At 45.5% G+C, this 57671-nt stretch carries 53 protein-coding genes and 1 riboswitch (1 of these 54 running past the window's edge); of the genes, 10 read left to right on the top strand and 43 right to left on the bottom strand.

Annotation, left to right across the window (positions count from 1 at the left end):
• The 6 genes from CSV72_RS11285 to CSV72_RS11260 form a co-directional block, all read right to left on the bottom strand.
• On the bottom strand, nucleotides 1–119 hold the 5' portion of the coding sequence (locus CSV72_RS11285) for a DUF5652 family protein (RefSeq protein ID WP_099678422.1). 94 nt of this gene lie to the left of the window's left edge; the window shows 119 of its 213 coding nt (coding positions 1–119); its start codon is at nucleotides 117–119; its stop codon lies off the left edge, out of view.
• A gap of 79 nt (nucleotides 120–198) precedes the next feature.
• Nucleotides 199–408: a hypothetical protein gene (locus CSV72_RS11280; RefSeq protein ID WP_099635106.1), complete on the bottom strand. Its 210-nt coding sequence runs from the start codon at nucleotides 406–408 to the stop codon at nucleotides 199–201.
• Between the two features lie 91 nt (nucleotides 409–499).
• A complete protein-coding gene (locus CSV72_RS11275; protein WP_233191245.1) occupies nucleotides 500–877 on the bottom strand; it encodes a hypothetical protein in 378 nt (125 codons plus the stop codon).
• A 347-nt stretch (nucleotides 878–1224) separates the two neighbouring features.
• A complete protein-coding gene (locus tag CSV72_RS11270) occupies nucleotides 1225–3078 on the bottom strand; it encodes an ABC transporter ATP-binding protein (RefSeq protein ID WP_369802909.1) in 1854 nt (617 codons plus the stop codon).
• Nucleotides 3075–4793: an ABC transporter ATP-binding protein gene (locus tag CSV72_RS11265; RefSeq protein ID WP_099678420.1), complete on the bottom strand. Its 1719-nt coding sequence runs from the start codon at nucleotides 4791–4793 to the stop codon at nucleotides 3075–3077. The genes CSV72_RS11270 and CSV72_RS11265 overlap by 4 nt, the downstream gene beginning before the upstream one ends.
• 72 nt (nucleotides 4794–4865) lie before the next feature.
• Nucleotides 4866–5813, bottom strand: coding sequence for a DMT family transporter (locus tag CSV72_RS11260; protein WP_099678419.1), 948 nt, complete (start codon nucleotides 5811–5813; stop codon nucleotides 4866–4868).
• Between the two features lie 126 nt (nucleotides 5814–5939).
• Here CSV72_RS11260 and CSV72_RS11255 point away from each other — a divergent pair, with 126 nt between their 5' ends.
• Entirely contained in the window at nucleotides 5940–7592 is a 1653-nt protein-coding gene (locus tag CSV72_RS11255) for a sensor domain-containing protein (protein WP_099678418.1), read from the top strand.
• A gap of 164 nt (nucleotides 7593–7756) precedes the next feature.
• Entirely contained in the window at nucleotides 7757–8188 is a 432-nt protein-coding gene (locus CSV72_RS11250; RefSeq protein ID WP_099678417.1) for a methyl-accepting chemotaxis protein, read from the top strand.
• Between the two features lie 35 nt (nucleotides 8189–8223).
• Here the strand turns inward: CSV72_RS11250 and CSV72_RS11245 are convergent, their stop codons facing one another.
• The 3 genes from CSV72_RS11245 to CSV72_RS11235 all read right to left on the bottom strand — a co-directional run bounded on the left by CSV72_RS11245 (nucleotide 8224) and on the right by CSV72_RS11235 (nucleotide 12357).
• Nucleotides 8224–10353 (bottom strand): beta-propeller domain-containing protein, encoded by a 2130-nt coding sequence (locus CSV72_RS11245; RefSeq protein ID WP_158232200.1) that lies wholly within the window; start codon nucleotides 10351–10353, stop codon nucleotides 8224–8226.
• 104 nt (nucleotides 10354–10457) lie between these two features.
• Nucleotides 10458–11036, bottom strand: a complete 579-nt coding sequence (locus tag CSV72_RS11240) for a hypothetical protein (protein ID WP_099678415.1) — start codon at nucleotides 11034–11036, stop codon at nucleotides 10458–10460.
• A gap of 148 nt (nucleotides 11037–11184) precedes the next feature.
• Nucleotides 11185–12357, bottom strand: a complete 1173-nt coding sequence (locus CSV72_RS11235; RefSeq protein ID WP_099678414.1) for an aminotransferase class I/II-fold pyridoxal phosphate-dependent enzyme — start codon at nucleotides 12355–12357, stop codon at nucleotides 11185–11187.
• Between the two features lie 154 nt (nucleotides 12358–12511).
• Here CSV72_RS11235 and CSV72_RS11230 point away from each other — a divergent pair, with 154 nt between their 5' ends.
• On the top strand, nucleotides 12512–13393 hold the full coding sequence (locus CSV72_RS11230; RefSeq protein ID WP_099678413.1) for an SDR family oxidoreductase: 882 nt from the start codon (nucleotides 12512–12514) through the stop codon (nucleotides 13391–13393).
• A 107-nt stretch (nucleotides 13394–13500) separates the two neighbouring features.
• On the opposite strand, the gene CSV72_RS11225 is transcribed toward CSV72_RS11230, so the two are convergent.
• The 6 genes from CSV72_RS11225 to CSV72_RS11200 all read right to left on the bottom strand — a co-directional run bounded on the left by CSV72_RS11225 (nucleotide 13501) and on the right by CSV72_RS11200 (nucleotide 21940).
• Entirely contained in the window at nucleotides 13501–14694 is a 1194-nt protein-coding gene (locus tag CSV72_RS11225; protein WP_099678412.1) for an acyl-CoA dehydrogenase family protein, read from the bottom strand.
• A gap of 25 nt (nucleotides 14695–14719) precedes the next feature.
• Entirely contained in the window at nucleotides 14720–15328 is a 609-nt protein-coding gene (locus CSV72_RS11220) for a GNAT family N-acetyltransferase (RefSeq protein ID WP_099678411.1), read from the bottom strand.
• Nucleotides 15329–15406: 78 nt separating this feature from the next.
• The gene (locus CSV72_RS11215) at nucleotides 15407–16555 is read right to left on the bottom strand and encodes a saccharopine dehydrogenase family protein (protein ID WP_099678410.1); all 1149 of its coding nucleotides are present in this window, start codon (nucleotides 16553–16555) and stop codon (nucleotides 15407–15409) included.
• A 25-nt stretch (nucleotides 16556–16580) separates the two neighbouring features.
• Entirely contained in the window at nucleotides 16581–18056 is a 1476-nt protein-coding gene (locus CSV72_RS11210) for an aldehyde dehydrogenase family protein (RefSeq protein WP_099678409.1), read from the bottom strand.
• 447 nt (nucleotides 18057–18503) lie between these two features.
• Nucleotides 18504–20357, bottom strand: coding sequence for a tetratricopeptide repeat protein (locus tag CSV72_RS11205; RefSeq protein ID WP_099678408.1), 1854 nt, complete (start codon nucleotides 20355–20357; stop codon nucleotides 18504–18506).
• An 80-nt stretch (nucleotides 20358–20437) separates the two neighbouring features.
• Nucleotides 20438–21940 (bottom strand): DHA2 family efflux MFS transporter permease subunit, encoded by a 1503-nt coding sequence (locus tag CSV72_RS11200; RefSeq protein ID WP_099678407.1) that lies wholly within the window; start codon nucleotides 21938–21940, stop codon nucleotides 20438–20440.
• A 176-nt stretch (nucleotides 21941–22116) separates the two neighbouring features.
• Between CSV72_RS11200 and CSV72_RS11195 the strand changes: the two genes are divergently transcribed.
• Nucleotides 22117–22998 (top strand): TetR/AcrR family transcriptional regulator, encoded by an 882-nt coding sequence (locus CSV72_RS11195; RefSeq protein ID WP_099678406.1) that lies wholly within the window; start codon nucleotides 22117–22119, stop codon nucleotides 22996–22998.
• Nucleotides 22999–23120: 122 nt separating this feature from the next.
• Here CSV72_RS11195 and CSV72_RS11190 read toward each other — a convergent pair whose 3' ends face one another.
• From CSV72_RS11190 to CSV72_RS11160, 7 genes are read right to left on the bottom strand one after another with little or no spacing between them, the layout of a single operon-like run.
• Nucleotides 23121–24086, bottom strand: coding sequence for a 2-hydroxyacid dehydrogenase (locus tag CSV72_RS11190; RefSeq protein ID WP_099678405.1), 966 nt, complete (start codon nucleotides 24084–24086; stop codon nucleotides 23121–23123).
• Nucleotides 24087–24099: 13 nt separating this feature from the next.
• Nucleotides 24100–25119 (bottom strand): GTP 3',8-cyclase MoaA, encoded by a 1020-nt coding sequence (gene moaA / locus CSV72_RS11185; protein ID WP_099678404.1) that lies wholly within the window; start codon nucleotides 25117–25119, stop codon nucleotides 24100–24102.
• Nucleotides 25116–25685 (bottom strand): molybdenum cofactor guanylyltransferase, encoded by a 570-nt coding sequence (gene mobA / locus CSV72_RS11180; protein WP_099678403.1) that lies wholly within the window; start codon nucleotides 25683–25685, stop codon nucleotides 25116–25118. The genes moaA and mobA overlap by 4 nt, the downstream gene beginning before the upstream one ends.
• Nucleotides 25682–25915: a molybdopterin converting factor subunit 1 gene (moaD, locus tag CSV72_RS11175; protein ID WP_029053550.1), complete on the bottom strand. Its 234-nt coding sequence runs from the start codon at nucleotides 25913–25915 to the stop codon at nucleotides 25682–25684. The genes mobA and moaD overlap by 4 nt, the downstream gene beginning before the upstream one ends.
• Entirely contained in the window at nucleotides 25912–26358 is a 447-nt protein-coding gene (locus CSV72_RS11170; RefSeq protein ID WP_083034850.1) for a molybdenum cofactor biosynthesis protein MoaE, read from the bottom strand. The genes moaD and CSV72_RS11170 overlap by 4 nt, the downstream gene beginning before the upstream one ends.
• Nucleotides 26355–26825 carry a molybdopterin-guanine dinucleotide biosynthesis protein B gene (mobB, locus tag CSV72_RS11165; RefSeq protein ID WP_158232199.1) on the bottom strand — a complete coding sequence of 157 codons (471 nt, stop codon included), beginning with the start codon at nucleotides 26823–26825 and terminating at the stop codon, nucleotides 26355–26357. Before mobB ends, CSV72_RS11170 begins: the two co-directional genes overlap by 4 nt.
• Nucleotides 26822–28078, bottom strand: a complete 1257-nt coding sequence (locus tag CSV72_RS11160; protein ID WP_099678402.1) for a molybdopterin molybdotransferase MoeA — start codon at nucleotides 28076–28078, stop codon at nucleotides 26822–26824. Before CSV72_RS11160 ends, mobB begins: the two co-directional genes overlap by 4 nt.
• 66 nt (nucleotides 28079–28144) lie before the next feature.
• Between CSV72_RS11160 and moaC the strand changes: the two genes are divergently transcribed.
• Nucleotides 28145–28636: a cyclic pyranopterin monophosphate synthase MoaC gene (moaC, locus tag CSV72_RS11155; protein ID WP_099678401.1), complete on the top strand. Its 492-nt coding sequence runs from the start codon at nucleotides 28145–28147 to the stop codon at nucleotides 28634–28636.
• Nucleotides 28637–28798: 162 nt separating this feature from the next.
• Here the strand turns inward: moaC and CSV72_RS16580 are convergent, their stop codons facing one another.
• The 12 genes from CSV72_RS16580 to CSV72_RS11100 are packed head-to-tail and all read right to left on the bottom strand — an operon-like array spanning nucleotide 28799 to nucleotide 41538.
• Nucleotides 28799–29032 (bottom strand): hypothetical protein, encoded by a 234-nt coding sequence (locus tag CSV72_RS16580; protein WP_143561172.1) that lies wholly within the window; start codon nucleotides 29030–29032, stop codon nucleotides 28799–28801.
• 60 nt (nucleotides 29033–29092) lie between these two features.
• Nucleotides 29093–29611, bottom strand: coding sequence for a MogA/MoaB family molybdenum cofactor biosynthesis protein (locus tag CSV72_RS11150; protein WP_099678400.1), 519 nt, complete (start codon nucleotides 29609–29611; stop codon nucleotides 29093–29095).
• 12 nt (nucleotides 29612–29623) lie between these two features.
• A complete protein-coding gene (locus CSV72_RS11145; protein WP_099678399.1) occupies nucleotides 29624–30643 on the bottom strand; it encodes a ThiF family adenylyltransferase in 1020 nt (339 codons plus the stop codon).
• A 43-nt stretch (nucleotides 30644–30686) separates the two neighbouring features.
• Nucleotides 30687–32198, bottom strand: a complete 1512-nt coding sequence (locus tag CSV72_RS11140; RefSeq protein ID WP_099678398.1) for an MFS transporter — start codon at nucleotides 32196–32198, stop codon at nucleotides 30687–30689.
• A 57-nt stretch (nucleotides 32199–32255) separates the two neighbouring features.
• On the bottom strand, nucleotides 32256–32789 hold the full coding sequence (locus CSV72_RS11135; protein WP_233191241.1) for a hemerythrin domain-containing protein: 534 nt from the start codon (nucleotides 32787–32789) through the stop codon (nucleotides 32256–32258).
• Between the two features lie 14 nt (nucleotides 32790–32803).
• Complete coding sequence (locus CSV72_RS11130) at nucleotides 32804–33454, bottom strand: response regulator (protein WP_099678396.1); 651 nt, start codon at nucleotides 33452–33454, stop codon at nucleotides 32804–32806.
• Nucleotides 33435–34517: a sensor histidine kinase gene (locus CSV72_RS11125; RefSeq protein WP_099678395.1), complete on the bottom strand. Its 1083-nt coding sequence runs from the start codon at nucleotides 34515–34517 to the stop codon at nucleotides 33435–33437. Before CSV72_RS11125 ends, CSV72_RS11130 begins: the two co-directional genes overlap by 20 nt.
• Complete coding sequence (locus CSV72_RS11120) at nucleotides 34501–34977, bottom strand: GAF domain-containing protein (protein ID WP_099678394.1); 477 nt, start codon at nucleotides 34975–34977, stop codon at nucleotides 34501–34503. The genes CSV72_RS11125 and CSV72_RS11120 overlap by 17 nt, the downstream gene beginning before the upstream one ends.
• A gap of 30 nt (nucleotides 34978–35007) precedes the next feature.
• Nucleotides 35008–35703: a respiratory nitrate reductase subunit gamma gene (gene narI, locus CSV72_RS11115; protein ID WP_099678393.1), complete on the bottom strand. Its 696-nt coding sequence runs from the start codon at nucleotides 35701–35703 to the stop codon at nucleotides 35008–35010.
• The gene (narJ, locus tag CSV72_RS11110; RefSeq protein WP_099678392.1) at nucleotides 35696–36265 is read right to left on the bottom strand and encodes a nitrate reductase molybdenum cofactor assembly chaperone; all 570 of its coding nucleotides are present in this window, start codon (nucleotides 36263–36265) and stop codon (nucleotides 35696–35698) included. The genes narI and narJ overlap by 8 nt, the downstream gene beginning before the upstream one ends.
• Nucleotides 36258–37874, bottom strand: a complete 1617-nt coding sequence (gene narH / locus CSV72_RS11105; protein ID WP_099635074.1) for a nitrate reductase subunit beta — start codon at nucleotides 37872–37874, stop codon at nucleotides 36258–36260. The genes narJ and narH overlap by 8 nt, the downstream gene beginning before the upstream one ends.
• Nucleotides 37864–41538, bottom strand: coding sequence for a nitrate reductase subunit alpha (locus CSV72_RS11100; RefSeq protein ID WP_099678391.1), 3675 nt, complete (start codon nucleotides 41536–41538; stop codon nucleotides 37864–37866). Before CSV72_RS11100 ends, narH begins: the two co-directional genes overlap by 11 nt.
• 422 nt (nucleotides 41539–41960) lie before the next feature.
• Between CSV72_RS11100 and CSV72_RS11095 the strand changes: the two genes are divergently transcribed.
• Nucleotides 41961–43481, top strand: coding sequence for a succinyl-CoA:acetate CoA-transferase ScpC (locus CSV72_RS11095; protein WP_099678390.1), 1521 nt, complete (start codon nucleotides 41961–41963; stop codon nucleotides 43479–43481).
• 528 nt (nucleotides 43482–44009) lie between these two features.
• Here the strand turns inward: CSV72_RS11095 and CSV72_RS11090 are convergent.
• The 5 genes from CSV72_RS11090 to CSV72_RS11070 form a co-directional block, all read right to left on the bottom strand.
• Entirely contained in the window at nucleotides 44010–45047 is a 1038-nt protein-coding gene (locus CSV72_RS11090) for a ribonucleotide-diphosphate reductase subunit beta (RefSeq protein ID WP_099678389.1), read from the bottom strand.
• Nucleotides 45026–45463 (bottom strand): flavodoxin, encoded by a 438-nt coding sequence (locus tag CSV72_RS11085; protein ID WP_099678388.1) that lies wholly within the window; start codon nucleotides 45461–45463, stop codon nucleotides 45026–45028. Before CSV72_RS11085 ends, CSV72_RS11090 begins: the two co-directional genes overlap by 22 nt.
• Nucleotides 45451–47673, bottom strand: a complete 2223-nt coding sequence (locus CSV72_RS11080) for a ribonucleoside-diphosphate reductase subunit alpha (protein ID WP_099678387.1) — start codon at nucleotides 47671–47673, stop codon at nucleotides 45451–45453. The genes CSV72_RS11085 and CSV72_RS11080 overlap by 13 nt, the downstream gene beginning before the upstream one ends.
• Nucleotides 47674–47832: 159 nt before the next feature.
• A riboswitch (cobalamin riboswitch) is annotated at nucleotides 47833–48008 on the bottom strand.
• Between the two features lie 502 nt (nucleotides 48009–48510).
• Nucleotides 48511–49932 carry an alanine/glycine:cation symporter family protein gene (locus tag CSV72_RS11075; RefSeq protein WP_099678386.1) on the bottom strand — a complete coding sequence of 474 codons (1422 nt, stop codon included), beginning with the start codon at nucleotides 49930–49932 and terminating at the stop codon, nucleotides 48511–48513.
• A gap of 65 nt (nucleotides 49933–49997) precedes the next feature.
• Nucleotides 49998–51119, bottom strand: coding sequence for a glycerate kinase (locus tag CSV72_RS11070; protein WP_099678385.1), 1122 nt, complete (start codon nucleotides 51117–51119; stop codon nucleotides 49998–50000).
• Nucleotides 51120–51834: 715 nt separating this feature from the next.
• On the opposite strand from CSV72_RS11070, the gene CSV72_RS11065 reads away from it, so the two are divergent.
• Together CSV72_RS11065 and CSV72_RS11060 are read left to right on the top strand one after the other, a co-directional pair.
• Nucleotides 51835–52335 carry a DUF2243 domain-containing protein gene (locus CSV72_RS11065; RefSeq protein ID WP_369802910.1) on the top strand — a complete coding sequence of 167 codons (501 nt, stop codon included), beginning with the start codon at nucleotides 51835–51837 and terminating at the stop codon, nucleotides 52333–52335.
• Nucleotides 52295–53158 carry a cytochrome c oxidase assembly protein gene (locus CSV72_RS11060; RefSeq protein ID WP_369802908.1) on the top strand — a complete coding sequence of 288 codons (864 nt, stop codon included), beginning with the start codon at nucleotides 52295–52297 and terminating at the stop codon, nucleotides 53156–53158. Before CSV72_RS11065 ends, CSV72_RS11060 begins: the two co-directional genes overlap by 41 nt.
• Before the next feature lie 39 nt (nucleotides 53159–53197).
• Here CSV72_RS11060 and CSV72_RS11055 read toward each other — a convergent pair whose 3' ends face one another.
• The 3 genes from CSV72_RS11055 to CSV72_RS11045 all read right to left on the bottom strand — a co-directional run bounded on the left by CSV72_RS11055 (nucleotide 53198) and on the right by CSV72_RS11045 (nucleotide 54760).
• Nucleotides 53198–53611, bottom strand: coding sequence for a PaaI family thioesterase (locus CSV72_RS11055; protein ID WP_099678382.1), 414 nt, complete (start codon nucleotides 53609–53611; stop codon nucleotides 53198–53200).
• Nucleotides 53612–53673: 62 nt separating this feature from the next.
• The gene (locus CSV72_RS11050; RefSeq protein ID WP_099678381.1) at nucleotides 53674–54000 is read right to left on the bottom strand and encodes a YnfA family protein; all 327 of its coding nucleotides are present in this window, start codon (nucleotides 53998–54000) and stop codon (nucleotides 53674–53676) included.
• 250 nt (nucleotides 54001–54250) lie between these two features.
• Complete coding sequence (locus CSV72_RS11045; RefSeq protein WP_099678380.1) at nucleotides 54251–54760, bottom strand: YfiT family bacillithiol transferase; 510 nt, start codon at nucleotides 54758–54760, stop codon at nucleotides 54251–54253.
• Nucleotides 54761–54927: 167 nt separating this feature from the next.
• Between CSV72_RS11045 and CSV72_RS11040 the strand changes: the two genes are divergently transcribed.
• The gene (locus tag CSV72_RS11040; protein WP_099678379.1) at nucleotides 54928–55662 is read left to right on the top strand and encodes a MerR family transcriptional regulator; all 735 of its coding nucleotides are present in this window, start codon (nucleotides 54928–54930) and stop codon (nucleotides 55660–55662) included.
• Nucleotides 55663–55743: 81 nt separating this feature from the next.
• Here the strand turns inward: CSV72_RS11040 and CSV72_RS11035 are convergent, their stop codons facing one another.
• The gene (locus tag CSV72_RS11035; protein WP_099678378.1) at nucleotides 55744–55998 is read right to left on the bottom strand and encodes a GlsB/YeaQ/YmgE family stress response membrane protein; all 255 of its coding nucleotides are present in this window, start codon (nucleotides 55996–55998) and stop codon (nucleotides 55744–55746) included.
• A gap of 243 nt (nucleotides 55999–56241) precedes the next feature.
• On the opposite strand from CSV72_RS11035, the gene CSV72_RS11030 reads away from it, so the two are divergent.
• Entirely contained in the window at nucleotides 56242–57288 is a 1047-nt protein-coding gene (locus CSV72_RS11030; RefSeq protein ID WP_099678377.1) for an FUSC family protein, read from the top strand.
• Nucleotides 57289–57671 lie beyond the last annotated feature (383 nt).

Raw genomic sequence — 57671 nt, 5'->3', positions numbered from 1 at the left:
GCTAGTTGTCTATTACTACCTGCATGCCAAAGTGCTATCCCTTTCCAAATTAATGACCAAATAATTATTAAATAAAAAATTGGATTGTTGTAATTTAAAACTTGAGAAATAGTTTCCATTTTTTCGCCCTCCTTTAAACAATATCGCCATGTCCTGGAACAAAGCTATGCTGCCAATGCCACCCATTCTGATAAAAAGTTATTTGTCTTTTTGCTCGACTAAAAACAAACCTAATTTAAATAGCAATGATAATACGAAAATAATCATTAAAGTTCTTGATATTACATACCCATCAAGAGCTAATTCATAGCCTCCCGAGAGTAATATATTCGGGTTAATAATAATAAAAACTGCGATAAGTATGGGTATTGCAAGTAAAATGACGGCTAAAGTAGATTTATCGCTCATTGTCGTCCCCCCCTAAATCACTTAACAAAACGGCCCGTTTCAGCCATGACACTTCTCCAACAATGACACCCATTAATTTACATGCAATTCATTATTTCTTTACACTATCTAACAAGATAAACCCAAACACCACACCAGCTATTGTTTGGATTGTGAAGTTTCCAGAATACATGACTTCTGGTACTAGCGGAATAAAGTATTCTCCTGCGGGTGTAAAGATTAATACACACATAGATAATACACCAAGAGATGGCAACCCTACGCCCATGAATTTTGCCCAATCAAAGGTCCATTGTCTATTCTCTTTTATTTCAATTATAAGTTTTGGCAACCTGAGCAGTATTCCAATACCAATAGGAAATATTGATGAAAACAAAATAAATGTTAGCGCTTCATAGTTTTTCATGTATTCCTGTTTCAACAGGAATTGATATTTAGCACCTACATAAATAATAATTCCTATCGCCATTGTCCAACCGAAGTAATAAAAGAACCTTCTCATAAAAACCCTCCTTTTTGTCCCAATTCTTGAACAATCATAGTTCTACTATTTATACGTCCATAAAGTGTAAAAGTGTCCACTTCTTCAAATACTGCGAATCCAAGTAATTATGTTTAGATGTTTAGATCTTCTGATTCCACTCTTTCAGTTACTATATTATAAGTATACATAAATTTCCAAAAATATTCTAATTAAGTTTATTCAAAAAAATAAAAGCACCGCTAAATGCGATGCTCATTCATGTTGTATTTATTCAATTTCACAGACAAATAGGTAAGGTTTCTAACTCCACTCTACAACATTAGAAAACGTCACTAGTCAATCGTAAGTGGAAGGCTGCGATCAACGCCTCCCCCTTCCACTTTCTCTTCATTATTCAGCATCCCATAAAACACGCCTTTGCGTTCCAGCAGTTCTTCGTGGCTACCAGACTCGAGTAGCTCGCCGTCTGCTAGTACGAAGATTTTGTCTGCTTGTCTAATCGTGTTCAAACGGTGGGCGATGACGAAGCTTGTTCGACCTTCCATGAGACGTTCCAATGCTTCCTGTATCGCGAGCTCCGTCACTGTATCGATGCTGCTCGTCGCTTCGTCCAGTAACAGCAAGGTCGGATCCGCCACTAGCGCACGGGCGATGGACAACAGTTGTTTTTGTCCTTGTGATATCTCTTCGCCACCTGCTGTTAGCAACGTGTCATAGCCCGACGATAGTTTGCAGATGAAGCTGTGAGCGTTGGCTTTTTTTGCGGCTTCTTCCACTTCCTCGTCCGTTGCGTCGAGTCGTCCGTAGCGAATGTTTTCGCGCACTGTCGCCTCAAACAAGAACGGATCTTGCAAGACGAAGGCCATTTGGCTGCGTACCGTATGGCGTGGCAGTTCGTCGATTGGGATGCCGTCTAGCAGAATTTGACCGCTGTCTACTTCATAAAAGCGTGACAGCAGTTGCATGATTGTCGTCTTCCCTGCCCCTGTTGCACCAACAAAGGCGGCTGTTTCACCTGGTTGAACACAGAAGCTTAGGTTTTTAATAATCGTTTCCTCTTCATAGCCAAACGACACATTGCGGAACTCGACATCGCCATGTAATGTTTCGGTTTGCTTCGTTGCTTCGTCTTTCTCCACAGGCTCGTCCATAATGGCAAACACTCTTTCCGCTCCTGCAATGGCGGAAAGGACGGTATTGAATTGATTGGCCAAATCGTTCAGCGGTCGCGTAAATTGTCGTGCGTACTCACTGAAGATGACAATCGTTCCGACCGTTACGCCACCATATCCTGTCACCGCCAACAGTCCGCCTACCCCTGCGACGATCGCAAACGACATATTATTGAGTGTGTTCATGACTTTCGGAATGAAACCTGAATATGTCTGCGCCCAGAAACCTGCTGTACGAAGGCGTTCGCTTTTTTGCGCGAACTCTTCCATGACATTCTGTTCCTGTGAGAACGCTTTGACGACTCGTTGACCGGAAACCGTTTCTTCAATCATGCCGTTTAATTCACCGATTGCACGCTGTTGTTCTTTAAATAAAATACCCGTACGTCGAGTGATCCAGCGCATCGCAATGAACATTAAAGGCACGATGATCATGGTTAGCAATGTCAATAACGGACTGAGATACAGCATAATCGATACGGTACCGACTAGTGTCAGTACACTTGAGAACACTTGAATCAACGAGGAATTCAGCGTCTGGCTGACATTCTCGATATCATTTGTCACGCGACTCATCAATTCGCCGTGCTGCCGTTTATCGAAGAATCGGATGGGCAGCTTCTGTAGATGGCCAAATAATTGCGTGCGCAGACGATAAACCGTTTGTTGTGCGATTCCGACCATCCAGTAGTTTTGAAAATACGTAGACAATGAAAAGCCTGCATATACGAGTAGTAATAAGCCAATCTGCATACTGAGTCCGTCCACTTTTTTCGGAATGATGAAATGGTCGATCATGTTTCCAATCATCAATGGGCCGATTAGCGCTAGGGCTGAACTGATTAAAACGAGTGTCATGACTGTGATCAGTAATCCACGTTGTTGATCGATCAAACGCCAAATGCGTAAGAGCACGGACTGCCAGTTGCTTGCTTTTTGAACCTTTTTCCGCTGTACCTTTGATAAATCTTCTTTCTGGATAATAGGTTCATAGCCGAATGGTTTTCGCATCATGCCACTCCCCCATTCTGTTGCGACTCCGCAATTTCCCGATAGAAGCTAGACGTTTGAAGTAGCTCTTCATGCGTACCATAGCCCACGATTTTGCCATCTGATAATAATAAAATCGCATCCGCAATTTGAGCGGTTTGAATCTTTTGCGTGACGATCAGCATCGTCGTGTCTTCTTCCTGCAATGCATCCCATAACGACGATTCGGTTTTGACGTCGAGCGCACTTGTACTATCATCCAAAATCAGTAAGGATGGTTTACGGATTAATGCGCGAGCAATCGACAGACGCTGTTTCTGACCGCCAGATAAATTCACTCCGCGCTGCCCGACACGTGTTTCATAGCCATCTGTAAAGTCCATGACAGACGAATGAATTTGTGCTTTTTTAGCGGCCTCTTTGATTTCATTGGCAGTGGCATCAGGTTTACCCCATGACAGATTATCGGTGATTGAACCTGTAAAGAGCATCGATTGCTGCGGCACATAGCCGATCAAGTTTCGTAATGTGTCTAGCGGCCATTCTGCTATGTTCTTTCCATCTATCCACACTGTACCTTCCGTCGCTGTGAACATGCGCGGGAGTAGTTGAAGCATCGTCGATTTACCGGAACCAGTAGCCCCCATAATAACGAGTTTCTCACCCGCTGGAACTTCAAACGTCACGTCTTTGAGCACTTCTTCAGTCGTTCCTGGATAATGGAATGAGACCTGCTCAAAACGAACAGAAACTGCGCCTTGGTGGCGATCGCCAGCTATTGTAAGCTTTTCGAGATCGCCATCGGCAACTAGCAGTTCTTCCATTCGATCGGAAGACGCTTTTGCACGCGAGAAGATGACGATCAAAAAGGAGAACATCGAGAAGGCACTTGTCATGCGCATCGTATAGTTAACGATCGCTACGATATCTCCGACAGGCATATTGGAGTTGCGGACTTCATCTGCACCGAACCAAAGAACCACCATGAAGCTGACGTTCATGATGAACAGTAACACTGGCAAAATTAGTTCCATTAAGCGCATCGCATGCACACTATCCTTTTTCAGGGCACGTGCCGCTTTGGAAAAACGGTCCGTTTCAAAAACACCTCGTAAATAGGCTTTAATGAGACGAACCGCTTGTAGATTTTCTTGTACGAGTTGATTCACCCCATCCAAACGGTGCTGCACTAGACCGAATAAACGGACTCCTTTGCGTGCCATGACGACAAGAAATACAGCTAGGAACGGAGCACCAATCAGTAGGAACACTGCGAGTTTCGGACTGACGACGAATGCCATAATTAGACTGCCGAGCACCATTAATGGCGCTCGTGCCATAATTCGCAATCCCATAAAGAGCGCGTTTTGCGCAAGCGTTACATCACTAGTCAAACGTGTAATAAGACTAGACGTCGGAAAGCGGAGGAATGCCGCAAGCGAAAACGTCTGGACGCGCTGAAACAATGCTTGCCTAAGATCATAGCCGAAACTTTGCGCGGCATGTGCAGCGAAATAGGAATTGACGACACCCGAAAAGAGCGCCACGAAGGCGAGTGCCATCATGACACTCCCCCAAATCAGTACGGTGTTCAAGTCTTCTTTCATAATTCCTTCATCTATAATTCTACCGATTAGCAATGGTTGAATTAATTCGACCGATAGTTCAAGTAACATAAGTAGAGTGGCGATAAACATTGGCCATTTATAAGGTAGTGCATAGCGGAAAACCGTCTTCATCTGATTCACCCTTTACGTGCGGTCTTTCCCTTCATTATGTCATATAGGAATACAGCGTGTACAGGTGAAAAGCTATACTTCGCTATGATCGTACTCTTGAATGGTTTCTGGGAACGGTGCGGTTTTCTTCTTGCGATTACCACCGATAGATAACCAGACAACTCCAACAAGCATGATCGCCGCGCCACTAATTTGCCAGACACCCATCGTCTGACCGAGCCATAACACGGAGACAATCATTGCCGTGAGCGGTTCAAAACTGGAAAGCACGCTCGTTTCAACGGGTGAAATATACGTCATACTTTGCAAGAACATGATGAATGCAAGCGTTCCCATAATGATGACGAGTAACAACATACCCATCGCCGGGCCGTTGAGCAGAGCACCAAGATTCATAAAGAACATCGGTAAGTTGATGATGAATAAAGTCATGCCGCCAATGAACATTCCCCAGCCGACGACGAGTAAAACACCCCACTCTGCCATAAGTACTACAGGGTATAACGTATAGAAAGTGAAGGCGAATCCCACAATGACTCCCCACACAATTGCGGTTGTATCCAATGACATGCTTGAGAATGAACCATTTGTCAAAAGTAAGATCAAGCCGGATAACGCAACGACCATACCGATTACTTGGCTACCTGGCGGGAAGGATCTCTGTAAGATCGAAAGTAAAATGATGATATAGACTGGTGCAACGAACTGGAATAATGTCGCGACTACTGCGTCACTATGTGCGATGGTTTGGACGAATCCAAACTGTACACCAAGCATTCCGATCACGCCGAACATCACCATTTTGCGCAACCACAACTTCTGTCTCATAGGACGACCGACCTGTATACCTTTCGCTTTCAACAGTAATAGAACAACGGCACCAGCGATCGTCAAACGTAGGATTAACATCATCGAAACGGACATGTCACTATGGTTCAAAATCCACTCCATCATAGGCCCCGTAGCGCCCCATAACATCGAACCTATAATAATCATGATAATTCCTTTTAATCGCAACATGATCTCTCACCCCTTACTAATTTCTTGCGTTTTTACTTATATAGTATAAAATTCACATATGAGACATAGACAACACTGAAACTTCATTTATAATAGTTATATAGTAGATTGGAAAGGAGTACCTCTATGCATGCAATTCCATTACCAGAGACTAGCGAACATCAGGCACTAGTCGATAGTCTAAACAAATACCAATTAGTTACACATACGGACAGCGAAGGTCTAATAACCTATGCCAACCAAAACTACCTAACTGTTAGTGGTTGGACTCCCAAGCGCATCTTAGGTAAATCATTCTGGCAAATGTTTTCGGACAGAGCCGAAAGTCAGGAAATAGCGAACTCCATTTGGGATTGTTTGCTATCCGGAAAAACATGGGTGGGTAAAATAGAAAAAATGACTCGCTTAGGCGAACCGTTCTTTGTCAATACACTCGCCGTCCCTACCCTTTCCAATTTCGGAGAACTGCAATCTGTGTTCTTTTTGGAACTGGATATTACAGAAGATATTCGCTTACAGGAACGCTTAGGTGAAATTGCTTTCATTGATGTAGAAACGGGCCTCATGAGCCGCCACAAGCTGGAACAAGTAGTGAATAAGTCCATCGCTAGTGCTACCAATTTTTCATTCGTCTATTTGACGATTGATCATTACTACACTATGAAAGAGCTGCAATCTCAAGAATCTGAGACGCAGCTGATTCAAGAATTCACCAACCGATTAAAGCGCTACTTCCAGGACAGTCCGATCGCACGTATCGATACGAATAGCTTTGTCGTGCTGACAGCTTTCGGTGATTGGTATATTCAAGGTTTCTATGATTTCTTAAAACAACAGCCGATCTACCTCAGCCACAATGCTCAAACTCTTTCCATTAGTGGCGGAATTGTCCGCTTCCCTGAAGATCAGAAAACATACACGCAATTGTACAAAGTCGCGATGACTGCCGCAGACGATGTCATTAGTCAAGGTGGCGGACGGATTGCTTCACTATCTGCCCAGTCCCATAAAATTCTGAACCGACGTTTGGAAATTGACCGCAAGATGCTGACTGCATTAGATCGCAATTCACTGCATGTAGCGTATCAGCCCCAATTCGATGTGGCGAGCGAGAAAATCACTTGCTACGAAGCACTCGTTCGTTGGGAGGATGAAGATCTAGGGATCATCAGTCCTGACGAATTGATTCCGATTGCAGAAGAAAACGGCTTGATTGAAGAAATCGGTGCATATGTGGCAGAAGAAGCGATGACGTTCGTAACGAAATGGCATCGTGCCGGTAATGATATGAGTATTTCCATCAACTCTTCCATTCGTGAATCTTTGAATCCACAATGGAAAGACCGATTAATCTCCATCTTAAATGAAACGGGTTGCCCCGCGAATAAAGTGCATCTAGAGTTCACGGAGAAATTCGCGCTTAAAGCAGAAGAAGAACAATCCGTGCTGGCGCAAATGTCCGAACTACAAAAACTTGGTTTACAGTTCACTCTAGATGATTTCGGGTCTGGATACGCATCGTTGCGCTACTTACAACATTTGCCAATCTCCAGTGTCAAAATTGACCGCGTCTTTATCGATGCGTTGTTGAGCAATCCGAAGACACAGAAATTGGTTGAAGGATTGATCCAACTTTCCAAAAAGATTAACTTATATACGATCGCTGAAGGCGTTAGCAGTGAACAGCAATTTGAGTTACTGAAAGAAATGGGCATTGATGCTATGCAAGGTCATTTCATCGGAATGCCGATGCCTGCTGAGCAAATTGAAATTAAATAAACTATCGCCACCAAATTAGATGGAGCTCCTTTCATAAAGAAAGGGCTCCATTTTTGTCTATCTTGTTCAGTTGTGGTGGGTCTTAGTGCGTTTGACTACAGCTTACTGTACAGGAGGTGAAAAGACAACCTTTTTTGATTGGGTTGTGGGGGTTGATAGAGTGCTTGGCTGGCTTCATTGAGCGGATTGCGTGTGCGATTGAGCGATTGGCTGGCTTCATTGAGCGGATTGCGTGTGCGATTGAGCGCTTGGCTGACTTCATTGAGCGGATTGCGTGTGCGATTGAGCGATTGGCTGGCTTGATTGAGCGGGTTGCGTGTGCGATTGAGCGCTTGGCTGGCTTGATTGAGCGGGTTGCGTGTGCGATTGAGCGCTTGGCTGGCTTGATTGAGCGGATTGCGTGTGTGATTGAGCGCTTGGCTGACTTCATTGAGCGGATTGCGTGTGCGATTGAGCGCTTGGCTGACTTCATTGAGCGGATTGCGTGTGCGATTGAGCGCTTGGCTGGCTTCATTGAGCGGATAGCCACCAGCATAGAGCGATCAACCAGCTTCATTGAGCGAAACTCGACCACGATAGAGCACTTAACAAAATAAATGAACGCCCACTAATCGTAGTGAGCGTCCAAACCTTACTTTTCTATCGATTCACGTGCTGGCACACTGTCCGGTGTGTAGCTAGCTCTTTCTAACGTATCTAGCGGTGTGTAATGGTCTAATGTGTAGCTGTTTACCTCATTTGCGGAAATCGTGTAGAGCGAATTGCCGCTATACAACAGACGTTGGATTTCTTTTTCCCAGTCCATGTATTCATTTGTCATGCGCTTGGTTAAATCAGCTGTTTTGACAATACCGCGTTCCGCTGTGATTTCGTAAATCATTGCGCCGGAGCTTTGTAGATCCAGGATGTTTTCACGCTGAGATTGCTCATACACTGAAATCGGGAAGCCGAATAAGTTGCGAGTTGGATGGATGAACAATGCGTGATGATCGTGCTGGACTGACGAATAGGTACCTTGGCCGCCGATGATTTCAGATGCGGTTTCTTTTGGATTCGCAAAATCGGTCACGTCGAATACAGAGATTTTCATGCCGCCTGTTTGGATGATGGGCGCGCCGCCTTGTGGATTTTTCTTCGCGATTGTTTCATAGCCGAAGCCGATTAAATGCCCTTCGTCAAGCGGATGCAAGTAGTTGCTGAATCCCGGAATCTTCAGTTCGCCGAGCACTTTCGGGTGATTCGGATTCGCAACGTCCATGACGAATAGTGGATCCGTTTCGCGGAACGTTACCATATATGCTTTGTCTCCAAGGAATCGTGCGGAATAAATGCGTTCATTGACCGCTAGATTTTCGACTGAACCGACTTGTTTCATATTTTCGTCGAGGATGAATAAATGGTTCTTCGCTTTATTGCGTTCATCCCAGAGATTTCCTTCTGTTGTTACTGTACGGAAATAGCCGTTGTGCTCATCCATCGAAAACTGGTTTAAGATAGTCCCTTTTAGTTGAGCCGTTTGTAGGAAATGCACGTTGGTTTTGTCGAGACTGAATTTGAATACTTCGCTAGTGCTTTGCTGATTGTCTTGGTAGTTTGTAGACGTCAGATACAGATGATTTGCAGACATGTACAGTTGTTCACCGCTGCCAAGATAAGCTTTCGTATCCACTCCGCCCTTTTCACCGGACTCAATATCGAGTGTCGTGATGACAGAGTAGGAAGGTTCCATCGCGCCTGGCAAAATTGAGATTTTATCGAGTGCGAGCGCCTGCACTTTTTGATTGGCTGTAGAATCATAGATTTTTGGTACTAGCTGATCTTCTGTCGGAGTCGGATGATCATACCAAAAGAATGGCTGATTATTCGTGATCATGTAAATAAATTGTCCGATTTTACGTGTTCCGATGACGTAGCCTTCTGCACCTGTTTCACGAATAAGTTTCGGATTTGTGCGGTCTGTAACGTCGTACACACGGATGATCGACATTTGCTGCGTGGGCATTATGCGGTCTTCAGTAATTTCCACATCCATATTAGACGTCGGGGCATCTAGATTTTGGCCACCGATTACTATGATTTTGTCTTGATTTACATATAGTTGGTTTGCATAGAACCCATCGGTGAAGTCGGTCTTGCTGGCAAGGACCATGTCGTTTGGATTGCGGATATCTGTGATCATAAGTCCTTCGCCATTTAGGACATCGTAGAGGAAGTCGCCGTCTGTTTTGACAGTATCCGCTTCATCTACGCCCGCCACTTGTTGATTGGTTTGTGAATGATCGACACCGCCACTAGAAGCTTTATCCTCCGAAGAAGACTCCTCCATGACTTCACTGCGTCCCTGAGGTTCTACTCGCTCAAAGAAACTCTCTATTTCTTTAATGGAAGTGACGGGCTGTACAGATTCCAGAACGGTGAATGAAAGCACTTTGTCTGCTGCGCGTTTCCATATGCCAAAACTATTCGCTGGGATATGCAATGTATAGTCCCCTGGTTGTAGCTCCCCTACTTGCAATGTCGTCTTTCCATTTCCGTACGAAAGCTTGGCCGGAGTTTTCTTATTACTTTTCGTCACATGAAACAGCGAAGCATCCAAGTCCCCCTTCACTGGATCTGTAAAGTAGACATTCAGCGACTGACCCGCGAGCACGGATTTTGTAGATGTAATGCCTACTTTCGGCCAAAACAGGAAGCTGATCAGTACAAGAAATCCAATCGTTCCAGCTACCCCTAATACAATGAGCCATCTGCCTGTATTCATAATTTTCATCTCCTCTTATTTAGTATGTATTAGAGTAGACTGAAAACTTTGGATTTCGTTACATGCTATTAAAAAAAGCTATAATCACTCTTTTTATCGAGTGATTATAGCTTCTTCCATTGTCTGTCGCCTTCCGTGTAACTGATGGATTGTCCCGTATGAAATAAATTCTCAAGCTTCAGTTCATCCAGATAGCCTTTCATTTCAAGCATAATGTGATCGGTATCGATCTTCTCCTGGTTAAGTAGACTGACATCAACTGCGAGCGGCACTTTCACTTTTTGTCCCGGTTCGATTTGCAATCCAAGATCTATTGAATACTTGAAGGGGTTCTCTGCCCAACCGTTCTTCAGTTTTACATCGAAGCTGAAGGTTAATGCAGGCTGGTGAATTACCCTATTGGTGTCGTTACTTATTTCAATTAAGTATTCGATTTTTCCATCTTCTAACGCTTTTTCTTGTAACACCTTGAGTTGCAAACCTTCTAAATTTTCATAAAGACCTACAGCTGGTACAATCTCTTCAGTTCCAGTGTTTGATTCTTGCAACAACGGCAGCACGAGTAGCAGAAACATTACTGTGGCGATTACGACAACGCTCCAGATCACAATACTCTGCTTTTTCCTATGGGGTTGAATCCTGTTGTCTTTCTTGTAGTCTCCGTCTTTTCCTTGGTTGGTCATCATACCCCCTCCTCTCTCCATTTAATTTCTAAGAATATTTTACGGTAATAAATCAATGTATGCAGAAGACGTCTATTATCGAATTGGTTTTGACCCACTTCTTTATAAAAAAGGAAGAGCAGAAAACCCTGCTCTTCCTTGCCCTTATTTACACACGAACCAACGATAATTCTCTAAGCTGTTCAATTGCTTGCTCGATCAATTCAACTTTTTGGACGAGGGCAAGGCGGACGTAACCTTTCCCTGCAGTTCCGAAGATGCTGCCGGGTACCATGACGACGCCTGCTTGTTTGATGACTTCGAAGACGAATTCTATGTCGTCGATGTCGTATGGATATTTTGCCCAGACGAACATGCCGCCTTCAGATGGGGTCGTTTCCCAGCCTAGTGATGCGAGTCCGTCCATTAACGCGTGGTGGCGTTTAGAGAACTCCGCGCGTAGGCGATCCGTGATTTCTTCACCGTTATCAAGCGCAACGATGGCTGCTTCTTGAATCGGTCCGAATGTTCCATAGTCGAGGTTGGATTTCAGTTCGCGTATTACTTTGATCATTTCTGCATTTCCGACGAAGTATGCGATCCGTGCACCTGCTAAGCTGAAGCTTTTTGATAGTGAGTTGATTTCCAAACCGACTTCCATTGCACCGGGTGTTGTGAGGAAACTTGCTGGACGGTCGCCAGTGAAATAGTATTCCGAATACGCTGCGTCATGCAGTACGATGATTTCATGTTTTTTTGCGAACGCTACGACTTCTTCGAAAAAGGCTTCACTTGGCATTGCCGGTACTGGATTTCCTGGTAAGTTCAGAATAAGAAGTTTGGTCTTTTTCAGCACGTCTTCCGGGACTTCATTCAGATTAGGCAAGAAGCCGTTTTCTGCAAGCAATGGCATATAGTACGGTACTGCGCCTGCTAGTTTGATTCCTGCGTCATAGGCGACGTAGGCAGGATTCGTTGTCAGGACGTAATCTCCTTCGTCACAGAACGCGAAAGGTAAATGAACGAGACCTTCCTGCGAACCCATTGTCTGCAAGACTTCTGTATCGGGATTGATGATGACACCTGTGCGTCGCTTGTAATAATTTGCGACGGCTTCATGGAATCGCTTCGTCCCTCCCAGTGTGTAGCCGTAAGATGATGCTAACGCGCTTTGCTGAGACAACGCTTGGCGTACACGCTCGTCAGGTGGAAGATCCGGGCTACCAAGACTCAAATCGACGACTTGCGCACCTGTTGCTTTTTTTTCCTCGGCGGCTGCTTTTAAGTCACCGAAGATTGCTGGTGAGAAAATGGACATTTTTTTGGAAGGTTGAAAGTTCACGAAGACACGCTCCTTAGCTGTTATATAGTACTTCACGACTTTATTATAACACGCGAAAAGACAGCTTGAGTTAATTTTATACCGAACGTTTGGATGTTTGTTCATGAGCAATCGGGGAATACTTTTGGTAACTATGCACTAAGGAGGATGTCACATGAGTAAAAATCCATACGAAAAGATCGATGAAAATATATCAGGACAGACACAATCTACACAGCCCGGTGTCGAGGAAGAGATGCATCCCGCGCCAATCTATGATGACCCGAATTTCAAAGGTGCCGATAAACTTAAAGGAAAAACCGCATTGATCACAGGTGGTGACAGCGGAATTGGTCGCGCTGTCGCGGTTGCCTATGCCAAAGAAGGGGCGAACGTCGCTATCGCGTATTTAGCTGATCAAGAAGATGAAGATGCGGATAAAACGATTGCATTAATTGAGAAATACGGTGGCAAAGCGAAGAGATATCAAACCGATATTAGCAGCGACAAAAACTGTAAACAGCTGATTGGTCAAGTTATAGAGGACTTTGGTGAACTCAATATACTGGTCAACAATGCTGGAAAACAATTCCCACAACAGTCCATTGAGGATATTACCGAAGAACAGTTGAAAGAAACGTTTGAAACAAACTTCTTCGGTCTGTTCTTTATGTCCAAAGCAGCCATTGCACATATGAAAAAAGGCGACTGCATAATCAACACTTCTTCCATTACAGCTTATAACGGATCGCCTGGTTTGCTTGATTACTCCGCGACCAAAGGGGCCATTACAAGCTTTACACGTTCATTAGCGTTAAATTTATCGGAGAAAGGGATTCGCGTGAACGCGGTAGCACCAGGACCTATCTGGACACCGCTGATCCCTTCTACGTTCGACGCGAAAACAGTCGCTGAACACGGAGCAGACACACCGATGAAACGCCGTGGACAGCCTGCTGAGAACTCACCTGCGTATGTATTCCTCGCTTCACAGGACTCGAGCTACATGACTGGGCAGACGATCCACGTTGATGGTGGAGATTTTGTCGGCTCTTAATTTGGAATCAATGAAGAGTGACCGCATCATTCCCGTACAATTATGAACTCCACAAAAAAAAAAAAAACGATGCGGTAAGCCATTCACTCTGGCTTACAGCATCGCTTTCATTCCTCAAACGGCCACGTAGGCAACATACGATTCAACTTTTTATCGCTACGCTCTCCAAGCACATACTCCGCCTGCATGATCGTATGGATTTCTCGCGTACCTTCATAAATAACAGGCGCCTTCGAATTGCGTAAATACCTAGCAACCGGATACTCATCCGAATAGCCATACGCCCCATGGATCTGCACGGCGTCATCTGCTGCTTGATTGGCAAAATCGCAAGCTTGCCACTTCGCGAGCGATGTCTCACGTGTATTCCGAACACCACTATTCTTCAACTCACCGGCACGATAGACGAGAAGACGGCTCATCTGATAACCCGCTTCCATTTTTGCAATCATCTGTTGGACTAGTTGGTGTTCACCTATTTTCTTACCGAATGTTTCACGCGTTGTGGCGTACTCTACACTCGATTCAAGACAGGCATACAACAAGCCCACTGCACCTGCCGCCACGGTAAAACGACCGTTATCAAGCGCTGCCATCGCAATCTTGAACCCTTCGCCTTCTTCACCTAGTAAGTTGGCAGCCGGTACGCGAACGTCTTCGAAGAACAGCTCACCGGTGTTACCTGCACGAATGCCGTACTTCCCTTTGATTGCCTTCGATGAAAATCCAGGCATCGTGCGCTCTACAATAAATGCACTAATGCCATGGTGTTTCTTTGATTTATTCGTATAAGCAAAAACGAGAAAATTGTCTGCTGAATCACAAAGTGAAATCCACGTTTTCTGACCATTCAATAGATAGTCAGCGCCGTCGCGAACCGCTGTCGTCTGAAGTGCGGAAACATCCGAGCCTGCGCCTGGTTCCGTCAATCCGAACGCGCCGATTTTCTCACCTTTTGCTTGCGGCATTAAATACTTTTGCTTCTGCTCTTCTGTCCCCCACTGCATGAGCGTCATACAATTCAAACCGATGTGGACGGAAACTGCGGTGCGAAAAGCTGTATCTCCACGTTCGAGTTCTTCGCATAAAATCGCCAAAGAATTATAGTCCATCCCACTGCCACCGTATTTTTCCGGGACACAGACACCCATGAATCCAAGATCCGCGAGCCGTCTCCAAATTCCTTTGTCAAAACTTCCCTCTGCATCCCACTTTGCAATATGCGGCATAATTTCCGCATCTACAAATTGCCTTGCCGTCTTTCGCAACATGTTTTGTTCATCTGTAAATGTAAAGTCCATCTTTATGTCCTCCTTTACAATGAAACTAGGCTTTTTCGATGCGAGCGTTTACCGCAATCTGTCCTACTGGTATGCGGTATACGCGGTTATACAATTGTCGATAAAACTTCCTGAACTGACGCTCGTTTAACGCAGGCAGTGCCGAAGTTGTCATCAATAATAACGGGTGCTTGAAATTGGTTAGCTTCACTGTTTTATCCAGTGTCAGTCCATTCCGTTCATAAAATGCGATACGTCGCGTTCGAATAGATAACTCTTCTTCATTTCGGGAAAAGTCAGGGTCTTCCACTTCGAGTAAAATTCCCGCTGGTGATAGCGCATCTAGACGGCGAAGCATGACGCTGCCTAAGCCATACGAACGGAATTCCGGCGCTATTGCCAAGTAGAGTACGTGAATACCCCCATACTTCGGGATTTCTTGATAGATGGCGTAGCCGTAAACGTTGATGCCGTCCGTCAAATAGACTGCACGCAAGATGTTTTTCTTCAGCGCTTTACGCATAATCGGGAACGGAATATGGTCGAGAAATCCGAAGTCTACTAGCACGAATTTGAATAACCTATTCAACGTCCGTCGATTCGTTGCGAGATGCTGTAATCCCATCTGTGATGTATTTAATGTTTGTTTTTGCATTTCACTTCACTCCTTAGAAATACGAGGAGATGGTCTGTTGAGATCTAAATCCACGCTTTCCTACCAGTATATACTGTATCAGGCCTGTTGTACGTCTATGACAACTCCGCGTTTCATCATTTCTGCGATATACAGTTTGCCAGGCACGATGTTTTCCGGTGGATAAGCGCCTCTTTTTGTGATGACTCCATTGCCAATCATTTGTGCTACGACAGAAATGGTGTTGGCTGTTGCGAGTGCCATAGCCGTTTCATTCGTGTTCTGATCCTTTTCGGTAATCATATTAAACGTCACCGTGTGCGCTTGCCCGCCTTTATTACCGCTCACAATGACGCGAAGTAAGACGGCATCCGATTTATCCCCAAGGAGTAATTGTGGCGTCAAATGCGCGAGCATGACGTCGCGCACACGTAGTGGTCTACCATCTACTCGGATCGTGGGTTCTCTAGACAATAAGCCGAGATCCACTAATACTTGAACCTTGTCTGCATGGCCAGGGTAGCGAATCGTCTTGTATTCTAGTGTTTCGATGTTAGGAAATGACTCGAGCATCGTCGACGTACCGCCTGATGTATGGAAGGCTTCCATTTCGCCATAGCCATCGAATTCCAGCGTTTCGATTTCCGATAATGAAGGCAATTCCTTCACTTCGCCATATCGCATAACGCGAGACGAATCCGTGTAATGATCGAATAATCCTTCCAATGAAAAGACGACATTATAGTTTAGTGGTGGCTCGGGTTTGACCGGAACTCCGCCTACATAAAGTTTGATTGACTTAGTTTCATCGAGTAACGACGCACCATAACCTGCCAGAATATTAATCATGCCAGGGGCCACGCCGAGGTCAGGAATGAGCGTCACGCCTTTCGCGGCAGCCTGTTCAGTTAGCGCGAGCACTTTTTCCGTTGCTCCACCGATATGTCCACCTAAGTCGACAACGTGTACGCCACGTTCTACCGCACAGCGGGCGACTGATTCATTGAATGTATAAAACAGTGCGTTGACGACGATATCCCCAAGCCCGACCACATCGCTGAGTTGCTCTTCATTCGTCGCATCGAGCAATAAAATGTCGAGTTTTTCATTCATGAGTTCTTCGGCGAAATCTTCCGCTTGCCGAATGGCGCGGTCCGCGAGATACACTTTCTTCACTTCATCCTGCTTGACTAAATCACGAACGACTTCTTTTCCCATTAATCCAGCACCTAATACAACAACTTTCATCTGCTCATCCCTTCTTCCTGTGAGTTCATTCCGTATCGATTTGCGCGCGTTGCAACTTGCCGCTGTAATCGATGTAAATGCTCTTCCATTCCGTAAAGACGTCGAGTGCCGCAACACCAGAGTCCCGATGACCGTTCCCCGTACCTTTCGTTCCACCAAACGGCAAATGAATTTCAGCGCCCGTTGTGCCTGCGTTAATATAGACGATGCCCGTATCCAGGTCGCGTTGTGCGCGGAATACTTTATTAACATCTTGCGAGAAAATGGAACTGGACAAGCCGTATGCGACGCTGTTATTCACTTCGATTGCCTCATCCAGACTGCTAACTGTAATCAATGAAATGACCGGGCCAAATATTTCTTCCTGCGCGAGTCGGCTATCCCATGCGACATCTGCAAATAATGTGGGCTCGAAATAATGTCCAGTAGCGAATTTACCTTCATTCAGCACATGTCCACCTGCTACTAGATTCGCGCCTTCCTCTTTGCCAATTTCAATATAGCTTTGGATTTTCTCCAGCGCTTTTGCATTAATCACAGGACCGACTTTTACCGTTTCATCTAGTCCATCCCCCATTGTTAGGCCTTTCATACTTTCTAGTAGACGTTTCTGCAATTCTTCTTTCACGTCTTTATGAACGATGACCCGACTACAAGCTGTGCAGCGCTGCCCTGCCGTTCCAAATGCGCTCCATAAAATACCTTCTACCGCCAGCTCGATATCTGCATCTTCAAGCACGATCACTGCATTCTTGCCACCCATTTCAAGAGAGATTTTCTTCAAGTGACGACCACCTAATTCCGCAACATGTCGACCTGTTTCGGTCGAGCCGGTAAACGAGATAACGCGTACATCGGGATGTTCGATCAATGCAGTACCAACGTCTGAGCCGGAACCGAAGACGATGTTCGCGACACCATGCGGCAAGCCAGCTTCTTCAAAAATCAACGCCATTTCATACGCCATCAACGGCGTTTCCGTCGCTGGTTTCCAAATGAATGTATTCCCCGCCACAATCGCCGGAAACGACTTCCACGTAGCAATCGCAATCGGGAAATTCCACGGTGTAATGAGACCGACCACGCCAATCGGTGCACGAACGCTCATCGCAAACTTATCCTGCAACTCCGATGGCACTGTTTCACCGAACAATCGTCGTCCTTCTCCCGCCATGTAAAACGCCATATCGATTCCTTCTTGCACCTCACCACGGGCCTCTTCTATTACTTTACCCATTTCCTTCGTCAACACTTGCGCTAGATGTTCTTTTTTATCTTTCATTATACGGCCAATTTCATAGAGATAATCCGCACGCTTAGGCGCTGGCACCAAAGCCCACTTCCTCTGCGCCTTCTTCGCCGCAGCCACCGCCTGCCCCACCTCTTCCTCCGTCGACAAAGGCACCTGCGCCAACTCTTCCCCATTCGCCGGATTCAATACAGCAGCATAACTAGCCGCTTCCTCCTGCCAAACACCATCGATGTAATTAGTTAGCTTCATCAAAACTACCCCTCTCTACTCCATATAATTTTCGTGAGTTGTCCCTATTAGAATTGTTCGACAATATATCATCCTATTCCTTTAAAGCTAGACATATTCAAGAAAAGTTAACTTAATGGGCAAGAATTGGTAATAGGCATAGAGCGCTTGTCTCACTTCATAGAGCGGTTAAATAGGCTGATAGAGCGCATTAGAGGGATCATAGAGCGCCTATACAGATTTATGAGCGGATGTCGTGGAAGTATGAGCGTTTACTCCTAAAGAAAACGACACTAGTTGATTTTTAGCGGAAGGAAACGAGTCTTGATGGTAGCATGCGCTTTGAGAGCCTGGACTGAATGAAATTCCTAACGCAGATCAACGGTGCCCACCCACTCATCAATGCCAATGCAAAAAAACCGCCACAGCAAGTCGGAAACTCCAACTCGCCATGACGGCCTACATTCATTACAACAAATACCAAATATAATGCGCTTCCTCATGACTACCCGGCGTAAGCGCCGCACTCTTCGGATAACTCATCTTATCCACAGCCATTTCCATCAACTTACTCACATGTGGATTCAACTGCTCCGCCTTAGCAAACAACTCCAAAGCTTTCTCCGAAGATTTACCTTGCGCACGCGCCATCTCCATCAACCAAGACAAATACCAATACGCTGCATCGCCTTCGGAAACTTCTACAGTCGCCTCCAAAACCCGCGCCGCCTGATCAATTTCTCCTTGATGAATCAACGACGAAATCGCCAAGTACCGTGCACTTTGGTGATCAAAGAGGTCGAGCGACAGAAGACGTATAAACATCTCGCTTGCGTCAGCAAAACGGTCTTGCTCATAGAGCCACACGCCGTACTGCATCAAACTACGTAAATATGGACGATTCGGTGCGAACTTCCACGCATCTTCCGCACGGTTGTCAAACTGTTTTTCACCAGAGAATATAGCTTGTTTGAAGAATTTTTCTTGCTCGTCCTTCGAATCTGTCAGCTCCGTCTGAAGCAACAACGCATCGACATTCGTCGGATCCGCGCCATACGCACCTACCGCGAAGTCATGTCGCTGTTCGATTGTTTCGGCATTGTACGCCATATAACAAAGCATCTGTGCTTCTTGTTGTTGGTTTTCCGGCTCAAACGGTTGCTGGATTGCTTCTTGAATATACGCCTGCGCTTCTTCAAACGTATCGAAGTTATGCTTTTGCGTCAACATATGCACTTGCCAATTCATTTGCTCAGACGGAAGTGGATTTGTACCGATATGATACCCGGCATCTTTCTTCCCTTCCTCCATCATCTTCTCAAGGTCTTCAATCTTCTCTAGCAGAATATCCGTATGCTTTCGGAATGAAGAGACAGAAACCCCGAATCGTTTACCTACTTCCGCTTGCGTATACGTACTCTTCATCATGTTCGTATCGACTGCTAATTGGAACGCGGCCGCAGCGAGTACTTCCGGTTTACGGAACTTCGGATCTTGATCGGTAAAGTAGTACGCCATTAAGGACAGTAACATTTCATAGGCGCCCGGATATAGCTCTTCCTTTTCGAGTTGAGCATCTAGTATTTCAACTACTTCACGCTGCAATGGTGTGAAGTTTTGCTCGACTACGTCAGATAACGTCTGAACATCGAGTTTACAAACCACTTCATAAATGTCGACTAGATGCTTCTTAAAGAAATCGAAGCTATTCTTCTCTTCACTCGTTTCAGCTAGTTCTTGCACACGCGTCAGTAGTTCATCACTCATATGTTTATTCACCGCAATAGCAGAAATTGGCATGACCCAGCGCTCTTCATTGCGCATCTCTTCTAAGACGATGGCAATGACAGCGCGAACATCTTCAGGCTCGCCTGCTTCTCTTGCCAATAAATACTCGCCTTCTCCGAGAATTTCTTTCATATGGTAGACTTCTTTATCAGCCTTTGTCACTTCCGCGAATGTAATGAAAGCATTTTGCCAGCTCTTCAAAATAGCTCGTACCGCTCTATTTTGCGTACGGTTTAGCGCTTTGACTAGGTGGCGTCTCCATAGATCTTTACGAACGATGAAGAAGTAGTAATCGCTGACATTCGTCACGAGCTCCTCTTCTTCCATCCACTCACCGAGTCGTCCAGACCACTCCTTCAATAACCCTTCTAATGATTGGATCTCGGCAGGAGACAATGACGTTTCGTAATAACTGTTTAATACTTTCTTCAGTTCTTCCTGGACCATATTTGTGCCCGGCATATCTGTTTTGCCGCAGCAGTTCTCTACGATTTCCCCGCTTCCGCATGGGCATTTTTCTTTATTCCCTATCACATCGAACACAACCTTTTCTTTTTACTATACCATACTAAAAAGAAGCTCCGCATGCATAGCAGCATACGAAACCTCTTATTTTACTTTTCAGACTGTTCCTTCACTTCATTAATAGTTGGTGAAGTCGGTGGCATGACCCGTTTAATGAATAACGATAGGATCAATGCGACGAATGTAATCACCGTGGAAATGAAGAATGCATGATTGACACCATCTAGCATCGCCAGACGTCCAATCTCTTCCGTCATAGTGGATACATCGACTCCAGAAGCGGCCAAATCCTTCGCTTGAGTAGCTGCTGATACATCCAACCGTTTGGTCATGAGCGTCAATAACAATGCCGAACCAATCGCACCTGATACTTGCTGCAATGTGTTATTCATTGCCGTACCATGCGGATTCGAGATCATCGGCAACGAGTTCATTCCATTTGTCATAACCGGCATCATGACCATTGACAAGCCGAACATTCGGAATGTATACACTGCCATTAAATAATAATAACCTGTATCCATCTGCAGTTGGCTTAATAAATATGTCCCGATCACGGAGATAATCAGTCCCGTGTAGACTAGGATCCGCGGACCGTATCTATCAAATAAACGACCTGTGATCGGCGACATGATTCCCATTAAAACCGCACCTGGCAACATGAGCAATCCTGCATCTAATGGTGAAATACCTCGCACATTTTGCACATACAACGGCGTCAAAATCATCCCGGAGAACATTGCTACAGATAGCACCATGGATACGACGGATGCGAGTGCAAACATCGGGTATTTGTAAATCCGGAAATCGAGCATCGGTTCTTTCATACGTAATTGTCTTAGTATAAACAATACGAGCGCTACCGTACCGAGTGCGATCGTGCCATAGACAATTGGAGAACTCCAACCCTTTTCCCCAGCAGAACTAAAGCCGTACAGCAAACCACCGAAACCGAGAGTCGATAAGACTAACGAGAAGAAATTGATGCGTACATCACGGTTCGGTGTAATATTTTTGAGTTTGAAAATAGCAAGAGCTAGTGTCAACAATGAAATCGGCAGAACAATTTCAAACAGCGTCCGCCATGAATAATTCTCGACTACCCAGCCGGACAAAGTCGGTCCGATAGCTGGTGCAGTGAACATCACAAGACCGAACATACCTAGTGCCGCCCCCCGCTTTTCGATCGGGAAAGCCGTTAACATAACATTCATTAACAGCGGCATCATCAACGCGGAACCGGATGCTTGGATCATACGTGCAACGACTAATAAAGAGAAAGTCGGCGCGATGATGGCGATAAATGTCCCTAACGAGAAGAGCACCATCGCGGTAATGAAGATTCTTCTATTAGTAAACTTCTGTATGAAAAACGCACTGGCCGGAATCATAATCCCGTTGACCAACATATAACCGGTCGTCAGCCACTGAACGGCCGATGGAGTAATCGAAAACTCTTCCATAATGACTGGTAATGCGATATTCAGTAAAGTATTATTTAAGATCGCAACAAACGCACCAATGAACAAAATTGCAATGATGCCATAAGGTGGCTTCTCATGCATTTTTTTAATTTCTAATGATTCTACCATTTTACCCTCCTATAACATGTGAATAATATGTCAGATTTATATTTTATACCGCCAGTACATTTATTACAACTAATAAATTCGGGCAGCTTAAAAAGCTTGATATAACAGTGTTTTAAGAATAGTATATGAGGTATACACACAGTATAAAACAAATCCAAACATACAGGTGATCATTTATGAACGATCGGAAAAAGCACGTATTGCTTATCGCAAAACAACTATTCATTGACAAAGGCTTTCACGCAACATCCATCCAAGATATTTTGGATGCAGCACAAATTTCAAAGGGAACGTTCTATAATTACTTCACTTCTAAAAACGAATGTCTCATGGCGATATTGCGCGACGCTCATTATATGAGTTACTTACGAAGAAATGAGCTAGCGATCGGCAAGGATCTTGCAGACCCTGCCCTTCTTTCTGCACAAATCGAAATTCGTTTGACGATGAACCGACAACAAAACTTGCTTCCATTATTTGAAACTATCGTTCATTCGCCTGATGACGAGCTACGTCAATTCGTCAAGCAGATGCATTTTCGAGAACTCGCATGGATTGCGAAACGACTCGTCAATGTTTACGGTGAAGAAGTAAAACCCTATTCCTATGATTGTGCGTCGTTACTTTTCGGTTTTATCCAACATGCACTTAACGTCTGGAAAAGTGCCACTACAGAGCAAATCGATACGATGAAACTAGTGGAGTTCGTCATGCAACGAATGGAAGTCATCGTGCCGGACATCGTCAAACGAGATGCACGCTTCCTGTCGCAGAACTTATTAGAAGACATGTTAACGGCCGCAGAGTTTTATCCGATGACACGCGAAGTATTGATTGAGAGTTTGCGGAAGTTCGTCGAAGAGTTACCAGAGGAAGAAAACCAAAAGACGTTATACAGCCAATTTTTATTGGACGAGTTATCAGCAGATCAACCTCGACTCTATTTACTAGAATCCGTCGTCCGCTCATTCCGCCAAGCGTTCGAAGGCTCCGAACTGCAGCTACAAGCAATCGAACTATCCGCAGCAATTTGGTTGTTCATCAACAAATCCCAATAACAACACAAAAGAGACTAGCAAAGTCAGCCCGTACGACTTTGCTAGTCTCTTTTTCGATTGTTGAGGATTAGGGGGAGTAGTTTGGGAATGTGCGTGAATTACGTATTGAACCCACGTCACTACTAAATACGAACCTGATGATTAGGCTCTTCCCCTAGCGCAAACGCAAGCAACGCATCCACGTTCAGCTTCATCATCGCCTTGCGCGTCTTCACGGTAGCACTGCCAATATGCGGCAACACCGTCAAATTTGGCAACGTCAACAACGGATGATCGAGCGGAACCGGCTCCGTCTCAAACACATCTAGCCCTGCGGCATGAATCTTCTTCGTGCGCAGCGCATCAAACAATGCTTCTTCATCCACAATTCCGCCACGCGCAACATTGATCAGAACGCCCGTCTCTTTCATCTGAGACAACTGTTCTGCCCCAATCATCCCTCTCGTCTCTTCACTATACGGTACCAAAATCAGGACGAAATCTGAAGACGCCAGCAAATCTGGAAGCGCAACATATCGACTGCCGTACATATCTTCTATTTCAGACTTGCGGTTACGGTTGTGATAGAGCACGTCCATATTGAACCCTTTCGCACGTCTCATCACCGCTTCACCGATCCGCCCCATGCCGACGATACCAAGAGTAGCTCCGTATACATCAGTTCCTGTAAAACCAAGTGGCTCCCATGACGTCCAACGTCCTTCGCGCAACGTGTTCTCTGCACCAATCAAATCACGGGCCGTAGCCATTAATAAAGCAAACGCCAAATCTGCCGTCGTTTCTGTCAGCACATCAGGTGTATTCGATACCATAATATTTCGTGCCGAGGCTGCTTTCACATCGATGTTATTATAGCCCACTGCCATATTGACGATTAATTGTAATTTAGGGGCAGCGTTGAGCACTTCTTCATCGATTTGGTCGGAGATAACGGTCCAAAGTGCATCCGCGTCAGCCACTTCTTTCAACAACACATCACGAGGAACTGCTTCACTCGTTGATTGCCACATACGTACTTCGTAGTGTACACGAAGTGGAGCGATCATTTCTTCCGGCATCTCACGACAAATATATACTGTTGGTTTCATGGACAACACTCCTTTAGCCACCGATATAGTTCATATTAATTTTCTTGCGATTCTTCACAGTCTGCTCCGTACGTTCATCGGAATAGCGATCTCTTCTACCTCTCCACACGTCGGCAATCACTTCGTATAATTCTTCGTCAGTTTTATCCGAACGAATTAATTCCCGTAGGTCAAAGCCTTCTGATGCAAAGAGACAAGTGTATAATTTCCCTTCGGATGATAAACGAGAACGCGTACAAGTTGAACAAAACGACTCTGAAACAGATGTGATAAAGCCAACTTGCGCATCCGTTCCTGTATACCGATAGCGTTTGGCTACTTCACCGTAATAGTCTTCTTCCGCAGGCTCCATGTCGAATTCAGCAGCCAGCATGTCATAGATTTCTTTTTTCGTGACGACTTTTTTGAAGCTCCAGCCATTGTCATTGCCGACATCCATGAACTCGATGTAGCGCAATGTGATGCCGCGTTCTTTAAAATACGTAGCCATCGGGAGGATTTCGCTTTCATTGACGCCTTTTTGTACGACCATATTCACTTTAATTGTAAAACCGATGTCTTGTGCCTTTTGAATGTTTTTGAGAACGAGATTAGGTGAAATGCCACGGCCGTTGATCTGGCCGAACAGTTCTGGGTCCAGTGCATCTAAACTGATGTTTAGACGGCGCAATCCAGCGTCGTAAAGCGGTTGCGCGTATTGACCGAGCAGCACTGCATTCGTTGTAAGTCCGATGTCTTCGATCCCTTCGATGTCGTGAAGCTTCTGTATCAACTCGGGTAAATTGCGGCGCATCAGCGGTTCACCGCCCGTCAAACGCAGTTTCTTGACACCTAACTGAGCAAAAATCCGAGCCAAGTGTTCCAATTCCTCAAACGACAGCAATTCATTTTTAGCTAGAAATACAAAGTCATCACCAAATACTTCTTTTGGCATGCAGTACGTACAGCGGAAATTACAGCGATCCGTAACAGAAATACGCAAATCCCGAATCGGGCGTCCGAGTTGATCTACAATGGCATTCATCTTCTTCATCCCCTTTCCAGTTCACATGGCGTGTTGACATTTTTAAAAGCAATTTCAGGTGTATCCGTTACTAAAGCGCCTTCAATCCACCGACATTCATGTTGCGCTTGCACATCCATCACTCGGCGATTACCATCGTGTAACGCTTGCTTGATTGTCGATTTGACGTTTGCATTCCAAACTGAAACGAGTGGATGTCGCTTGCTTTCAACCGTGATAGATGAAATATCTCCATCATGTAATTCAAGCAATCTTTCCATAATCCCTACTTCAATAAACGGCATGTCACAAGGTAACACAACGTATCGGTCTGCTTGCATAGACTCCATTGCGGATAAGATTCCTGCAAGAGGACCCATTCCCGCATAGGACGCAAGATCAGTCGTCACATGAACGCTGTCCGGAAACAGTTCTTTAAATTCAGTACGCGCCACGACGACGATCTCATCGCAAATCGGTCGTAATGCCTCTACTGAATAATGATAAAACGAGTGACCTCCATGCGTCGCAAACGCTTTTGGTGAGCCGAAACGTCGCGATTGTCCGCCCGCGAGCAGCACACCGACCGTCTTCATCCGCCACTCACTGGTGGAATGAACGCGCAAACATCCCCCGCTTGAATGACGTCATCCTTTAGGGCATATTCTTCATTCACTGCCACATGGATCGTCTCTTTACCGAAACCCGGATACGTTTCTTCCGCCCAGTTCAGCAATTCTTCCACCGTTAAAGGCGCGCGATCCAAAGACTCTTCACCTTTACCTGTTAACTCCCGTAGCCTTGCAAAGTAATGAACTGTAATCATTGTGATTCGCTCCCTTTCTCTGGATATTTCTTCTGTGCACCGATCCATTCTTCGCCGTCTTCCCAGATTTCCTTCTTCCAAATCGGTACGACTTCTTTAATACGCTCAATTGCGTATTCATTCGCTTCATATGCTTCTTTTCTGTGAGGCGACGATACCGCGATGACTACAGCAATGTCCGATATTTTCAGCTCACCAATGCGATGCGCCATAGCCACTTGAACACCTGGCCACTTTGCTTCCATCTCAGCACCGATTTCAGCAAGCTTCTTTTCCGCCATCGGTACATAGGCTTCATACGCGAGATACAATGTACGAACACCATGCGTCCATTCGCGAACATGTCCCGTGAACACGGTTACCGCGCCCGCTGCCGGATGCAAAACCAACTCACTATATTTCTGCACATCAATCGGCGTGTCTATGATTTCATAACGTTTCATCTTCTCGCCTCCACCCATTCTTGTAGCCAGTCGTCGAGTCGTGTGATGTCTTCAAACAACTCGGCTGTTTTCACCGTCCGAACGATGCCAAGTAACGACTCCAACTCATGTCGTTCTTCTTCATTTCGGATGAGTACCACTTTCTCACCAGCTTCTTTTTTATAGCCTTCTATTAATAAAACATCCGGCTCACTAGATGCGGCCAATGCCTTTAGCTGTTCAAATGAACGTTCTTTATTTTGTATCAATTGTATCATATCGCCGCCTGCCACAAGAGTGGAGACAGCTCCAAATTCTAAGAATTGTACCGTATCCGTATGCGCTGGCGGCAGTTCAGGTGCGCCGCCATGTCCATGATGTTTTAGCACAGCGACTTCGTAACCAAGACGGTTCAGCACGGTAATCCAGTGCGAAACGAGCGTCGTTTTCCCACTGTCCTTGAAGCCGACAATATGTAGCGTCTTCACAGCTCCCAACGCTCCACACCTTGTTCCGTTCCTAGCAATAAAACATCCACTAGCATTCCTTTTTCGAAACCACGCGTTCCGCTCGGCAAGACGATGATGCAATTACCACGCGCAATAGAAGACACGGCGCTAGATTTATTGAAACCTGAAGGCGTAGCCACGATACCTTCATTCGTCATCGACCAGCTGGCACGAACAAAACGAGTGAACGGATTCGCTTTCTTAAAATCTTCTCCAAGGACCGCTTGAATACGTGGCATATAAGGCGCTGAACAGCCCATCATCGAATAAATGGCAGGACGTGCAAACAATTCAAATCCTGTGAAGCAAGCAGAAGGATTACCTGATAGACCGAATAATAATTTATCCCCTAAAACCGCCACCGTCGTCACACTACCCGGGCGCATCGCCACTTTATTGAACAATACTTCCGCACCGAGACGTTCATAGATCGTAGGCAGATAATCATAATCCCCGACCGACACACCGCCTGTCGTAATGAGCAAGTCTGTTTCTTGAAGTGCTTTCTCGACGATTTCGGTACATGCATCCAAGTCGTCTTCCATCATGCCATACGACGTAGATTCAATTCCCATTCGCTTCAACTGCGCACGAATCATCGGGCCATTGGAATTGCGAATCTTCCCCGGTTCGAGTTCATCGGTGACATCGAGCAATTCAGTTCCCGTCGACAACACCCCAGCTATCGGAAGTTTCGCAACACGTACTTGTGCATAACCAAATGTTGCAAGTAGCGCAATGGTCCCCGGATGAATTACCGTTCCTGCTTCGATCAATGTCTCCCCTTGTTTCGCATCTTCTCCTTGACGCGAAATATTTTCGCCCGCTTCAAATGGCTTACGCAACGTAAACCCACTGTCGTTTTCCACCGTTTGCTCCAGCATGACGACTGCGTCCGCCTGTTCTGGAATCAATGCACCCGTCATGATGCGGAACGATTCACCTGGCTCAATCGGACGATCTGCCACATGCCCTGCACCAATTTCTCCAATCACACGGAAGGCTTTTCTAACATCACCTGAAGCACCCATCGAATCTTCCGCACGAATCGCAAACCCATCATACGGTGAACGATCAAAAGGCGGCACATCATGCTTCGCCACGATCGGCTCAGCTAACACTCGACCATATGTATCTTCTAACGAAAGCACTTCCGTCTGAAGCTTATGTACATGTTTCATCACACGCTCTACAGCTTCCGCCACTTGAATCGGTTTTCGAATTTCTACCACGTACATCTCCTACTTTCTTTTGGTATACTAACTAGTACAATGAAATGAAACGAAAGGATGATCATCATGTCCGAACTTACGCACTTCAATGAACAAGGCCGCGCCAAAATGGTCGACGTGTCCGACAAAGAAACTACTTTACGAACGGCGATCGCTACATCATCAATTATGGTTAACGCATCAATTCACGAGCAAATCACGCATGGCACAAATAAAAAAGGAGACGTCTTCGCAGTTGCGCAAGTCGCCGCCATCATGGCCGCGAAAAACACGTCCAACATCATTCCCATGTGCCACCCACTCCCTTTAACGGGTGTAGATGTCCGATTTGATTGGGATATTAACGAAGTATCTTCCCATTACAACGTGTTAATCCAAGCCGAAGTCAAAACGAAAGGCGTGACCGGCGTCGAAATGGAAGCCTTGACAGCCGCTTCTGCCGCTGCATTGACGATTTATGATATGTGTAAAGCTGCCGGCAAGGATATGGTCATCGGACCAACGATGCTACAGCATAAATCTGGTGGGAAAAATGGAGATTATCAACGCGCGGACTAACTGTCGCGCGTTTTTTTGATTGGGATTGGTGGGTTTGGCTGGGTCCGTGTGGCTTGGCGTGGTGTGGCGCTCAATGTTATTGCGTGAGCGCTCTATTGGGCTGCGTATCCGCTCATACTTTCATGCTATCCGCTCTATCAGTCCGCGTATCCGCTCATACTCTCAAGCTAACCGCTCTATCAGCACGCGTAAACGCTCATTCTCACACGCTAACCGCTCTATCAACACACGTATCCGCTCATTCTCCCAAGCTAACCGCTCTATCAAACCACGTAAACGCTCATACTCACACGCTAACCGCTCTATCAACACACGCATCCGCTCATTCTCCCAAGCTAACCGCTCTATTAAACCGCGTAAACGCTCATACTCACACGCTAACCGCTCTATCAGCACGCGTAAACGCTCATACTCTCAAGCCAACTGCTCTATCACCCCCCGCAAAAGCTCATACCCTCACTCCAAATGCTTCCCAAGCTCATGCACAATATGCGGCAACTCCGGCACGATCAACTTATCCATCGCCAGCGTCACAGCCTTCGATGAACCCGGTAGTAAAAACACAGCTTGCAAGCCGATCCCGCCAGCCGCCGCGCGACTGAGCAATGCTTTCGATCCCACGTCTTCGGTATAACTCAAAAAGCGAAACAGTTCACCGAATCCATCTAATGGTTTCGTGAAATAAGGTGATACGGTTTCCACTGTAATATCCCGTGCGCCAATCCCCGTTCCGCCCGTGAAAATCATGGCCTGAATGGATGAATCGGACGACCAAGCGGATAACCGCTCCACAATATGCGTCGCTTCATCCGAGCAAATTTCGTACGCTTTCACTGTATGGCCAGCTTCCGCCAACTTCTCGCAAATCACCTTGCCGCTCTTGTCGTCCGCTTTCGTCCGTGTATCACTAATCGTCAGCACCGCAACTGCGATCGACTTGTCACGCGCTTTCTGTGGTAAATGAGCCTCTTCCATTTGCAATTCCTCCTAGCCGAATAATGAATGATAGATTTTTCGTCCTTCTCGCATATCTTTCAATCCATGAATCAATAGTCGGCCATTGCCGAATAAAATACAGCGATAGCCTTCCGCTTGAAACTCTACGAAAAACGGTGTTTCTCGGTACTTCGATCCTAGTTGCTGCGCGACTTTCACACCGTCTGCCACCGTCAATTTACGTCCTGCATCCGGTATGATCTGCACCGTATCACGCCCGCATAGCACAGCGTATTGTGTGCCTGCTGCTTGATGAAGCGCAGGGTACGTCGGATGTTCACCGCATGTTTCGCATTGCGGATTCTTCATCCGGCTAATTCCCGCTTCAACTGATGTATTATTCCACACATCAAAATGCAGAAGTTTCGTGCGCATGGCTTGTTCATTCCCCGTCAGCCATTTCATCGCTTCCGCACTTTGATGTGCAGCCGAAATCTGTACAGCAGGCGCAATTACCCCTACTGTATCACATGTTTCATTGACTGCCGGCATGACCGGTAGTAGACAACGGAAACACGGTGTCTTGCTTGGAATGAAAGGAAAGACGCTGCCTGAACTGCTGACGACTGCGCCGTAGACCCAAGGAATATTCAGTTTCCATGCGACATCATTAATCAGCAAACGCGTCTCGAAATTATCCGTTGCGTCGAGTAGAATATCCGCACCGATCGCGATTTCTTCGAGCAACGGACCGTCGATATGGTCGAGCACTGTTGTAATGTCTACGTCTTGACGGATAGCATGTAAACGACGCTTCGCTGCCACCACTTTTGGCACACTGTTTTTCGCATCTGCTTCAACAAATAATTGTTGCCGCTGTAAATTGGATGCCTCAACATAATCGCGGTCTGCGAGCGTTATTTTGCCAATTCCTGCACGTACGAGCGTCTCGGAAATCGAAGAGCCGAGCGCGCCACAGCCGATGATTACCGCATGTGCGTCTAATAGCTGTCGCTGTCCCGACGTACCGATTGGCTGGAATAATGTTTGCCTTGAATAGCGATTCTCCACTGGATCTACTTCCTTTCATTACACAAACAAGCGAGGCAACCGGTTAAGACCGATTGCCTGCGCTTATTTCTGGACTAATATCACTGAACGAACCAACGTAGCGAACGACGTCGCCTGTTCCATCTTTTACGGAACTGATGGAAAGGAACTCTAAGTACTCTTCGCCACTCTTTTTCTTATTCCAAATTTCACCTTGCCAGACGCCTTGTTCATCAATTGTGCGCCACATTTCATTATAATATTCCCGGTTGTGTCTACCTGAACTTAAGATGTTCGGGCTTTGACCTAGCACTTCCTCTTCACTATACCCTGTTAGTTTCGTAAATGCCGGATTGACCGAAACAATGAGCCCCTTTGAATTGGTCACGAGAATACCTTGCCCCGTTGAATCAAATACTTCTTTAGACAAGCTCGTGCGATCCATGTAATAGAGCCAAAATGCCAATACAAGACTGACTAATGATACTTGTGAAAACGCCATGAATCCAATGGAATAGGAGCCTGTCATGGAGAAAATCGTTGCGAGTAATAATGGAGGGAAAAATCCACCAAGACCACCCATCATCGATACAATTCCGTTGACAGTACCTGCTTGCTTACTGAAATACATCGGTACTAGTTTAAAGATGACACCATTTCCGAGACCTGCAGCTGCCGCAATCATAATGCTGCCAACTGTGTACAGTCCAATATCCGGTGAAAACGCTAGTACGATAGACGAGATCGTCAAGCCTGCGAAACAGCCCATCAATAAGAATAATGGCTGGAACTTATCGCCTAACCAACCACCCACCGGACGTAATAACGTCGCGACGACGATGAAGCCAGCTGTACGAAGTCCTGCGTCCACTTTATCGAGTTCAAAGTAATTAACGAGGAAACTTGGCAAGAACACGGTAAACGCAACGAATGAACCAAATGTGATGAAATAGAATAATGAGAAGAACCACAATTTTTCATTCTTATAAACACCTTTGATTTGTTCGACAATCGGTGCTTTCACTCGAACTTCCTTACGATCACCGAAGAAGAAATTCAATGCGATGAACGCAAGCAATAAAATCAAATACATTTTGACAGTCAATGACCAGCCGAACTTCATCGCGAGGACCGGCGCTGAAAACGTCGTGATCGCTGTCCCGATGTTCCCCATCCCGTAAATACCATTGACGAGTCCGTGCTTTTCTTTAGGATAATACTTCGGTAGCGACGTAACACCAACAGAGAAAATCGCGCCCCCTATCCCAAGTAACGTACCGCCGATCAAAAGCCCTGTCACTGTTGATGTTTCACTTATGTAGTAGACAGGAAATAGCAATACGATGAAACTGATGAAAAACATCATACGTGCGCCATAAACATTGGCGTAATAGCCAAGTGGAATTCGCAAAATCGAACCGAGTACTACAGGAATTGCTGTGATGATGGCCACACGCTCTGGCGGAATATTGATATCTTCGCTTATAAATGGTAGCAAAGAAGAGATCAAGACCCACACCATGAAGCCGACAACTAGATTTGCTGTTTGCAAAGGCAACTGAATCTTTTGTGTCATAGGAATCCATCCAATCTGAAATTAGTTGCAAAGCTAACCAATCACTTTCGTTGTGTGTTAATCCGGTAGAATTGATGTATATAATTGGTCGAATAATTCATCTTGCTCTTTGGCAAGTAAGACTGATAGAACCATCGGAAAAATGACGTTTTCTTCTTTTACAAAGTGAATCATGATGACTTCAAACGCCTCGCCTGCGTCTTTTACGACGTCTTGCATCATTGCGAGTGTAAATTCCGATAGATCCCCTCTTGTGTGATGAAGGAAATGTCCGATAAACGCATCCATCTCGTCGTGTTCTTCTTGTACTGCTTGAACTGGCCCTTGATCACTGCCCACATATTTCGCGAGCATCGGAAACAGGAATGCTTCTTCCTTTTCCGTATGATTTTTCAGCGGATCAATAAATTCGACGACTAACACACGCAATTTCTTGAGTGCTTTTAGACCTTCGTCACGCGTGAATCTATCATTCTCAAAATCCAGTACGATTGCATGCCACTGCTCCATCAAAGTAGTTAGAAAGCGATGTTCATTTTCAAGCACTCGTAGTGCAGGTAGCGTATGCGTAAGTCCTGTATTGACCATCATCCTTCACCTCTTCATTAGAAACTTAAAAACTTCTTGCGTAGTGCGTATTCGACGAGTTCCGGGCGGCTCTTCAATTGTAGCTTGTCCATCATTTTCGCCTTATGCGCTTCTACAGTCTTGACGGAAATATAAAGCATCTCTGCAATTTCTTTATTGCCATAGCCTTTAGCCACAAGCGGTAAAATTTCAATTTCGCGTTTGGATAAAATCTTGAACGGATCGTCTTCGGCTGTCTCTTTCGACCCTTTCTTCACAAACTCCCTCACGAGCGAAGTCGCCATAGACGGATGAACATACGTGCCGCCGTCGTACACTTCACGAATGGCGTGTAGCAACTCTTCGTCGGGTGCATTTTTCAAGATATAGCCTGCTGCACCGTTTTTCAGTACGTGGAACATATACTCCTCGTCATCGTACATCGTCAAAATCACAATCTTCGTTTCTGGGAAATCTTCATGGATTTTGCCTGTTGCAATCAACCCACTTTGGCCAGGAGGCATGCTGAGATCCAGTAAAATAATATCCGGTCTGTGCTTCGCAACTAGTTCATATGCTTCCAATCCATCTGCCGCTGTTGCTACGACTTCCATATCGTCTTGGAAATTCAATATATGCATGAATCCTGTGCGGACGACTGCATGATCATCAGCTATTATGATTTTCACTCGTTGCTCTCTCCTTTTTCAGTGGAATCGTTGCTTGGACTGTCGTGCCTTCTTGCTGACTTGAAATGATGGTCATATTACCACCTACTAGTTCCACCCGTTCTTTCATACCATATAGTCCGAGGCCCGTGCCTTGCGGTGTAAAGTCATTGACATCAAAGCCGACACCTTCATCGAATACTTTTATTTGTAGCTGTCCATCCACTTCAATTAACGTTAAAAAGACATCTTCTACTTGGGCATATTTCATCGAATTTAGAATCGCTTCCTGGCCAATACGATACGCAACCGTTTCAATCCCGCCTTCATAACGACTTTCCTTCAAATCGGATTCAAAATGAACATACAGTCCGTAATTCTTTTCAAGATTCTTGATGTGCGTACGGAAAGCGGCTTCTAACCCAAAATCATCGAGTACAGCCGGTCGCAGTTCGACAGATAGATGACGGATCTCATCTAATAAGCGCATCAACGAACCTTCCGTTTGACGCAACTTTTCAAGTGCCTTGTCGTTCATGCCCATGTATTTCAACACACGCAAATCAACAAGCGAACTAAGCATTTCCTGTGCTACACTGTCATGCAACTCGCGTGAAATTCGTTTGCGTTCATTTTCCTGCGCTAAAATGACTTGTTGCATGCGCAATTTTTGATGAAGAACTTCAGACGTCTGAGTTTGCCGCGTTAAATTACGCAACATCAACACGGACACGTAGTTCTCTTCATCTAACACCTGATACGTCGCGCTGTACGGTTGCACGCCAAGGTCTTTCGTCTCCAAATATAATTGGAATGAAGTTAATGTTTGTTGCGGCTTCTCCATGAAACACGAGACACACGTCATTTGTTCATCTTCACTCGTAAAACCACGGCATGTCATACACATCGCGTCCGCCTCGCCTTGTAGCATCTTTTCATAGAGCGCGGGTTCCATAATTTCTTTCGCCGCTTCATTCATCGATAGAATCTCACCGTTCGCGCCGAAAAAGAACATCGCTTCTGTCGTACGATCGTATAGTTTGTGCAGCATAGTGGTTAGTTGATCATTATTTAATAAAGTCATCTTTCAATCGCTCCTTCATGTGAAACGGTCCGAATTGAGGTCCTACCGCATGCTTGAATTGCTCAAACTTGTCAGCTGTTAACCGGTCCACTTCACGGTAGCCAATCAAAAGCACGCCTTGCACATGATCATCACGGAATAAAGGAATCGCGCCAAAACTTTTTAGCTTTTCGAATACGACGATTGGATAGTTATAGAGATCTCCATCCATTACATTGGCGTCTACATTCTCAATCTTCATCGGCTTACCTGTCTTGAACACAATTCCTGCCACGCCTTTTCCTGATTGAAGGACAATTCTACGATAGCGTAAACTGATATCCCCCGTTACATATCGCCACTTTAACTCATGATGATATTTCTTCAAATCCACTAACGCCAAGCCGATGAAATCCGCATGAAGCGTTTCTTTCAATTCATCGATCGCCAGTTGGAAATTACTATTTACTTGTCCTGTCATAGACTTAATCTCCTATTATTCATCATTCGCTTACCGGGGTGACTGTTTGGTCGGCTGATGTTTTCTATATAGAATATAACTTCTACCTACATAATTCAATGGCACACTCCAGACGTGAACGAGTCGAGTGAATGGCCACATTGCGAAAATAAGGAAGCCCGTTAAAACATGCAGTTTAAACGCAATCGGAACGGATGCCATATATGCGGCTTCTGGCTGGAAAATCAGTAACGATCTGAACCAGACCGAAATCGTATCACGGTAATCAAATCCCGGTGTCATCGTGTTGGTGATCAACGAGCTATATACACCGATGAAAACGATAAACAGTAAAAAGGTATTAACGATTAAATCGGATCTCGAGGACAACTTACGAACATTTTTCTTTGTGAAACGACGGGACGTAAGAATAATCATTCCAGCTAGCGTCATCACACCGAAGAATCCCCCGCCCCAAACCGCACCGATATGATACATATGGTCGCTAACACCCATTGCGCGCGTCCACTCTTTTGGAATTCCAAGTCCCGCCACATGACCTAAAATGACGGGGAAGATTCCGATGTGGAACAACAAACTACCAATCATCAATTGTTTCTTTTCAATAAATTCACTCGACTTCGCGGTCCAGCCGAATTGGTCGTTCTTATAGCGGAAAATATGTCCTACAATAAATACTGCGATACAGATGTAAGGAAAAATGACCCATAGAAATTGACTAGTCATTAGCGGAAACCTCCCGTTGAATACATGATTTACATGTTTCACGCAGTGCACGGATCAAATGTACCCATGGACTTTCATACTTTTCTAGTGCTTTCATTAAAAAGTATGAACCGTCCTCGATGACTGCGAGCAACATCGAAAAGCTCTGCTGCGCTCGCGGATCTCCCTTCCATTCAGCCGCATAAATAAATTCACACATTAACGGAAGCAAGTCGGATAGTTCTTCATCTGGCATTTCGAGCCCGAACATTTCGTATAACACTTTTAACTGTGCCAGCGTCTGACCACGCTCTTTTGAGTCTGCAAACTTCACATAGGTCATGAACAGCGTAGCGTCTTTTTGGAAATCGAATGTGTACGTGTACATCTCTTGTATTTCATCCAAACTGTACGTTTGCATCGTTTCCCAGTACAGCTGCAGGTCTTCGTAACCTGCAGCATCTTCCGTTACATACTCATTCCACATATCTGGATGAAACGTCAGCTTTTCCGGGTAGTTTAGTTGATGGGAGAAAAAGCCGAAGATATGCTTCTTATCATATAAGAGGTCGAGATTAATCACGCCAGATCCCCCCATAGAAATTCTCTTCATAGATTTCCTTGCCCGTTTTCACAGGAGCTGCTCCCGGAGTTACAGGTCCGCAACCGTCACACCCTCCGTCCGAGCCCATTACAGAGAATGAAGAATACGGATTTTGAGCTGGTGCTTGTTCACCGTAGGTACCCATGCCGTCGTACCCTGCTGAACCTTGGGAACGATAAACGTTCATTTGACTTTCTTTATGGGATGTCGGGATTACGAAACGATCTTCGTATTTCGCAATCGCAAGCAAACGATACATTTGTTTCGTCTGTTTGGCAGTCAATCCAACGCGCTCTAGTTTAGATTCGTCGAAGTCCTTGCCGGAAGAAACCGCACGCATATATGAGCGCATCATCGCCATACGTTGCAAGCCTCCCTTGACGATATCCACATCTCCAGCTGTTAGCATATTGGCTAAATACTGAAGCGGAATTCGCATTTCTTCAATAGCCGGGAAAATCATGTCCGGATTTTTGATGGAGTCTTTTCCTTCAAAGTAGTTCATGATCGGGCTAAGCGGTGGAACGTACCAAACCATTGGCAATGTCCGGTATTCCGGGTGCAACGGGAATGCTAGCTTGTACTCGATTGCTAATTTGTACACTGGCGAGTTTTGTGCTGCGTCAATCCAGTCTTCAGAAATGCCATCTTTGATTGCTTGTTCGATGATTTCAGGGTCATGTGGATCTAAGAACAAATCACATTGCGCTTGGTACAAGTCTTTCGGATCCGGTGTAGACGCGGCTTCTTGCACGCGGTCTGCGTCATAAAGCAAGACGCCTAGATAGCGGATTCGGCCTGTACATGTCTCGGAACAAACGGTCGGTAAACCGGATTCCACGCGCGGGAAACAGAATGTACATTTCTCCGCTTTATTCGTTTTCCAGTTAAAGTACACTTTCTTGTACGGACAACCGGTCATACAATAACGCCAGCCACGGCAGGCTTCTTGATCGACAAGAACGATTCCGTCTTCGTCACGCTTGTACATTGCGCCTGACGGACAAGAGGCTACACAACTTGGATTCAAGCAGTGTTCACATAGTCGTGGCAAGTACATCATGAATGCTTGTTCAAAGTTGAATTTGATTTCTTCTTCAATTTTCTCGATATTCGGGTCAGTCGGTCCTGTAATATGTGCGCCAGCTAACTGATCTTCCCAGTTCGGGCCCCACTCAGGATCCATGTATTCGCCTGTTATGACAGATTTTGCACGAGCAACCGGTGTATGTTCTTGATCCGGTGCGGACGTCAGTTTTTCATAGTCGTATGTCCATGGCTCATAGTAATCTTTCATTTCAGGCATATCCGGATTATAGAAGATTTTACCGAGTGCGATTTTCGACAGCTTGGAACCCGATTTTAGTTCCAACTTGCCCTTTCGCAACTGCCAGCCACCCTTATAGAGTTCCTGGTCTTCCCAGCGTTTCGGGTAGCCGATCCCCGGTTTCGTTTCTACGTTATTGAACCACATATACTCGGCACCTTCGCGGTTCGTCCATGTCGTTTTACACGTCACACTACATGTATGACACCCAATACACTTGTCTAAGTTCATTACCATTGCTACCTGCGCTTTAATTTTCAAGCCAGTTGACCTCCTTCATCTTACGGACTGCGACGTAGACATCACGTTGGTTACCGATCGGTCCGTAGTAGTTGAATCCATAACTGAGCTGTGCATAGCCGCCTACCATTTGAGTCGGCTTCATGTGAATTCGCGTCGGTGCATTATGGCTTCCTCCGCGTTGCTCGGTAATTTCCGAGCCGGGCATCTGAATATGCTTATCCTGTGCGTGGTACATGAACATCGTACCTTTAGGCATTCTGTGACTGACGACAGCACGTGCATTGACAACGCCGTTTCGGTTATACACTTCAAGCCACGCATTGTCGTCGATTCCATGTTCTTCTGCATCGAGATTCGATAGCCAGACAGTCGGACCTCCACGGAACAATGTCAGCATGTGCTGATTATCTTGATAAGTCGAGTGGATATTCCACTTACCGTGCGGTGTTAAGTAACGAAGAACGAGTGCATCTTGTCCACCTTTCACTTCTGCATCGCGGTCCGCAAAGACGAATGGCGGAAGCGTTGGTTTGTAGACTGGCAATGCTTCGCCGAATCCAAGGAATAATTCGTGATCAACGTAGAAATGCTGTCTTCCCGTCAATGTTCGGAATGGGACGAGACGTTCGATATTCGTCGTAAATGGCGAGTAGCGTCGACCTAATTTATTCGAACCACTGAAGACTGGTGTTGGAATGACTTCACGCGGTTGCGCGGTAATCCCCGCGAATGTGAATCGCTCTGCTGCGCGATCTGCTGATATATCTTTTAGTTCCATGCCCGTATCGTGCTCTGCCGCTTCAAACGCTTTTTGCGATACACGTCCGTTCGTTGCGGAAGACAGTGTCAACATCGCTTCTGCTGCGTGTTTCGCTGTGTACAATTTCGGCAAACCGTCTTTTACGGTATCGTCTTCGTACACACCGTTAATGCCTTTCATCATTTCGTACTCATCGGCTACCGAGAAGCTGACGCCGTGTGCGCCGGTTTTCCCTGTAGATAACAGTGGTCCGAGGGTAATGTATTTATCATAGATTTTTGTGAAGTCTCGTTCGACAATCGTCATGCCTGGCATTGTTTTCCCAGGAATGGCTTCAATTTCGCCTTTACTCCAGTCATGCACTTCGCCCATCGGCTGCGCAATTTCCTGAACGGAGTCATGTGCTAACGGAGATGTGACCAAGTCTTTGTAGACGCCCGGCAAATGCGTTTCCGCAAGTGTTGAGAATGTTTTCGCGATCTCGCGGTAAATATCCCAATCCGATTTTGATTCCCATAATGGATTGACTGCTGGGTTGAACGGATGGACGAATGGGTGCATGTCTGTTGAAGACAGATCCACTTTCTCATACCATGTCGCAGCTGGTAGCACGATATCTGCATAGAGCGGAGTCGCTGTCATACGGAAATCGAGTGCTACGAGTAGATCAAGCTTTCCTTCGACATCATCACGCCAAACCATTTCTTTCGGCTTCATATCTTCGTTCGGCGTTGCAAGCAAGCCGTCGGAAGCGCCGAGTAGGTGTCGCATGAAGTATTCCTGCCCTTTGGCAGAACTGGAGATCAAATTCGAACGCCAGACAAATAATGAACGCGGGAAGTTTTCCGGTGCACCTGGATCTTCTGCTGCAAATTGTAGTTCGCCTGATTTCAACTGGTCGACGACATGCGAAACGACTTCTTTCGTATCGGTCTTACCAAGCTTCGCTGCCTCTTCCACAAGCAATAAACTATTTTTATTGAACTGCGGATATGATGGCAACCAGCCGAGACGCGCTGCAAGTACGTTATAGTCTGCCGGGTGCTGGTATCGCGCTTCTCCGCCTAGTGGTGACATAAGTGTATCCGTTCCTGCTTCTTCGTACTTCCATTGATCGGTCGCAAAGTAGAAGAATGAAGTCGCGTTTTGCAGACGTGGCGGACCTTGCCAGTCTTTTGCGAAGGCAATCGTGCTCCAGCCTTCAATTGGACGACATTTCTCTTGCCCTACATAATGCGCCCAGCCTCCGCCGTTGACTCCTTGTGAAGCCGTTAGCGTGACGAGGTTGAGGATTGCACGGTAGATCGTGTCACTGTTAAACCAGTGATTGATTCCCGCTCCCATAATAATCATCGAACGGCCGCCTGTGTCGATCGCGTTTTGTGCGAACTCCATGGCGATTTGTGTAACGAGTTCCGGTTTAACGTTCGTGATCGCTTCCTGCCAAGCTGGTGTATAGATAGACGTCACGTCATCATAACCTGTCGCCTCTAACTCACTGCCGATTCGATTGACACCGTACTGACTCATCATGACATCGTACGTCGTCGCCACTAAACGCTCTGTGCCGTCTGCGAATTGTACCTTCATCGCAGGGATCGGGCGCTTGAATGTGCCGTTTCCTCGGTTATCAAAATACGGGAAATGAATTTCTTGCCATTTCTCAGCTTGCTTTTCAATAGATAATGCGGGCTCAACGCGTGTGCCATCTGCATTTTCCAGTTGCAAATTCCACTTGACGTCTTCTTCCCAGCGCTGCCCCATCGTGCCGTTCGGAACTATAATTTCATCTTTCGCTTCATCAAATAATACGGGTTTCCACTCAGCATGTGGTGACTGCTGTCCAAGATCGCTTGCACGCAAGAAACGTCCTGCTTTATACGAATCCTCATGCGGATCAAGTAGAATCAGGAACGGCATGTCCGTATATTGTTTGGCATAGTTTATAAATGTCGGTTCTTTACGTTTTTGATAGAATTCATCTAAAATAACGTGCGTCATCGCTTGGGCAACTGCCGCGTCCGTCCCTGGGTTCGCACCAATCCAATCGTCGGCATGCACTACGCTTTCCGCATAATCCGGCGCAACGGAAACGACTTTCGTTCCTTTATAACGAACTTCTGTCATGAAGTGCGCATCCGGTGTACGTGTGAGCGGAACATTCGAGCCCCACATAATAATGTAGCCCGCGTTAAACCAGTCACTTGATTCTGGAACGTCCGTCTGCTCACCCCAAATTTGTGGAGAGGACGGTGGAAGATCTGCATACCAGTCATAGAAACTGAGCATTTCGCCGCCGAGCAATGAAATGAAACGCGCGCCCGATGCATAACTGACCATCGACATCGCAGGAATCGGCGTGAATCCTGCCACGCGATCCGGACCGTATTTTTGTACCGTATAGATGAGTTGAGCAGCAATGAGCATCGTCGCATCACGCCAATGAATCCGGACGTGACCGCCTTTGCCGCGTGCTTTTTTGTATTCATTGGATTTCTCAGGATCTTCAACAATCGCTGTCCATGCTTTTACAGGATCTTTCGTTTCCTGCAATGCTTCGTTCCACATGCGCCACAGCTTGCCGCGTATATAAGGATATTTCACACGCAATGGACTGTATTCATACCAAGAAAATGAAGCGCCACGTGGACAACCACGCGGTTCGAATTCTGGCATATCAGGACCACAGGAAGGATAATCGATTTGCTGATTTTCCCATGTGATGATGCCGTTCTTGACGAAGACTTTCCAGCTACAAGAGCCTGTACAGTTTACGCCATGCGTCGTACGCACCACTTTGTCATGCGACCAGCGTTGACGGTACATGTTTTCCCAATCACGATTTTTCTCCTCCAGCACTGACCAACTTCCAGAATAACTCTCGACGGGTTTAAAATAATTCAATCCGAATCTTTTTTTCATCGAAATTTTCCACTCCTTCTCAGAATGTAGCAGTAAATGTATTAGACCTACTATTCTCCTTACCCTAAAATAAACTAAGTAGTCTGAATTTAAACTAAGGGAATTCCCTATTAATTACTATTAATCATAGGACTTTTCGTTCAATTCTCATAAAATATCTTTATATTATACAAGTATACGTGTTTCTACACTCGTTTCTATCAGGGAATTCCCTATTATCCCTTCGCAAATCCCTGGTTTTAATTTTAGCGTGAGGGAAAACACTCTATGCAAGCTTCTACATGCCATCTATAATTTTCATAATTTTTAGTATTTTTCTTGCGTGAGTGGGAAAATTAGTATAGTTCTCATAATATTATGTTGATTTTATTTATATAAATGATAGAATTATATACAAAATGAAAGGTAAGGTGGATGATACCGTGGCAAACGAATTAAATAAGGTACTTCGTTGTGAAGCACTGAAAGACAAGATTGTTACAGCAAAAGAAGCAGCGTCTTGGATCGAGGATGGAATGTCTCTAGGTCTGAGTGGATTTACTTTGTCTGGAGACGCAAAAGCGGTTCCATTGGCATTGGCAGAACGAGGAAAAACTGAAGATTTCAAAGTAAACGTTTTCACTGGCGCTTCAATGGGCCCGAACGTTGACGAATTGATGGCCAATGCAGATGTAATCAATTTACGTGTTCCTTATCAAGGCAACCCAGCAATGCGGGGCAAAATCAACTCAGGTGACTCATTCTACATCGATCAGCACCTTTCCCATACAGCTGAATGGATTCGCCAAGGCGTAATCGGACCAGTTGACTATGCAATCATCGAAGCAGCAGCTATTACAGAAGAAGGATATATCATCCCGACTGGTTCTGTTGGTAACTCTCCGATCTTCGTTCAAGAAGCGAAGCATGTCATCATCGAATTGAACGTTAACGCTCCTATGGAGTTTGAAGGCTTACATGACATCTATATCCCAGATGCTCAAAACCAACGTAGAGAAATCCCTATTTATAGTGCAACAGATAAAATCGGTACACCAGGTATCAAAGTAGACCCTGAAAAGGTTGTTGGAATCGTTCTTACAGAGCAAGGTGATATTCCTTCCCCTATCGTTCCTCCAGACGAAGAGACACAAGAGATTGCAAACAACTTGTTGAACTTCTTCCGTGACGAGATCAAATTGGGCCGTATGGATGAAACGCTAATGCCTCTTCAATCAGGTGTTGGTTCAGTTGCGAACGCAGTACTTGACGGCATGAGAAATTCCGAGTTTAAAGATATCGAAGTATATTCTGAAGTACTTCAAGACGCAATCTTCGACTTGATCGATGATGGTGTAGTGAAATTCGCTTCTGCCACTTCATTGACTCTATCTAAAAAGCGTTTGGACAGCTTCGAAGACGATATCGCCAAATACCGCGACAAGCTTGTATTCCGTCCACAAGAAATTTCAAACCACCCGGAAGTTATCCGTCGTTTGGGTATCATTTCATTCAACACAGCGCTTGAGCTAGACATCTACGGAAACGTGAACTCTACACATGTTAGCGGTACACGTATGATGAACGGTATCGGTGGATCTGGTGACTTCGCTCGTAACGCACGCATCGCGATTTTCGTTACGAAGTCTTACGCAAAAGGCGGAGACGTGTCATCTATCGTACCTTTCTCTTCTCACGTGGACCACACGGAGCACGACGTAGACGTAATTGTTACGGAACAAGGTTACGCGGATCTTCGCGGCTTGGCTCCAAGACAAAAAGCGGAGTTGTTGATCGAGAACTGTGCTCACCCAGACTTCAAGGAAGAGCTACGTGATTATTACAACAGAGCCGTTGAACAAGTTGGTGGACAAACTCCACACATCTTGGAAGAAGCTCTATCTTGGCACGTGAATCTTGGGAAGAACAAGACGATGCACAAGATTGCAGAAGCTCAGAAGTAATTTTATAGGTAGAACATGACCAAGCGGACTTCGATCCGCTTGGTTTTTTTGTGGTGTTTTTTGATTTGGTTTGGGTGGATGGATGTTGTAGGCGGATGCTTTGCCTGGCGGGGATTGAGCGGTTAGGTTGACGGGTTGAGCGGATTTCGAGATTGATTGAGCGGTTAAATGGATAGATAGAGCGTTTTCCGGGATTCTTTGAGCGGTTGGGGAAATTTATGAGCGGATAGCGTGGATGTATGAGCGTTTCCTTCTTCTGAAGTTCGATAGAGCACACGCCACGATGGACATTGAGCGGTTAGCTATGAACATAGAGCGAATGCCGGGATTCATTGAGCGGTTAAATGGATGGATAGAGCGTTTCCCCGCGTTCATTGAGCGCTTAGAGAAATGTATGAGCGGATAGCGCAGTAGTATGAGCGCCCAGCCATATGTATAAGCGTCTTCCCTTAAATAAAACGGTCCCCTCCCCCTTCCCACGCAACAAAAAGAGGAACCCATAACGGATTCCCCTCCCATCCTTACCTATTACAAATCATCAAAACCATTCAAATCACTAGTCTTCACATATTGACGGCTAGTTTGTTCGAAGAAATCCGTTTTCGTATCATCGAAGTTATCGACGTACGCGCGGATCCACTTCATGGGATTGTCCGTGAATTCTGGATAGATTTCGCTCAAGCCGAGCATGCGCAACATTTTGTTCGCCCGATACTTGACGTAGCCTTCCATCTCATCCAGCTCCAGGCCATCGATTCCTGCTAATACATAGCGGCTCCAGATGACTTCTTGCTCGACGGAGTGGCGGAATTGGTCATAGATCCATTCCGTGAATTCGTCTGTGTTATACTCTGGATTTTCTGCCAATGCTGCACGGAAGATGTCGCTGATTGCTTTACCATGCTGCAGTTCGTCACGGTTGATGTATGAAATCATTGTGGATGTGCCGACCATTTTTTGGTGACGCGCCAAGTTATAGAAAAATGCGAAGCCACTGTAGAAGAATAGGCCTTCCAATAATGTCGTGTAGACCATCGCTTTTAGAACCGTTTCGATTGTTGGGTTCTCCGCAAATTCATTGTAGACGTCTACAATTCGTTCATTTCGCTTCATTAGTACTTCGTCTGTACGCCCCATTTCAAAAGCTTCCATTTGCTTGTCCAAGTTTGTGACGGATGATAGTACGTACGCATAGCTATGGTTATGTTCGCTTTCCTGGTCTGCAATTGTGGCAAGGATCGACTTGACGGAAGGATCCGTTGTGAAGTCTGCGATTTTCATTGCAATGACCGTTTGTGGACCGTCGAGTGTAGCCAGTAGACCGATAATTTTCAGGAATGCGGATTGCTCTTCTTTCGTCAAGCTTGAGAACTGCTTGACGTCTTGTGTCATGTCCACTTCATTCGCTGTCCAGAAAAGGGAACGGATTCGCTGACGTAGTGTATAGAAATGAGGGTGCGCGATGTCGTTCCAGTTCAGGATGCCGCTTGCTTCCCCACCGAAAATAGCTGTTGCTTTATTCGGGTTTGCAGGATTTAATACTTTTACTCTTGTAAGTGTCTCCAATGTTCGAGCACTCCTTTCGTCCAATTCGTAACGGTTTGTTCTTGCATGCCGCGCGGGCTTTGTTCGATCTTCAATGGTTCAAAAGGTGAATGATAGAATTTTGCCAGCTTGTCTGCTGCTTTGCAAAATAAATCATCGCCACCAAACTGGGTATCCCCTGTGCCAAAGACGTAGACGAGCTCCGGTTTATAGCCGACGTCCGCCACGAAATCTTTGACTTCTTCCGGCGTTGCTCCTTTTTCCCATGTGAATGAACCGATGCACAACGCGTCGTATTCTTTAATATTCGGGATAATGCCGATGCCGATACGATAGGTATCGACGTCGACACCTTCATTTTGTAGACGTTCCGTAATCAATTCTGCTACTTCCTGCGTGTTGCCGCTCCAGGATGCATAGGCGATTAAGAATGACACCACTCGCACTCCTCAATCTCCGCTGCGGTTGAACGCATATAGTACGTCGTTTTCATGCCGGATTTCCATGCTTGCAAGTGCAGATCCAAAATAACAGAAGCACGGATGGAGTTCGGTACATAGATGTTGAATGAAATCGACTGATCGATGTGCTGCTGACGCGCGGCGTTTTGCTTGATAGACCAGCGCTGATCGACGATGTAAGCAGAACGACGGTAAATGTCATACGTATTGTGATCCAGATCCGGTGCAATAACCGGTAATTTATAGTCTTTCTTCTCTTCATGGTAGAATGGCTTGAATACTGGGTCGATCGACGCTGTTGAGCCTGCGATAACCGACGTCGAGCTGTTCGGTGCAACTGCCATCAAGTAGCCGTTACGCATACCGTTCATTGCCACGTCCATGCGAAGTTCACGCCATTTATTGGAATCGTATTCACGTTGCTCGAAGTATTCGCCCGTTTGCCAATCGGAACCATCAAACAATGGGTACGCGCCTTTTTCTTTTGATAATTCCATTGAAGCTTTAATTGTCAAATACGCAATATTCTCATATAACTCGTCTGCGAAACTCACCGCTTCGTCTGACTCCCACTGAATGTTTTTCAATGCGAGTAAATGGTGCCAACCAAATGTGCCGAGTCCAATTCCACGATAGCGTGCATTTGTGCGTTGGGCTTGTACAACTGGAATTTGGTTTTGATCGATAACGTTGTCCAGCATACGTACTTGAATTTTGATCAAACGGTCTAAAACGTCTGCTGTAACCGCTCTTCCCAGGTTGATCGATGATAGATTACATACAACGAAATCGCCTGGTTTTGTGCGTGTGACCACCATATCGTCTTCGAGTGTAACCGATTCATGTGTAGATGCTGACATATTTTGGAGTATTTCTGAGCATAAATTACTAGAGTAAATCATGCCTTCATGCTTGTTCGGGTTCATACGGTTTACTTCGTCGCGGTAGAACATGAATGGTGTTCCTGTCTCCAGCTGGCTACGTAGGATCCGTTTCATGATTTCAATCGCCGAAACCGTCTCTCTTGATAAATCTTCATTGCGAACACATTCTTCATACTTCTCGCGGAATGTTCCTTGCCCTTTAGTTTCATCATAGAAATCTTCCAATGAATAACCCATTTTCGTGCGGACTTCATGTGGATCGAATAAATGCCAGTCTTCACGGGACTCGACTTTCTCCATGAACAAGTCCGGCAAGCATACGCCTGTGAAAATGTCATGTGCGCGTAAACGGTCATCCCCGTTATTAAGCTTGAGGTCGAGGAACGTGAAGATGTCTTGATGCCATACGTCGAGATAAACGGCTACGGCACCTTGACGTTGACCGAGTTGATCGACACTGACTGCTGTGTTGTTCAGCTGTTTAATCCAAGGAAGAACACCGCTTGACGCACCCTCGAAACCACGGATCGATGCACCGCGAGAACGAACTTTCCCCATATAGACGCCGATACCGCCACCGAATTTCGACAAGTTCGCGATATCGGTGTTGCTGTTGTAAATCCCTTGCAGTGAATCATCTACTGTATCAATAAAGCAGCTCGATAGCTGACCGTGCATCTTGCCTGCGTTCGACAATGTAGGCGTCGCCACCGTCATGTACAAGTTGCTCATCGCCCAATACGCTTCGCCGACTTTATGAATACGGTCTACTGTTTCGTCTTGCATTAACGTCATCGCGATGATCAACCAGCGCTCTTGCGGAAGCTCTACGGACTGTTTCTTAAAGTTTACGGTTACGTAGCGGTCTACCAATGTTTTCAAACCGATATATGTGAATAATAGGTCACGAGAAGGGTCAAGTAGCTTACCAATTTCCTGAAGCTCGTCCTGGCTGTACTTTTCAGTCAAAACAGGTGTATATAAACCTTGTTCCACCAAGCGTTCTACATTTTTCGCAAAATCGGTATAGACATCCGCTCCACGCAATGCTTTTTGCTTTGCATAGACGTCGAATAAATAAATACGCGCCGCTACAAACGTCCAATACGCATTCGCTTCATCAATACGGCTTAAAGACTCCAGCACCATTGCGTTCGTCCACTCAGTTGCTGAGCTCGCGGGGTGACGCTCCTGGAATTTCTCACTCGCTTCGATCAACGGTTCTATTTGCTTCTTGCCGAATTCCTCTTGTAAGTTTTCCATCAATAAATTAAGTCCCACAGATTCTTGAATAATAGCCATTATATCCGCTCCCTTTAGTTAATTAATTCGGTTATGTACTAAATAAAAAAACTCCCGATAAATTCGGGAGTCGTCAATTGACGATTAGTAGATTGCGGAAAGTTTTAGGCAGACTGAAAAAAGACTGCTTTGTGCTTTCACTCTCCAACCCCGAAGAATGTTTTGCTGAGATGACTGGCAGGTCTACTGGCTGGCACATCGTTCTTCCATCTTTCCTTCCCGCCGTAGCAGTGGTTTTATAAGATAGTCGTCCGTGCCCTCAGTTGCGGGGGCAGCTCCGTTCATGGCGGATTCCCTTTTAAACGTGGTGGGTACCAATTCATCTAATTGCTGTTATACACTATATATAGTGTGTTGATTCATATATAACCCTAACATGTTGTGTTCAAACATGCAAAACAAAAATCGAACCGATGTTCAGAATCCTTCTTCTGAACTACGATTCGATTTTTCTTATTCAGTATTTTATAGTATATCAAACTTTTTACTTCTTGACTAAATTGTTTGTGTGAACGTTTTAATTAGATAGTGAAATTAGTGAGGAGAAGGGATTTCCGCTTCAGCAGGGGGACGCTTTCCGGAGGGCGTGGCCTGAGCCAAGCGAACAGCGAAGGGTTCGCTTTGCCGTATTTCTGTGTACTTTGCAGAAATTAAGGCACCTGTCCAGGGTCTCAGACTCACGCTGATCCTCCCGGAGTCGCCCCCTGCTTCCGCTACAATCCTACTTTCTAACGTAGACCACCTAGAAACTTCACTGTATTTTTAGTACCAGTTCAAAGTCTCAAGAACGTAAGGCCAGAGTTCACAACTTGAAAAGCCTGATATTATCTATCAATATCACAAACGATCTTCTGCTCTTTCAGCTGTTTCTTCCCAACATTCTGCGCCTTTTAGGCCAGGGATGCTGGCTGATTTGAAGACGGGGTTTCTGCCGGCTTTTCGTTGTTTGGTGAAGTCGTCGAGTACCTTGAAGGCGATTTTGCCTAGGAGTAGAATGACGACTAGGTTGATGATGGCCATTAGTCCCATGAATAGGTCGGCCATGTCCCAGACTATTTGTACTTTTGCAACGGCTCCGAAAAAGACCATGGCGAGTACGAGTACTTGGTAGATTCGTTTCCACATGACGTTGGCGTTGATGAATTCGATGTTCGTTTCACCATAATAGTAGTTACCGATGATGGAACTGAAGGCGAAGAACATGATAGCGACAGCGATGAAGTATGGTGCCCATGCGCCTACGTGTACTTCCATGGATGCTTGTGTCAATAAGATACCGTTTGTTTCGCCTGATTGGTACAAGCCACCAAGTAAGATAATGAAGGCAGTTGCCGAACAGATGATGATGGTATCGAAAAATACTCCTAATGATTGTACTAGTCCTTGTTTTGCTGGGTGCGATACGTTCGCTGTGGCTGCTGCGTTTGGCACACTACCCATACCTGCTTCATTGGAGAACAGACCTCGGCGTACACCTTGCATCATAGCCATACCGATTCCGCCACCCATGATTTCTTTAATACCGAATGCGTGCTCAACAATTAATGCGATCATCGCCGGAACTTCTGTGATGTTTAATATCACAATATACAATGCCACGATAATATAAAATGTTGCCATTACAGGAACGATTGTCTGTGTTACTTTAACAATACGTTGCACACCGCCAAAGACGATCACTGCCGTCAGGACAATTAGTCCAACTCCTACAGCCCAATGTGGAATGCCGAATACATCCGTGAACGATTGACTGATTGTGTTCGATTGCACTGCGTTAAAAATAAATCCAAAACACATCGTCAATAAAATCGCGAAGACAATTCCAAGTTTCCGCCAGCCGAGTGCTTTTTGCATGTAATATGCGGGCCCTCCGCGGAAAGTATCACCGTCTTTCACTTTATATACTTGCGCCAATGTACTTTCAATGAATGCTGTCGCCATCCCAATGATTGCGATAACCCACATCCAAAATACTGCACCAGGTCCACCGATTCCGATCGCAAGGGCTACCCCTGCTACGTTACCAGTTCCTACGCGTGATGCGGCACTGATTGTGAATGCTTGGAACGGAGATACCCCGTCATTGCTATCTTTCTTCTCTACAATCAGACGGAACATCTCACGAAATAAGCGTACTTGAACAAATTTCGTGCGAATCGTGAAATATAAACCTGTTGCCAATAAAAGTGCAATTAAAACATATGTCCAAATGAAATTATTCGCCGGCCCTACAAGCCAGTCGATCGCATCTTGAAACATCTGACCACCTCCTCGTGTATTCTATACCCTACTCGCCCATTTACTATGCTTGGCATAATAAAAAACTATTTTCTACTTTGCAAAACTGCAGACGTTTTATTCTCCAATAAACTTGCTGCGTTAGCCATCAATTCGGCCAATGACTTCTCTCCGGCATCCAACGCATGCAATTCAGAGAACCACCCGAGCAGCTCTTGACGTGCCGCTTCATCAATAGTCCCTGAAATGACTAGGACCGGAACACCCTCTGCTTTCGCAAGCTTCGCAATGCCCATTAATGCTTTGCCGGCAAGCGTTTGTCGATCCGTCTTCCCTTCACCTGTCAGAATAAGGTCTGCAGACGATAGATGCTTTGCAAAATCTATCGCCTCAAGCACGACACCGATTCCACTTTCTAGACGTGCATCGCAATAGGCAATTAATGCACCCGCACTTCCACCTGCTGCGCCCGCTCCGTGCAGCTCATGCAAACGTACGCCTGTCACTCTTTCAGTCTCATCCGCAAAATGCTCCAATCCTTCATCCAAATCCAAGACCATTTCCGGATTCGCTCCTTTTTGCGGACCGAAAATAACCGACGCTCCTTGCTCTCCGACGAACGGATTTTCCACGTCAGACGCGATGCGAATGTCCGCCTCCAACAACCGCTTATCCAGTTTCGATATATCGATTTCGTCGAATACAGAAAGCGTAGTGCCATTCATTTCTAACGGCCACCCGGCTGCTTTAAATTTCACTCCAAGAGCTTCAAGCAGACCTGCGCCTCCATCATTCGTCGCACTGCCCCCAAGCCCGATGATCAATTTACGATATCCTTGGTCGAGCGCATGGAGGATCAATTGCCCTGTACCATATGTAGACGCTTTCATCGGGTCGAGTTCTTTTTTCTCGAGCAACATCAATCCGGATGCCTGGGCCATTTCAATAACCGCCGTCTCTCCGTCACCAAGCACACCTAGATGTGCATCGATTACTCGACCAAGCGGATCTCGCACAGATACCGTTTCGATTGTCCCACCAGTAGACGAAATCAGTGCATCGAGCGTCCCTTCACCTCCGTCTGCAACAGGTAAACGTATGATTTCTGCTTGCGGAAACACTTTTTTCACTCCATTAGATAGAGCGTTGGTCGCTTCTTCCGCACTCAAACTCCCCTTAAATGCATCAGGCGAAATGACAATTTTCACGGCTCACACTCCCTTTACTCGTATTCTAGCAGATTTTGCGGGAAAAGTTACCGTTAAATAGTGGATGATTAAAGTATTTTTATAATGAATGCCTTTAGGGATCTTGTTTTGTTGGGGTGTATTTGCTTTAAGGGGGAGCTTATTCGCTCTATGTGAGTCTGTATCCGCTCTATTGGGACGTAGCTTCGCTCATAGTTGGCAGTTAACCGCTCTATCAGGATGGGTTCACGCTCAATGTCAACCTGGATACGCTCATACTTCGAGGGCCAGCGCTCTAAACAAGGCTACGTAGTGTCGCCGCTCTATGAACTCACGCATCCGCTCTATCAAACCGTCGTTCCGCTCATAGTTTGCTGTAAACCGCTCTATCACAATGTGGTCCCGCTCAATGTCAACCTGGATACGCTCATACTTCGAGGGCCAGCGCTCTAAACAAGGCTACGTAGTGTCGCACCGCTCTATGAACTCACACATCCGCTCTATCAAACCGTCGTTCCGCTCATAGTTTGCTGTAAACCGCTCTATCACAATGTATTCCCGCCCAATGTCAACCTAAATCCGCTCATACTTCGAAGCAAAGCGCTCTATCAAGCCACGTAACCGCTCAATCGGACTACATATCCGCTCTATGAGCCTGCCCACAACACCCATCAATGTATTAATCCCCCCATCCTTAGGGAACACTACGTACGTGAGGAAAGGAGCAGTAAATATGGTGGTCATGAAAGTGGAAAATTGGGCGAATCGAAAAACATATCAAAAGAGAAATCTCTGGGCGGGCATATTATTTGGGCTCGGATTTGTGGCGTTTTTGGATGAGACACTGTTTCATCAGCTGCTGCATTGGCACAAGTTTTATGATAAATCTACTGTGGCGGTCGGCTTGGTGTCGGATGGTTTGTTTCATGCGTTCAGCTGGTTTGCGACGGTGGGCGCGTTGTTTATGGTAGCGGATTTGCGTAGGAGGAATGCGTTATGGCATAAGATGTTCTGGGGTGGTAAGTTGCTGGGTGGCGGCGCGTTCCAATTGTATGACGGGACCATTCAACATAAGGTCATGCGCATTCATCAGATTCGTTATCATGTAGATATCGTTCCGTATGATGTCGTGTGGAACGGTGCTGCGATTGTGATGATTGCGGCGGGTCTGTTGTTAATCAAGTCAGCGCACCAAGATGCCCGATCGGCGGACAGGCTGGTGCTTCATGCCACATGATGCTTTTCTCAGTGCAACCGATTGGCTGTTTGGGACGCTTGCGGTGTTGGCCATTCTGTTATACGGGGTTGCGGTATTTTACTCCAATCGGCAAAGACGTTTGCGAAAATGGCCATACAAACGGAGCGTGTTGTGGATCGCAGGCGTACTCGCTTCAGTAAGCGCTGTTGTCGGACCCCTTGCCGAACTGTCGCATGCTCATTTTGCCTGGCATATGTTGGGCCATCTCTTGCTCGGCATGCTCGGTCCCCTACTATTGGCGCTCGCTGCTCCTATGACGTTAGCGCTGCGGACACTTCCCGTTCGGCAGGCTAGGAAGGTAAGCCACTTGCTAAAAAGCCGACTCGCGGGGTTTTATACACATCCCGTCATTGCTTCCATTTTGAACATCGGCGGGCTTTGGTTGTTATACACGACGGGTTTGTTTGCGGCCATGCACCACCACCTCTGGCTGCATATCGTGATCCATATACACGTGTTTGTTGCGGGTTATCTATTTACGATTTCTCTGTTATACATTGATCCCGTATCTCGCCGCTATAGTTTCCGCTACCGTACGACAGTCTTTATTGTAGCTCTTGCGGGACACGGTATTTTATCCAAATTACTATACGCTTATCCGCCTGCCGGAGTGCCGATTGAAGAGGCGCGGGCAGGAGCGATGCTGATGTATTACGGTGGCGATGCGGTGGATCTCGTGATCATCATTCTATTGTTTAGCAGCTGGTATCACTCGACCAAACGTCAACATAATCACGTTACATCTACTCCCACCAGTCAGGCGTATGCAAATGAAACAATACAAAACGCACCCGCTAGCTAATGGGTGCGTTTTTGTATCAAGCCATTCATCTCGTTATTCCTATACAACCGTCATAATCGTCCCTTGGGCAGTGGCACAAATCTTCTCTTCTCCATCCTTGACGGCAAAAACATCACAGCGACAGACGGCTTGACGTTTACCTGCAGAAATAACTGTCGCCCGGGCAATTATTTTTTCACCTATTGCGGGCCGTACATAGTTGATTTTGTATTCAGCGGTCAATACGTTCGGACCTAGAACGGAACCACCGACAAAAGTCAACGCGTTATCCGCTGCATAACCAATAACCCCACCGTGTACAAAGCCATGTTGCTGTAGTACATGTTCCGTGATGGGAACTTCCAAAACTACTTCCCCTGCAGTAAACTCCGTCAATTTCGTTCCCAATAGCTTGCTGAAAGATTGAGCTTCTAGCGCTTGTTTGCCAATATGAAAAATTTCATTTTGTGTCATGTGATCGTCCTCTCCTTATCGAATGATGTTCATCATTTTCATACTCTGCTATCTATTCACTGTTACGATCTCGGTGCAAACAATATGACGGACACGCCAATTAGGCAAATACCCGCCCCTAGGAAATCGTACAAATCAGGAGTTTTTTTATCAATTCCCCATCCCCATAAAACGGATAGAAAGACGAACACACCTCCGTACGCCGCATACACTCTGCCAAAAGTCGGGAATGTTTGGAATGTGACCACTACGCCATATAAAATTAAGGCAATACCGCCAAATAATCCGAACATCGCGGATTTTCCTTCGCGCAACCATTGCCAAATCAAATAGCCTCCACCGATTTCAGCCAAGCCGGCCAGCAGAAATATCACCACTACCTTTAACATCAGTAAACCTCCATTTACTCACTTCTTGTAACCAAGCTTGAACTACAGTCCTAGCCATGTAATATGTAAACACCAAATGGATTATATAAGATCTTTTCTTGAAAACTAGTACTCACTATAGCATAATTCTGACAATTTAAATATAAGCTTGATTTCATTTTGAGCAGATTACTTAGCATGGAGTTAATTAAAAAAACTGCCACTCCCTCAATGTGAAGAAGTGGCGGAGTTCATACGATATAAGGCGTACTTATTTCGCCAAAGCTATCTCAATATGCGCTAAATGATGTTCTTCATGCCAAGCCAGCTTCGGAACTTTTTTTGCTACTTTGATCTCACCGTTTACTTGATGGATAAATGTTCGGTGCAGTTGTGCTTCCGTCAGACTATTGCCTAATGCTACAATACGCTCATTAATCCCTTCTAGCATTCTAATGGAAGGCTCAACCGGTAGCTCAGTGTCAGGTAGTAAAGCCCACTTCTTTTGGTCAAAGTCGGGTGCTGTTGGATTGTCGCCTGTTAACGCAAGCTTTAATCGCTGATACATAGTCAACTGCGAGTCAGCAATATGATGCACCAATTGACGAACGGTCCACGCACCTTCGCGATACGTTTTATTTAACTCTTTGTCATTCAATGAATCTACAGTTTCCCTCAGTCGAGTAGTATAGCTAGCAATTTCTTGTAACCTCTGTTGAACATCTTCCAACGTCACATGTTCTGGAACGTGTAATTCTCCGATCGGAAATCGACTATCCATGACAAATCCCCCCTTTTCATTACTTCATTATCTCATAAATTATCTAATTATTCTATCTATTAAACAATAGAAATAGCAACATCATGTATTTTTGAAAATTTTACTGAATGCATTGACTCTAACGTTACGTCACACTTTATACTACATAGTATAAGGAGGTGTTCAGGATGAGAATGAAGGTAAAGCAAGTCGCGGAGTTAGTTGGTATTAGTGTGCGCACGCTTCATCACTACGACGAAATCGGATTACTAACACCCGAGGAGACGACAGACGTGGGCTATCGCTATTACTCCGAACAGAACCTCGAGACTTTGCAGCAAATACTCTTTTTCAAAGAACTGGACTTTCCGTTGAAAGAAATAAAGGTAATTCTCAGTGATCCGTCATTTGATCGCCAGCAAGCTCTTCAACTGCATCGAAAACTATTGCTCGAGAAGCGCGAACGAATCGATCAAATGATTGCGACAATCGATAAAACCACACAATATGTAAAAGGAGAGATTCACATGTCGAACGAAGAGAAATTTAAAGGATTTAATTTTAGTCATAACCCATATGAAGAAGAAGCGCGAAAATTATGGGGAGCAAAAGCGGTCGAACAATCAAACACTTCATTCAAGAATAACGCAGTCAGGGAAAAGATGAATGACATCTATCGTAAATTGGCTGATCTCAGAAACACTCCACCTGAATCCACGGAAGCACAAACAGCTATTTCGGAATGGTATGAGTTTTTGAATACGCAAACAGGCCATCATTACACATTGGAGGCATTCAAAGGTTTGGGACAAATGTACGTAGCTGACGAACGCTTCACGACGAATATCGATCAATTCGGTGATGGTTTGGCCCAATTTATGTGTGAAACCATGACGTTCTTCGCAGATAATAATGAAAAATAAACATCCGCTTGCATAACGTATAGTACTCCATAAAAAAAGGGCTCCCCCACGACAATTCGGGTAGCCCTCTTTTCTATCTAGTTACCTTCTTTTCTGTGCTGTTTTCATAATATAACTTACGATGATGACAAAAATCAGCGCCCCTACAATAGCCGGTACGACATAAAAGTCACCTAAGCGCGGTCCCCAACTGCCAAATAAATTTCCACCAATCCACGCACCTATAATTCCTGTAATAATATTTCCAACAATACCGCCTGGAACACTTTTGCCAATGATTAAGCTAGCAAACCAGCCAATCACACCGCCAATTATTAAATATAAAAGGATACTCATTTCACACACCCCTTCTCCTATTTTTACACGTATTTAACACTCTATTTCCGAACATCCTAATGAAGTGATCGAATTCTACCCTTATTCATAATCTATTCCTAATTACAGTATAGTATTCCTCAAATAAAATTCTGTGTAGGTGCATGTATGCAAAAATTACCGCTCGTACGTTCCGGTGGTCGAGGATGATATAATGTACTACAGTACTAAATATACGCAGTTAGAACTGGAGGTTATAACCGTATGCGATCCTTTCATTTCAATGGCAGTCGAATAGTGAAAACGGGGATAGCCATCTTTTTGACGGCGATTATTTGTGAATGGTTTAATTGGCCACCAGTATTTGCTGTGATCACGGCGATTGTGACGATTGAGCCCACTGTCAGTGATTCCATTAAAAAAGGGCTTATTCGATTTCCCGCATCGGCTATCGGTTCTGCATTCGCCGTATTCTTTATCACGCTTTTCGGTAATTCCCCGATTACCTATACATTAGCAGCGGTGGCCACCATTTTAGTCTGTTACCGATTAAACTTGCATGCCGGCCTACTCGTTGCCACATTGACAGCGGTCGCCATGGTCGAAGTTATTCACAGCAACTACTTATTTGCTTTTTTCATTCGACTCGGTACGACTACCATTGGTTTGCTCGTGTCCACCGGAGTGAATATGTTGGTCTTCCCGCCTAACTACAGAAGGGATATTGTAGAAAACATCCAACGTATTAGTGAGCGAGCAGGAACTATAATGGAGCGCACATTCCGAACGATTTTATATGACGCACACACAAACCGTCGAGATGAGCTAGAAACCATCAAGCAACTGACGAAAGAAATTAGGAAAACGGAAACATTGATTCATTTTCAACGTAATGAATCCAAATTGTATCCGTGGTTCAGAGGGAAAGAAAAAGAACTGCTCATGGCAGAAAAGCAGCTATTATTTTTACATAATCTCGAATTTCATCTCGGCGCTTTACTCAATATACCGGAACAACATATTTCTTGGACTTCGGCGGAACGCGATCGAATCATGCACGCTGTAACGGAGCTTGCCGACGACTTAAAGCATTCCATTGACTACAATCCGAAGAAGCATGAGTCGCAATTAATAAACGTTACCGACCTATTCTGGGACGACAATAAAGAAATCACCAATAGTGAGGAAAGGCATCCAAGTCAATTCCCACCAGAGTTTGTCGTTTTGTATGAACTCATCACCATTTATAACTTAGTGGATCAATTTTACGAACCTTCTAGTGTGAAATTAACGCCTGATGCTGAAGATTAAAGATATCTTTACCTGACCAACGGGTTCGGTTGATGGGGAGAGAAATGATAATTACAAGTCAAACAACAACCGATTTAGCGTATGTTTTATAGATGAATTAACAGTAGAAAAAGCACGGACTATTACGCCTGTGCTTTTTAACTTATCGTATTTTATAATATAAGTTCGTATCACTTATTCTACAATCGCCCCCTAGAAAGATCAGCTTTTGAACCCGTTGATCTGCGCTGCAGCCGGACGCGTTCTGGAGGGCGGGCGGTGAACCACACTCCTCGCTTCGCTCGCTAGGTGTTTCACCTGTCCCGCTGATCCTCCCAGAGCCATTCCTGTCTGGTCAGTGAGGCCCTATTGAAAAAGAAAAGTCCCCTTGTTATCATTCAGGG

Source organism: Sporosarcina sp. P20a (assembly GCF_002743175.1).
GTDB lineage: Bacteria > Bacillota > Bacilli > Bacillales_A > Planococcaceae > Sporosarcina.
Note: the sequence above shows the minus strand (reverse complement) of the source record. Positions and strands in the feature narration are given on the sequence as shown.

Coding starts and splice junctions, on each gene's coding strand:
- CSV72_RS11040 (WP_099678379.1), top strand. CDS start 54,928: ATGAGAATGAAGGTAAAGCAAGTCGCGGAGTTAGTTGGTATTAGTGTG.
- CSV72_RS11260 (WP_099678419.1), bottom strand. CDS start 5,813: ATGTTGCGATTAAAAGGAATTATCATGATTATTATAGGTTCGATGTTA.
- CSV72_RS11210 (WP_099678409.1), bottom strand. CDS start 18,056: ATGAAGCTAACTAATTACATCGATGGTGTTTGGCAGGAGGAAGCGGCT.
- CSV72_RS11100 (WP_099678391.1), bottom strand. CDS start 41,538: ATGAAAAAAAGATTCGGATTGAATTATTTTAAACCCGTCGAGAGTTAT.
- mobA (WP_099678403.1), bottom strand. CDS start 25,685: ATGAAGACGGTCGGTGTGCTGCTCGCGGGCGGACAATCGCGACGTTTC.
- CSV72_RS11215 (WP_099678410.1), bottom strand. CDS start 16,555: ATGAAAGTTGTTGTATTAGGTGCTGGATTAATGGGAAAAGAAGTCGTT.
- moaA (WP_099678404.1), bottom strand. CDS start 25,119: ATGAAGAAGATGAATGCCATTGTAGATCAACTCGGACGCCCGATTCGG.
- CSV72_RS11280 (WP_099635106.1), bottom strand. CDS start 408: ATGAGCGATAAATCTACTTTAGCCGTCATTTTACTTGCAATACCCATA.
- moaD (WP_029053550.1), bottom strand. CDS start 25,915: ATGATTACAGTTCATTACTTTGCAAGGCTACGGGAGTTAACAGGTAAA.
- CSV72_RS11255 (WP_099678418.1), top strand. CDS start 5,940: ATGCATGCAATTCCATTACCAGAGACTAGCGAACATCAGGCACTAGTC.
- CSV72_RS11225 (WP_099678412.1), bottom strand. CDS start 14,694: ATGGACTTTACATTTACAGATGAACAAAACATGTTGCGAAAGACGGCA.
- narI (WP_099678393.1), bottom strand. CDS start 35,703: ATGACTAGTCAATTTCTATGGGTCATTTTTCCTTACATCTGTATCGCA.
- CSV72_RS11050 (WP_099678381.1), bottom strand. CDS start 54,000: ATGTTAAAGGTAGTGGTGATATTTCTGCTGGCCGGCTTGGCTGAAATC.
- CSV72_RS11150 (WP_099678400.1), bottom strand. CDS start 29,611: ATGGAAGAGGCTCATTTACCACAGAAAGCGCGTGACAAGTCGATCGCA.
- CSV72_RS11230 (WP_099678413.1), top strand. CDS start 12,512: ATGAGTAAAAATCCATACGAAAAGATCGATGAAAATATATCAGGACAG.
- CSV72_RS11120 (WP_099678394.1), bottom strand. CDS start 34,977: ATGACAGGACAAGTAAATAGTAATTTCCAACTGGCGATCGATGAATTG.
- CSV72_RS11030 (WP_099678377.1), top strand. CDS start 56,242: ATGCGATCCTTTCATTTCAATGGCAGTCGAATAGTGAAAACGGGGATA.
- CSV72_RS11035 (WP_099678378.1), bottom strand. CDS start 55,998: ATGAGTATCCTTTTATATTTAATAATTGGCGGTGTGATTGGCTGGTTT.
- CSV72_RS11265 (WP_099678420.1), bottom strand. CDS start 4,793: ATGAAGACGGTTTTCCGCTATGCACTACCTTATAAATGGCCAATGTTT.
- CSV72_RS11190 (WP_099678405.1), bottom strand. CDS start 24,086: ATGAAACCAACAGTATATATTTGTCGTGAGATGCCGGAAGAAATGATC.
- CSV72_RS11270 (WP_369802909.1), bottom strand. CDS start 3,078: ATGATGCGAAAACCATTCGGCTATGAACCTATTATCCAGAAAGAAGAT.
- CSV72_RS11170 (WP_083034850.1), bottom strand. CDS start 26,358: ATGAAACGTTATGAAATCATAGACACGCCGATTGATGTGCAGAAATAT.
- CSV72_RS11135 (WP_233191241.1), bottom strand. CDS start 32,789: ATGATGGTCAATACAGGACTTACGCATACGCTACCTGCACTACGAGTG.
- CSV72_RS11195 (WP_099678406.1), top strand. CDS start 22,117: ATGAACGATCGGAAAAAGCACGTATTGCTTATCGCAAAACAACTATTC.
- CSV72_RS11055 (WP_099678382.1), bottom strand. CDS start 53,611: ATGACACAAAATGAAATTTTTCATATTGGCAAACAAGCGCTAGAAGCT.
- CSV72_RS11220 (WP_099678411.1), bottom strand. CDS start 15,328: ATGCAAAAACAAACATTAAATACATCACAGATGGGATTACAGCATCTC.
- CSV72_RS11060 (WP_369802908.1), top strand. CDS start 52,295: ATGCCCGATCGGCGGACAGGCTGGTGCTTCATGCCACATGATGCTTTT.
- CSV72_RS11140 (WP_099678398.1), bottom strand. CDS start 32,198: ATGACACAAAAGATTCAGTTGCCTTTGCAAACAGCAAATCTAGTTGTC.
- CSV72_RS11075 (WP_099678386.1), bottom strand. CDS start 49,932: ATGTTTCAAGATGCGATCGACTGGCTTGTAGGGCCGGCGAATAATTTC.
- CSV72_RS11080 (WP_099678387.1), bottom strand. CDS start 47,673: ATGGCTATTATTCAAGAATCTGTGGGACTTAATTTATTGATGGAAAAC.
- CSV72_RS11200 (WP_099678407.1), bottom strand. CDS start 21,940: ATGGTAGAATCATTAGAAATTAAAAAAATGCATGAGAAGCCACCTTAT.
- moaC (WP_099678401.1), top strand. CDS start 28,145: ATGTCCGAACTTACGCACTTCAATGAACAAGGCCGCGCCAAAATGGTC.
- CSV72_RS11045 (WP_099678380.1), bottom strand. CDS start 54,760: ATGGATAGTCGATTTCCGATCGGAGAATTACACGTTCCAGAACATGTG.
- CSV72_RS11240 (WP_099678415.1), bottom strand. CDS start 11,036: ATGACCAACCAAGGAAAAGACGGAGACTACAAGAAAGACAACAGGATT.
- CSV72_RS11275 (WP_233191245.1), bottom strand. CDS start 877: ATGGCGATAGGAATTATTATTTATGTAGGTGCTAAATATCAATTCCTG.
- CSV72_RS11245 (WP_158232200.1), bottom strand. CDS start 10,353: ATGAATACAGGCAGATGGCTCATTGTATTAGGGGTAGCTGGAACGATT.
- CSV72_RS11125 (WP_099678395.1), bottom strand. CDS start 34,517: ATGACTTTATTAAATAATGATCAACTAACCACTATGCTGCACAAACTA.